Raw genomic sequence first — 51,483 nt, 5'->3', positions numbered from 1 at the left:
TACGCCGCCTCCACAGCAGCATTGGCTACTGTTCGCCGCTCGAATTCGAAAACCTGCATGCGCAACATCAAAGCTTATCGTCGCGCGGGTTACCCACCGCCGGGCAGCGTCGTGGTCGTGACAGGCGACCCGCCGCCCGGCCGTGGACAACCCGCGATTCAACCTTATCGGGAGGTGCCACACCGCATTAGACTCAACTGCAGATCCGTCCGTCGAACCGGGTCAACCTCAGAGCACTCGGCAAACGCATCCAACAGGCCTATGCCGATGGACGCTATGCTGAAGTACTGCAGTTCTGTCACCAGGTCATACGGATTGCCCCCGGCCTGGCCCAGCCGTGGATTGACGCAGCCGTCTGTCATCTGAAGTTCGAGCGCTGGGACGATGCAATCGGCTGCGCCGAACAGGCGCTGGCACGCAAAGGCAATACGCTCGCCTTGTTCGATGCGCTGTCGCACGCGTGGGGTGCAAAAGGCATGATGGATCAGGTTCACCGCTGGGGCAATCACGCTCTGGCCATGCGCGCCGCGCGGTTCACCCGGCCCCCGATGTTCGAGCATGATACGTTGGCCGCACCGCTGGCGCTTGCACCGTCCGCGAAAACGCGGACTCACAATCTGATCGCCTTCTCGCTGTTCGGCGCAAGCTCGAAATACTGTGAGACCGCCGTGCTCAATGCGATCGAGCAGCCTCGCATCTACCCGCACTGGACCTGCCGTTTTTATGTCGACGAAACGGTGCCGGTGGGCGTCGTCGAGCGACTGCGTCGGGCGGGCGCGGAACTGGTGCACGTGCATGGGGCGATCAGGCAATGGCCTGGGCAGCTATGGCGTTTCTCCGCTTACGATACGCCCGGTCTGCACCGCGTGATCTTCCGCGATGCAGACTCGGTCATCAGCCAACGAGAAGCTGATGCCGTGGCCGAGTGGGTCGCGAGCAACTTGCGTTTTCATCACATGCGTGACAGTGCAACTCATACTGAGCTGTTACTGGCCGGCATGTGGGGGGTGAGTGCTGGCGCATTGCCGCCGATGCGGCAACTGGTTGAACGCTTCATGTCGCGGCCGCTGCACTCAACGCACTTCGCCGACCAATACTTTCTACGCGAATTCGTCTGGCCGTACGCTCGCCAGAGTCTGCAGCAGCACGATTCCGTATTCGGCTTTATGGATGCCCGGCCATTCCCGAGTGGGGCGGCGACGCAGCCGCACGTTGGTTATTCGGAAGGTTCACCGGTTTTTAGTGCCCTGACCGATCTGGCGGATGGCACGGCCGTTCATTGGGAACTGCTTGCGGTATCTCCGGAGAATACGCCGTGCATCTGTCGCTATCCCGCTGTTGTGACAGGCGGTGCAGTGCGGGGACATTTGCCGGCCCGTTATGCCCGGCGGCTTGCGACGGGTGAACTGACCATCCGTATCAAAGCCGACGCACGGGCGTGAAAGTATGGGTTCGCGTGAGTTGGGTTCACATTTTTGTTTGTCCGGATGTCTCACTACACGGCGCAACATCGTGTCGTGCCCGGTTCAGCAGCAGAAAACGCCAGATTCGCGGTCTGCCGCGCCGCCTGCCTCGCTTTCCGTACCGACGACGCACGTCCCCAACCGGCAAGGACGGTGGCGAATGATGGTTCTCCCACGCGGCAGCAAAGCGTTTCGAAGCACGAGCCGATGCATGTTGAGGAACAGTGCGCGGGCCACGCGCCCGCTTCGATTTCGTATGCAATCCCGTTTGCTGCTTCGGATAGTCATGTAGTTCGTCAGGAACCGGCGGTATCGCCGCATCGCTCCGTCAACCAGCTCATGATGGCCTCGTGCGGGGATGCGGTGTATATGCCGGTCCCCGTCAGCACGATGGTGATTATTCCTGGAGCGCGGCCGTCTCCGTACCGACAGTTTCGAGCCAAAGTTGCTCGATGCGCTGGCCGAGAATCTCGGGGCGCCCTGTGAAAATCAGCTTGTTAATAGCCTGCGGACCAGTCAGCCGAGCGCTCAGCTCATTTCGTTCGTCGGTGTTTCTAATCATCCTGAGGGCGGACTCATAGTACTCCTCGTTGGTTCGCGCGATTGTCCACTCCGGGAAGCGCAGACGCCTGAACATTCCCTCGTCGATGTGTTCGTGCACCTCTCGACCGGTTTTGCACATACCAACCAAGCCTGCCCACACCGTGTCGACGATGCCGTTGGTGTTGCCGAACGGGAAGGGATTGAGGAACATGTCGCAACCGGCGATCGTTCGCAAGTAGTTATCATAGTTCTGATCGCCATGCAGAACAACGCGCTTGCCAAGGTAGCGCGCGACGAGGTTGCGCAACTGTGGATAAACCAGTCCCCGCGCCTGTCCCGCCAGGAAGTGGAACTCTACCGGCACCCCGGCGTTGTCGGCAATACGCTGGCACATTTCGAAAAAGCCGGGATTGAGCTTGATGATCGTCGCCGCCACTGCGATTTTCACCGTCTTAGAGGTCTTTGCCTTTTTCGGCGGCAGCTCAAGACTGAGTAACGCTGCTGACGGACGGTAAGGCATTCCGTCACTCGGCAACCTGAGCAGTTTCTCGCTGAAACATTTTTCGTCACCTACGTAATCGTCTTCCACCACTACGTAGTCCATTGCGTGTCCGTGCGTGGTCGCCGGATGACCCAGTGCCATCATCTGCAACGGCGCCATGCGCAGACAGGCAAGAATAATCGTGATCGGGAATCCGTCGCTGATTCAGGGTGCCGTTAGCGTGCTTGGCCCGCGCGCCAATGTGATTCTGGCGAACCCGAACGGCATCACGGTCGATGGCGGCAGCTTTGTCAACGCCGGGCACGCAGGTAAAAGCGCGCTATGACCAGATCGTCGCGTCGCTCGGCAAGGAAGAGTACAAGCCCCGCGTCATTACGGTGACCGACGACGCAACCGCGACGATGGTGCTGCAGAAGCTCAGATCGGGCGCATCGTTTGATGCGCTCGCCCGTCAGTACAGCGTTGCGCCGGGCAAGGCATCGGGCGGAGAACTGCCGTGGGTCAGTTTCAAGACGCCACTCAGTGGGGGCAATACGCAGGGCCTTCCGCTGGCGGTGGCGCAGGCGATCACGCACTTGCCGGCTGGCGGCGTCTCGCCGCAGCCGATCGTGACTAGCCCGGCAAGCAATGCACCGCGTGTGATCCTGAAGCTCGATGCGAAGCGGCCGACGCAAGTCCCGTCGTTCGACCAGGCGAAGGACACGATTCGCCAGCAGTTGCTGGCGCTCGCATTGGAGAAGGCGGTCGCGCAATTCACCGGCGGGCTGATGAAAAAAACGACGATCCAGCAATGACGCCGGACCAGCGGTGGTGACGCGGACCGCCGACATACGCGCCGATAGCTTGCAATCGCCTGTACGGTCTTTCAGGCGAGCGTGCCACCCTTTCGCGCGCGCGGGGGTGCCGATCATGAGGACGCGGCGCTCACCGGATATGTCGAGCGCCCGAGGCGAAGTGTTTTCGCGGCTGCGAATAAAAAATTGCGGCGACCCATTGCGACGCCACGTAGTGCCCACTTAGCCCGCGGGTTATCGATCTCGGCGTGACCCGTCGCTGCAGTAATAGCCGAGCACAGGTCAGCCATTCAGCGCGTAGTGGATCGCCTTGGTGGTGTCCGACTCGTCCGAGAGCGTGAACTGCGTCGTCTCGAACCGACGCTTCATGTCTGAAAGCAGCGGCACCATCTGCGCCTCGCGCACGCGTCGGCGTTCCTCCGGTGGTTTGCCGTGAATGTGGTCCTCGATAGGGCACAGCGCGCCGATGCGATCCAAGGCTTCAGCGGTAATCGGCGATGGCCGGACTGCTTGCCCATCGTGCAGCTTTCGACGCGCGTGCACGCGCGCCCCGTCTTCGTCTTGCCATTGCCCGACGCGAGCACCAGCAGTGGCATATCGTCTGCGTGAGTTTCGTTGAAGTGACGCGACAACTACGTCGACAACCGCCGTTTTCGCGGCGCGAAAACGAGGTGCGACTGCTGTGGCGCCCTGGTCACTCAGCCCTCACAGCTTTTTGCGCCAAACGCCAATTCCAACAGGGCGCCAGCCCGCTGTTTCAGGCCCATAAACTTCAGTTGCTGACTTGTACGATTTGAATCTGATCAATATCAGTATTTCTCAACTAGAGGCATTGCGTCCATATAAGTAAGATTTGTCTCAAGGAAGTCGCGAAATCAACTGCTGCGAAAAGCGTGGAAAGTCCGCTCAGAACGAGACCAAACGTATTTAGTTCAACACCAAAATGATGTTGAGTCCGATGGGCAGTCGATTGATTTCGCGAGCTATTGCGGGCCAATAACGGCGCGAAGTCCTGTTCCACACCATTCTACAGCGACAAGAGCTCCGCAAGGGGGTGAATGAACGTCGTCATTGCGATCCTTCATTTGCACAGCGTTGCCGACGATGTCGGCAGAGATAACGCAGTCTTATTGATACGGACTGCGGATCGTAGAAGTCGGGTCGGGTCATTCGGCAAATATTGCCTCGCAAGTTTTATGACATGCCACGAGCTAAAAATTAGCATAACGAAATACAGTATTTTTTGAGGATAGCTATCATGGGTAGGGTTAAAAATCTGACTGCTTTTTCGCTTGCTTCTATCTCGCTGATGACGGGCGTTGCCGCGACCGAATGCCGCGCTCAACAGCCTGGAGCAAGCGAGGGTTCGTTGGCCACAACGTCGCTGTTTAGCCAGCACGAGAAAGACGTGATCCGCGCCACCAGTTTGGCATCTGTTTCGCGGGATGCCGACAACGCATCGGCGACCGCCGCGCCCCTCGATGCGGCAACTCCTGGCGAGATGACAGGCATCGCCGACGCCATTTCGATGGCGCTGCATTCCTATCCGGGTATTCGCGCTGTCGGTGCGACCGTGTCGGCCCAGGAGGCGAATGTCGACCAGGCTCGCTATGGACACTGGCCTACCGTGGGCTATCAGGCAACCCGCCAGATGACCAGTGATGACCCGCTCAATCTGCCGACCGGTTTCAACGGCTCCCCGGTGATGAAGCTGAATCTGTACGCGGGTGGCAGCATCGACGCGACGATTCGCGCGCAGCGCAGCAGGCTCGAGGAGGTCAAGTACCAGGTGAAGAGCGAGCAGGACACGACCGCACTCAATGTTGCGCAAGCATACATCGACTGGTTTCGCGCGTCGGAGTCGTTGCGCTATGCGATTGAAAACGAGCAGCGCCACGAGAAGCTTGCCAACGGTGGCGGTCTGAACGACATCCACGGCCGCGTTTCACCTACGCTTGTGATGCACAACCTGGAGCTGAACGGCTTTTTCGCCAAGTATGCACGGCGTGCGCTGGAGAGTCTGACACCCGAATTGCTGCCGGCCATTCTGTTGAAAAAGGATGGCAGCGCTCTCGTAGTGGTGAGCGTGGATGTCGATAGTAATAAAGCCGCGGTTCTGCTACCCGAATCTGGTATGGGCGAGATCAAGCTTTCCGTTGAGAAGCTGGCCGAGGATTACGGTGGGGTTTGCGTCATGGTCAAGCCCCGGATCGACAAGCTGGACCGGGGACTCGTCGCGAGCATTGAATCGAGAACGGCGTGGTTATGGAAGCTATTGTTGCGCTATCGGTCGTACTACTGGCAGGCGGCCGTTGCAACTGTCATTGTGAACCTGCTTACCATGGCGTCGGCGTTTTTCACGATGATCGTGTACGACCGCGTCGTGCCGAACCGGGCGTACGAAACACTCTGGGTGCTGGTGGTTGGCGTTGTCCTGTCCATGCTGCTGGAGTTTATATTGCGCAACTTGCGGGCGTGGCTGCTTGATATTGGCGGCAAGAAGGTCGATCTGCTGATCAGCAGCAATCTGTTTCAACGCACGATGAGTTTGCGTCTGGATTCAAAGCCGGGTTCGGCAGGCGCCTATGCGAGCAACCTGCGTGATTTCGAGTCGCTGCGCGACTTCTTTACGTCGGCGGCGTTGACGACGATTGCGGACATGCCGTTCGTCATTCTGTTTGTCGCAATGATCTGCATGATCGGCGGCTGGCTGGCTGTCGTGCCGCTCCTCGCCATTCCAATCGTCGGCTGCGTTGCATTGTTGTCTCAGATCCCGCTCGCGCACTATACGCGGCTGAGCATGAGTCAGGCTGGCGAACGCAATGGCGTGCTCGTCGAAGCGGTCGATGGACTGGAGTCTGTCAAGTCAAGTGGCGCACAGTGGTGGATGCAGGAGAAATGGAACTCGGCGAATGCGTTTGCTGCCACCAGCTCGGCCAAAATCCGCGGAATTACGACCGGCGTCATGCACCTGAGCATGCTGATCCAGCAACTTTCGACGGTGGTGATCGTGGCATGGGGTGTGTACATGATCGGCAACAACACGCTCTCGATGGGCGGACTGGTCGGCACGGTTATCGGCGCAGGTCATTACCGCCGATGGCAGTGGTGGTCAGGTGCAATTGCAGACACAAACCATCGATGTGCAACCCCAGACAGTGCCGACCAACGTGGCGCTTTCCACGGCCAGTGGAATAGACAACCAGGCGCCTGTCGTAGTCGAGATGGCCAACGGTAACTACATGGTGGTGTATCACACCAATGCGCGGCAGGGTGCCAACTCCAATTACTATGATCTCGTCGAGCAACAGTACACGGCGAATGGTATAGCGGTAGGCGGCCCGGTAACGCTTGCCAGCTCGGTGCAACGTGGTGCCGCACCGTCTGGTGATTATCAATTCGGTTATTACAACGAGTATGGACACAATCAGGATGATCAGCTGACCGCAGCGCTCGCCAATCCGGACGGATCCTTCGAGACGTTCAGCGTTGTCAATAACGCTAGTGGAACTGCTGGCACGGCGGTCTTGCAGTTTTATAACTCGGCCGGTCAACAGACTACCGGGGTAGCCATTGCTCCTTCTGCCGGTACCGTGGCTCCGGGTACAGCGGGCAATACCCTGGCGGAAGGACTGATCCGGCTTGGCAATGGCGACCTGGTTGCAACCTATGCCCATGGTTACACGAACAACTTTGGCATTGGCTACCAGGCATTTACCTCAACTGGCGCACTGGTTGGTTCCGGCACGACGCTCGTGGCCAATAGCGGTAGCAATGCTGATTCAGGTTACATGTATTACGGCAACATCACCAACCATATCAGCGGCGCGGCTAGCACCAGCGCTTCAGGGCTGACTGCATCGCTGGTTGGTGGCAATGAGGCATCCGGCAGTCAATTTGCAGTGGCATATTCCAGCAATCTGTCAGGTGGTACCGCCAGCGGGACCGCAGGTACGTACTTCCATTCGTATCTGCAACTGGCAGATGAGACAGGCGGTGCCGTTGGCGCGCCGATCAATGTTTCCACGCTGACGGGTTCTCTTGACTCGATCTCCCCGAGCGTTGCAGCGTTGAAGGAGGGAGGGGTCGTGGTTGTGTGGGCATCGGACTCGCTTAACGCCAATGGTACGGCTGCCACGAGCGCTCAGATGGCCAACTTCCATCTGTACGCACAGATATTTAATTGGAATAGTGCGACCTCAAGCTGGGCGCCAACGTTCAATACGGAACAGCGTGTTGATACCGCTTTTTGCTTATACCATCGCTTCATCTTCCGGGCGGGTTCGAGGAAGCGGCGCGCATGTTTCGCCGCATTCGGCCCGGATGTGCAGTCCGTGTCGAGCAACGCATGCAGCGGGGGCGGGTTTCGCTTGCGGTTCACTACGCAGCTGGAGTGAAGGAGGAAGTACGCGTGTAGAGAACATGCGCACTTCCTTTTTTATTTGTATTTGCTGCATGCGATTCATAAGGTAGACACCATAGGACACACAGGAGGAGTAATGAGCCTGGAATACGAGGAGCTGAATGCACTGTACGCGCGGGCGCATGCGATCTATCGCGCGGGGGAGCCGACGGTCGCGCTGGAAATGCTGCGCGGCATTCTCGAGAAAGACGCGCACCACATCCAGAGCCTGAATCTGGCGGGTGTCATCAATGGAGCAAGCGGAAACCTGGAGGAGTCCGTTCGACTACTGAGCCAGGCGGTGCAGGATTTCCCAGGTCGCGTCGAACTGCGTTCGAACCTTGCGACGTCGCTGATCGCAGCGGGACACTTCGGCGCCGCGGAGCAGCATCTGACGCACGTGGTCGAACTCATGCCCGACCACGTTTCCGGTTGGCGCAATCTCGCCCTCGTGTTCGTCGCGCAAAACAAACGAAAAAAGGCGCACGACGCATACGTCCGGGCGCTGCGTCTGGATGGACGTGATGCGGCAACGCTATCGCGAGCCGTCAACAACGCCGGAAAAATCTCCCAGTGGAGCGAGGACGAGTGGTTCACCGAGCTCGCGTTGGCGTTGATATCTTCGGGCGAGGCTGCGAAGCTGTGTCCATTCGACTTGCTGCGCTTGCCTGGCATAACGGCGCGGGATCTGCGGCGATGCGCGCACGCGTGGGCCGAGGAGCGCTACGCGAGCGCACTGGCCCTGCAACCGCTTGTAGAGAAACAACGCAGCACGGGTGCGCCGTTGATCAGAATCGGCTATATGTCGGCCGACTTCTTCAGTCACGCAACGATGATATTGCTCAAGGGCGTGTTGGCTGCTCACGACCGTACAAGGTTCAGGATCCATTGTTATTCGTATGGTCCACAGGTGTACGATGCCGTGCGTCATGAAATCGAACAGCTCGTCGATGAGTTCATTGAAATCAACGCGCTTTCCGACGAGCAGGCGGCCCAGCGAATCGCCGACGACCAGGTCGACATTCTCGTCGATCTGAAGGGCTATACCGGACATGAAAGAGTCGGTATCAGTGCGAGGCGGCCGGCACCTGTCGTGGTGAACTGGCTCGGCTATCCCGGCACGCTCGGGCACGAGCGCTTAGCCGACTATATTATCGGCGACCGCTGGGTCACACCGATGGCCGACGCCGATGACTTTTCAGAACAGATCGCGCTGCTCCCGGGGTCCTATCAGCCCAACGACAGGACCCGCACAACGGGTCCCTTTCAAGGACGCGCGCAGTACGGGTTGCCGGAGCAGGGTTTCGTATTTGCTTCGTTTAACGAACTTTATAAACTAACGCCTCAGATGTTCGACGTATGGTGCAATCTGCTGCGAGCGACTGAAGGCAGCGTACTGTGGATGCTGGCTCGCAGCGAAGAGGGCCGGCAGAATGTCCTGCATGAGGCGGCGCTGCGACACATCGGTCCCGAGCGTATCGTGTTCGCGCCGATCATGAACCGGGATGCGCATCTCGCAAGACTGCGGGCCGGCGACTTGTTCCTCGATTCGTATCCGCTCACCGCACATACCACTGGCAGCGATGCACTGTGGGCTGGCGTGCCCTTCGTGACCATAAGAGGGAGATCGTTTGCAAGCCGTGTCGCATCGAGCCTTTTGGCGGCAGCAGACCTGCCGGAATTGGTATGCGAGTCGACACAACAGTACTACAAGCTCGTCCTGACGCTGGTTCGCGTGCCGGCCTATATGGCACACATCAAGGAGAAGGTCGTCGCGGCGCGCGCGTCACCGCTTTTCGACAGTGATGCTTTAGCTGCGGAGCTCGAGAGCCTGTACGTAAAAATGCTCGCGGACACAACCAACGGCGTTCGACGGCCGATTTTTGCGTGACCGGCAGGCCCGCTCGGTCGGCGGCTGCTCCTCTATTACCGTTGGCGTGTGCGCGTGTTCAGTTCGTGCAGAACTCGCCGCCTACCGTTGCGGGCAAACCGACCGTGCCCCAGTCCTCGAGTCCGTCTGACGTGCTGTGTTTTCACGTTGCCGTTCCTGAGACGACGAATCAGGCATCAGTGTGAAGCCGCGATGCGGCGGTCGATCCTGCCGAGCCGCACGACCGTCACCCCCGGGCGCAATTGCCTGAGCGAGGGCATGACGAGAACGCAATGATCGTAAGGCGTGCGCACCGGTTCGCCGTTCGACCAGCCGATTACGCTGCCCGCCTTCTCGAACACTTCGAGACCGGTATAGGTGCCCGCAAACCTGAAGTCGACGCTGTCGGCGACAACCGCCTCGGTGACCCGCACAACGCGCATTTCGTCGGGCAGCGGGGCAAACCACTGTTGCGGCAGGTCTTTCGCATCGACCACGCCCGAGAGCACGAGGAAGCGCGCGGTGACGTCGCGGGCGACGGCAACGGCGCTCGCTTCCCAATGCTGGCCGCATTCGATCAGCAGGGCGTTCTTCTCGCTGCCGGGGTCTCCGAACGCTTCGTAATCGCGCATGCGGCGGCCTTCGCGGTGGCCCTCGTCGCAGATCACGGTGGCGGGCGTGCCGAGCTTCAACGACAGTTCGATACCCTTGTCGAGCGGACCGGCGACGATGAGCGGCGCGCTTTTTTCATGCATTGAATGCAGGTCGAGGAGCAGATCGACCGAATCGATTACCGGACGTATCTCGCGGGCTCTTTCCAGTTCGCTCGAGCTTCGCATCGTATCGTCCAGCACCGCGCGCGTCCACACGCGGTTGAAATCCTCGTCGACGAAGCGCGCGGCGTCGGGCTTCGCCGCATCGAATCGCCGGTAGGCTGCAACATTCGCGAAGGCGAGCGTAAGACGCCCGCGACGCGGCCGCAATTTCGCGCGCAACAGCGCATCGACCACGATCGCGCCGCATACCTCGTTGCCATGCGTGAGCGCATTGATCATCACATGCGCGCCGGGCACGCCCGAGTCGAACGTGTGCAGGTAGGCAATGCCGGTCTCGCTGCGTTCGTGCATCGAGATATCGGGAAACGCGACTTCGATCGGATAGGCGGGCGTGTTCATTCGAGACCACCCTGGCAGAGATATTTGATCGACAGATAGTCGTCGAGCCCATACTTGGACCCTTCGCGGCCATAACCCGATTCCTTCACGCCGCCGAACGGTGCGGCCTCGCTCGCAAGCGCGCCCTCGTTGATGCCGACGATGCCCGCTTCGAGCCGTCGCGCGACACGGTCGATGCGGCGCACGTCCTGGCTATAGAAATAGGCGGCGAGGCCAAACGGCGTGTCGTTGGCGGCGCCGATGGCTTCGTCCTCGGTATCGAAGCGAAAAAGCGGCGCCACCGGCCCGAACGTCTCCTCGCAGCAGAGCTGCATCTGGCTGGTTGCGTCCGCTAGCACGGTGGGCGCGTAGTAGTTCGGGCCGAGTTCCGTGAGGCGCCTGCCGCCCGTCAGTACCCGCGCGCCACGACTCACGGCGTCGTCGACGTGATGGGCGATCTTGTCGATGGCGCGCGCATTGATCATCGGGCCGATCTGCGCGGCGGGGTCGGTGGCGGGCGCGACTTTCAGGGCCGCCACGCGCGTCGTTAGCAGATCCGCGAACTTCTCATACACGCCCGATTGCACGTACACCCGATTCGGGCACACGCAAGTCTGTCCGCCATTGCGGAACTTGGCTGCCATAAGACCGGTTGCGGCCGCGTCGAGGTCGGCGTCGTCGAAGACGATGAACGGCGCATTGCCGCCGAGTTCCAGCGAGAGCTTCTTGAGCGTGTCTGCCGACCCGCGGGCCAGGTACTTGCCCACCGCGGTCGAGCCGGTGAACGTGATTTTGTGCACGCGGCTGTCGGCGAGCCAGTCAGCCACGGCGGCCACGGTATTCTCCCGCGATGCCGTGATCAGGTTCAGCACACCCGCCGCCACGCCGGCCTCGTGCGCGAGCAGCACGAGCGCAAGCGCGGTGAGCGGTGTGTCCTCGGCTGGCTTGCCGACGACGGTGCAGCCCACCGCAAGCGCGGGTGCGATCTTGCGCGCGATCATCGCCAGTGGGAAGTTCCAGGGCGTGATCGCAGCGACGATACCCACGGGCTCTTTCACCGCCGACATGCGCTTGCCGCGCTGCTGGTTCGGAATGATGTCGCCGTAGACGCGCGTGGCTTCCGCGGCGAACCACGCAACGTACGAGGCGCCGTACAGCACTTCGCCGCGCCCTTCCGCCAGCGGCTTGCCCTGTTCGAGCGAGATGAGTCGGCCGAGTTCGTCGGCATGCTCGATCATCAGGTCGTGCCAGCGATGCAGCACCGTCGCGCGCTCCTTTGGCAGCGCATCGCGCCACGCGGGGAAGGCGCGTGCGGCGGCGTCCGTCGCGGCGCGCGCGTCGGCGGGGCCACTGTCGGCCACCTCGACGATCCGTTCGCCTGTTGCCGGGTCCGTCACCGCAAAGCGCTTGCCGCTCTCGGCGGCCACCCATTGGCCGTCGATGAAATTTTCGGCGCGGATCAGATCGCTCAGTGCATATGTCTTGCTCATCAGAAGCTCCTTTGCAATGTCAGGCAAGCCGTGCGGCAACTGCCTTGCCTACTTCCGTCGTGTTTGCGCGCCCGCCCAGGTCGCCCGTATGCGGCCCTTCCTTCAGCACGGCTTCGATCGCAGCGAGCATGGCATCGTGGGCCTCGCGCTCCGCGCCCTGGCCATTGCCGAGGAAGTCGAGCATCATGGCCGCCGACCAGATCATCGCGACCGGGTTGGCGATGTTTTTGCCGGCGATGTCCGGCGCCGATCCGTGCACGGGCTCGAACAGGGATGGGAACGTGCGGTCCGGGTTCAGATTGCCCGACGGCGCGATGCCGATCGTGCCGGTGCAAGCGGGGCCCAGGTCCGACAGGATGTCGCCAAAGAGATTCGTTGCCACGACGACATCGAAGCGGTCCGGCTGCAGCACGAAGCGCGCGCACAGGATGTCGATGTGCTGCTTGTCCCATGCCACGTCGGGATAAAGCGCGGCGACTTCTGCGGCACGCGCGTCCCACCATGGCATGCTGATCGAAATGCCGTTGCTCTTCGTCGCCACCGTAATCTTTTTCTCACGGCGCTGTGCGAGCTCGAACGCGAACTTCAGCACGCGCTCGGAGCCCTTGCGTGTGAAGATCGACTGCTGCATGACGACTTCACGCTCGGTGCCTTCGAACATCGTCCCGCCCACCGACGAATACTCGCCCTCCGTGTTCTCGCGCACGATCATGAAGTCGATGTCGCCCGGCTTGCGATTGGCGAGCGGCGACGGCACGCCGTCGAACAGACGCGCGGGACGCAGATTGATGTACTGGTCGAACTCGCGGCGAAACTTCAGCAGCGAGCCCCACAGCGAGACGTGATCGGGCACGGTGTCCGGCCAGCCGACGGCGCCGAACAGGATCGCGTCGGCGTTCGCGAGTTGCGCCTTCCAGTCGTCCGGCATCATCTGGCCGTGCTGTGCGTAGTAGTCGCAGCTCGCCCATTCGATATGCGTGTATTCGAGGCCGATGCCGAAACGCTGGCTGACGGCGTCGAGCGCGCGCAGCGCTTCGGGCATGACTTCCTTGCCGATGCCGTCGCCGGGAATCACTGCAATACGGTATGGTTTGCGATTCATGCGAGTCTCCGCTTCAAGTCGTTAGAGATCAATTTCAACAAAGTCCGGTTCATGCTTTTGATTAGCATCACTATGGATCGGCGCAAAGTCATGGCTCGTCGCGAATGGGCTGCCGAGGCGCGGCGATTTGCGCTCCGTTTCCGTAAGACTAACGCATGGTATGGCCGCGCGGCTCGCATGGTCTGTGAGGATTGACGGGGGTTATCGCAAGGGCAGCGCCAGTGGCCGGAACTTTACGCCTTACCGATCGCTGTGCGAAAAGAGCGTTTCGAGCGGGTAGTGCGTCTTCACGAACGGCGACTTAATGACCACGTAGCTGAAGTACTTCTCGATGCCAATATTGCGTTCGAGCAGTTGTTCGATAATGTTCTGATAATGACTGACGCTGCGCGTCACGAACTTGAGCAGGTAATCGTATCCGCCGCTCACCAGATGGCATCCGACAATTTCGTCGACATTGCGGATTGCCGCCACAAACTCGATGAAGTCCTCGCGATGATGGTCCGTCAATGTCACTTCGGTGAACACCACCTGCACGTCGCCGAGTTTTTCCAGCTGGATCCGCGCGCCATATCCAACGATATAACCCGCTTGCTCCAGCCGCTTCACCCGAATCAGGCACGGACTCGGCGATAGGCCCACCGCGTCGGCAAGCTCGACGTTCGTGATACGGCCGCTCTTTTGCAATTGCGAAAGTATCCGTAGATCGAGGCGATCGAGCTTGCAGCCAGTGCTCATGGTGATGGTCTCTATGCCGCATTTGAAGTTGTTGCCGATCTTATCACGCAACCGCGCGGGTCGCGGCCTCGGGACGGGCTCGCAAAGCGGCACGCACGTCGGGTTGCGCGAGCACGTCGTCGAGCGTTCTCTCGAGCCGCTCGAACATCAGCTCGAAATCGCTTTCCGAGTAGCAAAGCGCAGGTGCAAAGCCAAGCACGTTGTCGCCGAACGCGCGGAACACCAGGCGGTTCTGATAGGCGGCAGCAGCGATCCGGTCCGGCAGGCCAAGCGACGGATCGAAGCCCTGCTTCGTCCCCTTGTCCGACACCAGTTCGAGGGCGCCGAGCAGCCCCCGGTGACGCGAATCGCCGACGAGCGGATGCGCGAGCAGCGCGTCGAGCCCCTGTGCGAAGCGCGGCGCCTGTGCGACACCGTTCGCGAGCAGGCCGCCTTCGTGATAGAGCCGTATCACTTCCAGGCCGATCGCGGCGCTCACCGGATGTGCCGAATAAGTGTGGCCGTGGCCGATCGCCGCCGACGCATCGCCGCCATCCGCGATGCCCTGATACACGGCATCGGACATGAGCACGGCGCCCATCGGCGCATAGCCGGCGGTGAGCCCTTTGGCGACTGTCATCAGGTCGGGCTCGACGTCTTCGGCCTGGCACGCGAACAACGGGCCGGTTCGCCCAAACCCGGTGATGACCTCGTCGGCAACGAACAGAATGTCGAGCTTGCGGCACGTTTCGCGCATTGCCTTGAGCCAGCCGACGGGCGGCACGATTACCCCGCCGGAGCCCTGGATCGGCTCGCAGAAGAACGCCGCGACGTTCCCGGCGCCGAGTGCTGCAACCTTCGCTTCCAGTGCGGCGACCGACGCGGCGATCAGCGCGGCGTCATCCTTGAACGTATTGCGGTACGCATAGGGCGACGCGATGTGATGCTGATTCGGCAGCGGCATGTCGAAGTTCCGATGGAACACCGGCAGCGCAGTCAACCCCGCACCGATCGACGACGAGCCGTGATAGCCGCGTTCGAGCGCGATGATGTGCTTCTTCGAGGCACGGCCTGTCGCATTGAAGTAATGCGTGATGAAGCGCAGCGCGGAATCGACGGCGTCGGAGCCGCCGAGCGTGAAATACACGTGCTGCAACGAAGCCGGCGACAATTCGACGAGCTGCGCGGCCAACTCAATTGCAGGCCTGGAGCCGAAGTGGAAGTATCCGGTGGCATAGGGCAGCCGCGCCATCTGCTCGTTGGCGGCTTTCACAATGCTTTCCTGCCCGTAACCGACGTTCACGCACCACAGGCCTGAGAACGCATCGAGCAGTTCGTTGCCCTGAATATCACGCAGAAAGACGCCATGCGCAGAATCGAGGATGGTTACGCCACGCGCTTCGTGCGCGCGATAACTGACTACCGGGTGGATCAGATGCCTGCGGTCAGCGTCGATGAGTGATTGAATCGGCATGGTGGGTTCCGTATCAAGGCGGGCTGTGAAGGAATCCATCATACCGAGTGAGCGCATGTGGACGTGCCGTCAAAACATCGCTGTAAAAGCGCGGATGCCGCGTTTTATGATGCGCTCGCAGCATATTCTGCTGCGAGCGTCCACGCGCATCTAATAGCCGCGGCTGCGGTCGATTGCACCCAGAAGCGGCTCGCCGGCGCAATGGCGGCGGAGGTTGTCGGGGACCACGTCGACCGCGGTGTCGGGCCGCGTCGCGCTCGCGATGTGCGGCGTGATGCGCACGCGCGGATGCCCCCACAGCGCATGCGTGGCAGGCAACGGCTCGGGATCGGTGACGTCGAGAATTGCGTTGTTAAGCTGGCCGCTCGCAAGCGCGGCGAGCAGATCGTCCTGGTTCAGATGCGCTCCGCGCCCGACATTCACGAGCGACGCGCCTCGCGGCAACGCAGCGAAGAGCTTTGCGTTCAGGAGTCCGCGCGTCGCCTCGGTGAGCGGCAGCAGGCAGACGAGCACATCCGTACGGGCGAGGAACGCGGTGAGCGCTTCGCTTCCCGCATAGCAATCGATGCCATCGAGCGTGCGCGGTTTGCGGCTCCAGCCCGCGCATGGAAAGCCGAAGAGTCGCAAGCGTTCGAGCACGGCGGTGCCGAGCACGCCCAGCCCAAGCACGCCGATGCGCCGCGAGGCGGCCGCGCGCACCGGCATCTCGCGCCACTCGCGTGCCGCCTGGTACTGCGCGTAATCGAACAGATCGCGGTGGATCGTGAGCACCGCCTGGGTCACATATTCAACCATCCCCTCGACGATGCCCGGCTCGATCATGCGCACGACTGGCAAATGTTGCGGCACCCGCGACAGATCGAACTGATCGATGCCTGCGCCGACGGAAAACACCACTTCCAGATTGGGCAAGGTGCGCGCCAGGTCTTCGGGTGGCTGCCAGGCAGCAAGGTAGCGAATCGAAGCCGGGTCGCCGATGTCAGGCCACAGCCGAAACTCGATGTCCGGCGCTTTGTGCGCAAAGAGTCGCGCCCATTGTTCGCCGCGCGCCGGATCGGCCTTGTAGAGAAACGTCATAGCGTTAGCAGAGCGCCTGATTGATGATCGCGAATTGCCTCACGTCGTCGTCGGCGCGCAGGGAGCCGTTGCGCGCCATCTTCGCCACCGTATCGACGCGCATGAGGCAGAGCCCATCGAGCCATTCGGAAAATGGGCTTTCGCCCGGCGTATCGATGCGCACGAATACTCCCTCATTGCGCGCAAGCCAATGGCTGACGAGGGCTTTTGCGCGGCTCGAATCCTCGGAGTCGGGCGCGACCACCGGTCCGATCACGTAGCCGCGTCCGAAGCGCCGGAACAGCGCGAAACCGAGCAGCTCGCCGTCGCGATCGAGCGCGATGCCGTCGGACAGTTCCAGCAGCGACGGCAGCAGCGCACTGCGATCGACGCCGCTCGCACGCGAGGCCAGCTCGATCAGCTGCGGGGTGTCGTTCGCCCCGAGCGGGCGCAGACGTTCGCCCGGCGGCAGCGAAACCAGCGGTGGCTGAAACGCGGCGCCCTGGTGCTGATTGATCGTACCGATCTGCGCAAAGCCAAGTTTTTCATACAGCGGCTTGCCGGCGACGGTGGCGTGAAGCAGCGTGGTTCTGTCGCCCAGTGCTTCCAGCAGCAGTTCCATCAGCTTGCGCCCGATGCCGTACCCCTGGCGTTCAGGCGACACGATCACCATGCCGAGCGAAGCGTGGTCGACTCCGTATTTCCAGCACAGCGCTGTGCCGACGACACCGCTTGCGTCCTCGGCGACGAACCCCTCGCCGGCCCGCGCGACGAAGCGCCAATCATCCACGCGATGCGGCCAGTTGATCTGGCTCGATAGCGCATGAGCCGCGGCGAGGTCGTTGTCGGTAAAGGGCCGATATGAGAACGCGAGCTTCTCCGTGCGGGTTTCTGTTGGGTCGGACATGCCGGCCTCCTTGCAAAAAATCACGCCGCCACTCTCGCATCACGTTGCGGCGTTGTCTACGACCTTGACTGAGCTCGCGCAAATTCGATGCAAAACGTGCTGTTGCGACATTCAAAACCCGTGCGATCTGCTGAATCGCGCTTTTTGTCAGCGACATATGCGGACCCGCGGGGCATATGATTTTTCTTCGACATTCACAGCATGAATCAAGGGAACGGGAGACTCAAATGGACAGTTTCGATCCGGGCAAGGTCGTGGTGCGCGGGGGACACTTCATCGGCGGGCGCTATATCGAAGAAGGTACTCAGCGGATCGACGTGGCGCGGCCGTCCGATGGCGTCGTCTATGCCACGGTGCCGCTCGCCGATGCCGCGATGATCGAGCGTGCCGTAGAGAACGCGTGGGCCGCGTTCAAGACGAGCGGCTGGGCCAGCATGGCGCCGCGCGAGCGCACCGGCATCCTGCGCCGCTTCGCGGACCTGGTTGCCGCCGACGCTGAAACGCTCGCCCCGCTCGAAGCGCTCGGCTCGACCCGCCCGGTCCGTGATGCGTTCGCTTGGGACGTGCCGTTCACGGCCGAGGGCATCCGCTTTTACGCCGAGTTCGCGGACAAGATCGGCGGGGACGTGGCGGCGACCGATCACCACCATCTAGGCATGACGATCGCCGAGCCGTATGGCGTGATCGCCGCGATTGCGCCATGGAATTTTCCGCTGGTAATGGCGTCGTGGAAGATCGCGCCCGCGCTGGCGGCGGGCAACGCGGTCGTGCTCAAGCCTTCGGAGATGACGCCGTTTTCGGCACTGCGCCTGGCCGAGCTCGCGGTGGCAGCGGGCGTGCCGGCGGGCATCTTCAACGTCGTGCAGGGCGACGGCCGCACCACGGGCGACGCGCTCGTGCGGCATCCGCGCATCGGCAAGGTGACGTTCACCGGCTCCACCCGCACGGGCGCGGCAATCATGGCCGCGTGCGCCGAAAGCGGCACCAAGCCGGTAACGCTCGAGCTGGGCGGCAAAAGCCCGCAACTCGTGTTCGCGTGCGTTTCGTGTTTTGCGCGGCCGCTTGCGACAAACCGACGAAGCGCGGCCTCGTCCCCCTGCGCGCCGACGCCAACTTCAAGCCGTCCGCTTCGCTACCGGCAGAGGTGCTGCTCGGCCCGGTCCCGCAATGCCGGAGCGATAACGTCTTTACCGACGACAGCGCGGCGTACCTCGCGGGCACGTGGGATTCGACGCCCTACCACCGGATCGTTCGCGCGCGCGTAGACGTGACGCCACAGTTCGTGCGGTTCGCCCCGCACTTCGTGCCCATGTTCGCCAAGCGCTGGCGCAACCTTCTTCCGGGAGGCCTGGAAGGTATTCGCGGCGGCCACGAAACGCTGAAGCGGTGGCGGCTCGATGCGCCGACTCCGATGGAGCGCGTGCGCATTCTCGATCCGAAGCCCGATCCCGCGGCGGTGAAAGAAACCCATCGCCGCGCCGTCGAACTGCTGCCCGACCTTCGCGAGGCAAAGATTACGCACGCGTGGGCCGGCTTCGTCGACAGCACGCCGGACGGTGTTCCCGGTATTGGCGAAGTGCCGGGCATGCCGGGATTGATCCTGGCAGCCGGCTTTTCCGGACACGGTTTTGGCATCGGCCCCGGCGCGGGACAGCTGATCGCGGACCTTGCGACCGGTGCCGAACCGATCGTCGATCCCCTACCGTATCGGCCCGGTCGATTCGACGATTCGGCATGGGGCAAGGTCGCTGATTTTTAGGTGCCGGGAGGTAGCCGCGGCGTGATCCACCCCGTTGCGCGGTGTTGTCACGCTGGTCATGGCAGCGCGGCAGCGTCATCTCACGACGTGTCCAATGACTTCACTTATCACGAGTCGAATCGAACTATGGTTACCATTGCCGTGATTCAAATGGACCGGTCACGCTCCAGGCGATCAAGGAGCAAATCAGCGAGCAAATGCCTAAGGCGCGTGTCGATTCGCATCCGTTTTAGACTTTGCCTCTCGCTTTGAAGGGGTTGAGGCGCCAGATAACAGGTTGATTGGCAGTTCCTGCGGCGCAGGCGGTAGCCGGGGCAATAGAGCATCATCAAAGATCAGCGGAACGCGGCACCGGGTCCAGATCTGCAAGACCGACTTCGATATCATCTGCCGCCTTTACGTGCTCCCGGTTGTACACGACGAACAGGCTTCTGCAAAAGGACTCTGCAGCGCTCATACGCCAAGCCACTGCCAGTAGTGGTACGGCACCATACCGCCCAAAGTGCTGAGATCCGGAGCTATCTCACCTGCACGCATACGGCGTTCGAATTCGGGATGCGTTACGTCTGCGTCTGCTGAACCCATCGTCATGGTTCGGGCTACCCAACGCCCTTCTCTGGGGCAGGGTTCACTGGACTTGCATCTTGCCGGTAGCGCCAGGTCGGCGTCCCATGCCCAATGGTCAAATGGACGGTCAAGCGTCGGAGTTTGCTCGCCTTTCATCAAGCCCACGACAAATTGGCCGCGTTCGCCGCTGGCCGATACTTTGCGGTAGTAACCGGGTTTGGTAACCGCTGCTCCGGGACTAACTGGCTGCGATGACATCTTCTCCCGCTGGTGCGCTTCGTAGTTCTTCCATTCATCGGGTGTTGAAGGATAGTCAGTGTCAAAAGTGACGCGCGCTGGTTTGGTCCGATCGGAAACGAAATTAACCCGCCCCATACCGGGAAAAACGCCGTCTGCGTAGATGTCCGTCGCAACGAGCGCACCAAATTCGTAGGTTCCTGCCGGCACTTTGCCTGCCGGAGTGGCGAGGAACTTATACGTCACGGTACCACCCTCGGGTATGGTGACCATCGTAATGGATTTATCCATGGGTAATGCGATGATTTCAACGGGATAGTCACCCTTGTTTAGGACGGGAAGCCCTGCTAGATCGGTGCGCCACTGTGCATTCCCGCCTGTATGGAACCCGCTGATATCAAGCCGTTCGCCGCCACGCTTGTTCCATTGGTCCGGCGTTGCCATTCGGATCGGGTACCGCCCACTATTGGTAAATTTAATGGACACAAGAAATTTGTCTTTCTGCCGTTGAACGTCAGAAACAGCTGCATCATACTTGACTATTACACGACCACTGTTCGCATATCTCTTTAACGAATTTTTGCGAAAATCATCCAGGAGAAAGGCTAGTTTTTTAGGCAATTCACCTAAGCGACCCTGGTATGCCTCTGTTTTCCCATCTGTAACGCAGCGCAAACTAAAATTCATCATCGGATCGACCTGAAGCTCAGTCGGCGGCTTTTCCACCGCGGCTTGGCATAGCTGATGATGAATGTCCTTCGCCAGCTTCAGGTCATCCGGTGAAAGTTGGGAATCCAGGATGCCGGCGCCAACAAAATCCATTCCGAACGTGTCTGATAGCCCAAGGCGGATTTTTCCCGTAGAAGGATATACGCCGACGCTGTTAATTCCATATTGGTGATCTATCGTACTGGTAACGGCAAACGCATCTTCATTGATTTCACTGCCACCCGCAAGCGCGTTTCCCGACATGGCGAATCCCCCGCATAAAAGACAAATGAATAAACACAATCTGATCGCCACAAAACAAATATCGCCCGCTACATGATTATGCTTCATAGCCGATCCTCCATTTCCGCCACACAGGCTTGGATCTGTCATTATCCAAATATTGCGGGTGCTCACCTGTTAGGTCGCAGAAATGTCGCCTGACGTATTCCAGATAGTACGGATGTACGGTTGCACTCGGGACGGCCTTGTCGCCTGTGTGAACGCGGTTGTTGGCGCCATAGCCCATAAGGTTATCTTCTGAAAAAATCTGCCATGTTTCTTTGTCTTTATTGCTAGCTCCCAAGGCAAAATCGAGCTGCTGATTGTTGATGTACTGCTTGTGCACCCAACCGCCACTCTGCCAGTATTCGTCAGGATAGTTAAACAGGTGACCGCATTCATGTGCAATCACGTTGGTTTCATAGGGCATGTCTTGCCATAAACTTTCGTCCCGTTGTTTCGCGCGGTACATGTTCACTTCTCCCCACGAGCCACCATCGGCACGATGAGTTCGCGGAAACAGGTTGATCGGCTTGTGAATTTTCTTCCCGTCCCCGACTGGTGCGTTCTTGATGCTCAAAAGCAATTCCACCCTGAACACAACAGACACACGGCATCCACAAGCGGCATTTTTTGAGCAGCCATTCAGGATCAGTTTGCTCTTGTGTCCGTTCAGTACGGATTCGATGTGCGATTTCCTTGTCGCAACATCGAAGTCTGATCCAGTTCCATCGCGGTACTTCAGGACGACGCCATTCAACGGGTTGTCGACGCCGTTACCCGCTACTTGCCAGTGCACATCGTGATCATAGGGTATGGATTGCGGTTTCCCATCAGGGCCGGGTAACGGCTTGCCGGCTGGGTCGCACTGGAAAAGATCGACGGGGACAATCTTAATCCGTACTGTCGCATAGACTGTTTTGCTCAGGTCGTCGTATGAAAGTTGGAATCCCGTATCGAACCCGAAACCGCTCAACGCTCGATCTCCAAGCGGGCCCGGCAGCGGCCACGGCTGCTTTTTTTCATCGCACCCATAATACGATCCGGTTTCTGTCGTATCCGTGCATTCCTTGATAATCGCCGGAGTGTGCCACTCGCAGGCGACCGGCGTTGCCAGCTTTGTAGGCGTACTTGGATCATCCAGGAGCGGCCGTTTCGGCGCATGGGCCGAATCATGATCCGCCGTTGGCAAGTCAGGCGAGTTCGCTGGCGTAGCCGATTCGGCGCCGGGCGTCGTCGCGGTTGAGCTCGTCGCAGTTGAACTCCTCGCGATGGGTGCAGTGGGCTCGGCGCCAGTCGTTGCAGGATTGCCTAGTTGATTCCAATCGGAGGCTTGGGGCGCCAGCGGAGATGATGCCGTTGCGGGAGAACTAGTTGGACGGCGCCACGCGTCGCACGCGAATGTGAACGGCACCAGCTTAGGCGTAAACGACGGAGCAGTCAGTTCCATCTGTGCCTTGCCCTTCTTCTGGATCGTAATCGTCTTGATGAACAGATCGCCGGGGCCGCCAAGCGTAATGCTGCCGTCCTTCATGTGGATAAACGCACCGTTGCATTCGAGAATGATTTCCTTTGCCGCCGCGAGGTTGACCTTGCCATTGACGCTGGCAACATCCACGTCCTTGTCGGCGATAAACGACATGGCGCCGCCCTGGGCCTGAAATTCGACCGGACCTTTGGCCGCAATAACCTTGATGCCCAATTTCTGCGCGAACAACGAAATGACTTCACCCGCCGCCACAGTGAAGCGCTTCAGCACGCTCCAGTCTGCGTTCTTCCCGGCGACTGCCGACATATCGCCCTGCGCTGCGAACTGTATGCCGCCGCCCGCGACAACAGCGGCTGACGCCGGGGTGCTCATCAGCAAGCCCGGCTTCTTCAGGCCATCCAGATCGTCCCTGATCTGCTGCTGCGCGTCGGTGTCGGCAGGCTCCGCCTTCGCGCTGCTGGCGGATGCGGCGAGCGCCTTCGCGGTCGCCAGCGCGCTTTCAAGCTGCGCGATGGTTTCCTGCATGTCCAGTTGCTGGCCGGTCGCGCCTGGACGGTCGTAGGCCGTAACCATCATGCCCTTGCCCGCGCGGTTCACGCCATAACCCGACGTGCGAAGCTCCGAGCCTTCGCCCCTGTATTCCAGCTTCTGGTTCACCAGGTAGCCGAGATTCAGTTGCGACTTTCCCGAATGATCCGTGCTGAGCTTGGCACCTTCCTGGCCTGCCCAGTCCTCGAAGCGCAGCTTGTTGTTCTTCTGCGTGCGGATTACGTTGCGCGAGAGCCAGCGGCGATCATTTGTCACCAGGTCGCGCGCCTGGCTATGGTGATGGAACGCGACAATCTCCGGCTTGTCCGGGTCGCCGTCCCGGAAGGAAATCACGGCTTCGTCATTATCCAGCGCCACGAAGTGCATGCCGGTCTGCAGCTTGCCCGCAAACGGTTTTGCCAGACGCAGCGGCACGCTTTCGCCACCATTGGGCCAGTTGCCGAAATCCGCATCCAGACGGACGGTGTAATAGCCGGCGGCATTCAGGTAGCCATAGGGGTATTTGTCCGGGCTGCAAATGCGGGCCGAGAGCGTGCCGGCAATGCGAGCCCAGTTTTCCGGTTCGAGCTGGAGCCGGAAACGCCGGTCGGCAGGAATCGCCTTGAAGCTGTTCGAATAGGGCCGGTCACGCGCGCCGCTGTGCGTGACCTCGATGATGACCATGCCTTTCGGCGCATCGGGCAGGACAATATCCGTCTCCAGCACATACCCGCACTGCAACGCCAGCACGTTGCTCTCGCCCCCGTAGATGACCTGTCGTGCGATGACCGCCTCATGCCGAAGCTGCGCCTCCCATCGCGCCCCCGCCTGGTCCAGGTGATGCGTGCCGTAAATGTAGGGCTGACCGTAGGTCGTGGCATCGCCAGGCGCCACGTTGGCGGAATCCCGGTATCTCTCCCATGCTGACTCAGGGTTGTAGTCCGCGACCGTGAACGACTGCGGCACCGTCTGGGTATGGGTTTTGATCGCCGTCACCGCCTCGACGCCGCCCGCTTCGAGACCGGCCGCTTCGCGGTACGGCACGATCCGTTGCGGATCGTCGTAGAGGTAGTGATCGACGTCGTCGGCGAAAACGATCTGGTCGCCGTACTCCGTCTCAACGACAAAGGAGTAGATTCCGGCCTTCTCCAGCAGCATGTGGACGTAATCAAAGTCCGTCATCTGGTGCTGGAAGCGCCACAGAAGAACCGGATACTGGCCGCGCAGCCGGAACGATACCTGGTGATCCTGGATGCCGTGCCGGCGCAGAATCTTCTGGATGATCTGCGGTATCGTGAGGCGCTGATAGACGGCCGTGTTCGTGACGGTCTGGAGCCGTCCGAAATGCGATTTCAGGGTGATCTCGTACCTGACATAGTCCTTCGTGGTCTGCACCGTCGAGAAGCGTTCGATGTACCCGGAAAACTTCTTCACGGCGCCATCGTCGGCCACCATCGAAAAGCAGGCGTCCACGTTGAGGTAATCGGTGCGCGCAAGCTGCTGCGGGTGGGTCAACTCGATACACACTTCAGTCGGTGCGCCCATTTTTTCGGTCGCCTTGAACGACACGACGGACAGCGCCGCCGCAGTTGACGTGCCGGGCACCTCGAGAAAATACGTCTGTCGTCCCGTGACACGCTGGTGTAATGGTTCGAACTCTGCCACTCCCTGCTCCCTGAAAAAGACCAGCGACGCAGCGTTAGCTGCCAAACCCGTTACCTGAACATTCACCGTCAGTTAGGTCAACCAATTTAATATGCGATAGGTGAGGATTAACAAACCTTGACAGAATTGGACGCCAGCGCATTCCAGACGCATATTTGTGGGCGATGCCCCGGTATCAGTCCGCGTGATGCGGCGCATCGACGCTCACCGGCACTATGGGCAGATCGGCTTGCGTACGGGCGACTGGTCGCCTGCGGAACGCGCGCCGATTTACCGCGATTTCGGGCCTGAAGACCTGCAGCCGGACCTCGACCCCAATCACAGGGAGGGCACGGCGCTCGACGACATATTCGGCGGCGACGCCTGCCGTTTTTATCGTATCGGCGCCGCAGCCAGCCGTACAAGACTAACCTGATCAAAAGGACATCACCATGCTTAGCGTGATTTGTGAATCCCCCGGCGTTCTGCGCGCCCAACAACGCGAGGTGCCGGTGCGCGCCGCAGGCGAAGTGCTATTGCGCGTGAGCCGCGTCGGGATTTGCGGCACCGACCTGCACATTATCACGGGCAATCAGCCCTATCTGGAGTATCCGCGCGTGATGGGACACGAACTGTCCGCGATCGTCGCGGATGCCGAAAGCGATTCGGGCCTGACTGCCGGCGACAGCGTGTACGTCATGCCCTATCTGTCGTGCGGTCAATGCGTCGCGTGTCGCCAGGGCAAAACCAACTGTTGCGTCAATATCAAGGTGCTCGGCGTGCATTGCGACGGCGCGCTAAGCGAATATCTGAGCGTACCCGCGCAATTCGTGCATAAGGCCGAAGGCGTGACGCTCGACCAGGCCGCGATGCTCGAATTCCTCGCAATCGGGGCGCATGCCGTGCGGCGCGCGGATGTGCTCGCCGGTCAGCGCGTACTGGTGGTCGGCGCGGGCCCGATCGGCATGGCTGCGTTGATCTTCGCGAAGCTGCGCGGCGCCATCGTCACATGTCTCGATACGCGCGCGGACCGCCTACGTTTTGCGAAACTCATCTGGGCGTGAACGCCGCCGTGGCGGTCGGCGCTGACGATGTCTCGAACCTCGCGTCGGTGACAGACGGCGAGTTCTTCGATGCGGTCTTCGACGCGACCGGCAACATCGACGCAATGAACCGCGGCTTCGGCTTTGTTGCACACGGTGGCAAATACACGCTGATTTCGATCGTGCCCGGACAGGTCACGTTTTCGGATCCGGAATTTCACAAGCGGGAGACGACGCTGCTCGCAAGCCGCAACGGCGACACAGGATATCGGCTCGACGAACGCGATTCGGCGAAGTTACTCATTGACGCAGAGCGTGTACCGCGCAGCTATCCTGCGAAACTGCTGGCGCTGCTTCACGCAAGATGGCCCGAGCGGCCCGATGCGGGGTTGTCGATTTTTCCGTGTGAACTCGTTGCGAATAACGGCGTTACGCTGCGTGACGTCGTAGTCGGTCTTGCCCGACACTGGGCGGCACCGGCGCCGTTCGTCGAATATCTCAGCCGGCGCTGCATGTGGGTGAATTTTTTGGTGGACCGCATCGTGTCCGCGCCGCTCCATCCGGTCGGTGCGATCGCGGAGCCGTATGCGCTATGGGCGATCGAGCGCCAGGCGGGAATGGACATGCCCTGCACGCACGAGGCAATCGTGCTGACGGACGATTTGCGCCGCTATGAGCAGTTGAAACTGTTCTTCCTCAATCTGGGCCATACCTGGCTTGCCGACCAGTGGTTACAAGAACATCGTCGTCCTAACGAAACGGTCATCGATATGATGAACGACGCGCGACTGCGGGATGGAATCGAGACTGTCTGGCACGAAGAGGTTTTGCCCGTGTTCACCGCAATGGACTGTCGCAGCCAGGCGGTGCGCTATATCGACAGCGCTCGCGAACGGTTTCTCAATCCCTGGCTGGATCACCGGATCGCGGATATTGCGCAGAACCACGTCGCTAAAGTGGAGCGGCGCACCTCGCCGCTGATCGATCTGGCGAATTCGCTGTCGCTACCTCAGCCGATTAGCCAGCCGCGTCTGCACAGCATGCTCGCGAGGCACGGTATTGCACCGGCTGCACAGGGGGCTCAGTCATCATGAAAGACCAGAGTGTCGTGATTCTTCACGATGAGGACAACGTGGCCGTGGCGCTTCAGGCGCGCTCGAGCGATGCGCAAATCGAATTGCACGGCCGTATCCTGCGTGTCCTGACGGATGTGCCCGCGGGGCACAAGATCGCAATCCGGAATATCGCTCGCGGCACGCCCGTCACCAAATACCGGCAGACTATCGGCGTGGCTTTGCAAGACATCACGGTGGGGGAGCACGTGCATGTGCACAACGTCGGCATGTCGGAGCATCACCGCGACGAACATTTGCACGGCGATACGCAAAGGCGGGTCACAGAAGCCGCTCGTTCGCAGACGTTTCGCGGTTTTGTCCGTTCGAACGGCCGGGTCGGCACGCGAAACTATATCGGCGCGATTGCCAGCGTGAACTGTTCGAAGTCCCGGCAGCGCGCTTGACCGTCGGACTGCAGTGCGGCGGCTCGGATGGTTATTCGGGGATCACGGCGAACCCTGCGCTCGGCGCCGCCGTCGATCTGCTCGTGCGCAATGGCGGCAGCGCGATCCTCTCTGAAACGCCGGAGATCTGCGGTGCCGAACATCTGCCGACGGCGCGCGCGGCCTGCAGCGAGCAGAATGGGATAGGCGAGCGTGAGTTCGTGCCATGGCTGCGAGGCGCCGTCATGTGATGCGAACCGCGCGCAAAGTACTCGACGACCGGGCGCGGCGTTCGAGGCGTCAATGTGAATCTCCAGGGGAAATGCCGATGGTCGATTTACAGCGGCGCATCCTGATCCACGGGAGACGGGGCTCGGCCTTGATTTCCAAATAGCCGTCGGGTTGTGGCAAACAACCTGCGCTCGGCACCGCCGGGTTCGACACGGCGATCGGCAAGAAGAGCAGCCGGGCTCGCTGCCAATGCGTTGACCGCTTTCAACGCGATGCTGGCCCTCCAGATGGCTCGAACGCTACCGGCGCGACTGCCGTCCGAAGGCCTTCAAATTGTCATTGCGTGGCAGTAGCCGCAGCATTCCTCACGAACGCTTCGAATGCCGGATAGACGAGGCGGGCTCCATATCCGCTGATATGGTCGCTGTCGAAGAAAAGTGGATGGCCAGACGAGTATCCGCTGCATTGCGTGGCCGGCGGACATAAAATTGGAAACGGGTCCCACACGCGTGTGTTGGGCACGGCGGCCGCAAGCTGTTGCAATGAATCGACGATCGGCTTGCGCAGGCTCGCCAACTCTGGGCGACTCATCGCCGTGCCGGAGCGACAGATAGGCAGCGACCGGTTATACGGCTCGGCGCAGCGGTACATGGGCGCCTTGAAAATCGGCTTGGGTGCTTCGATCACGATGACTGCACCTTGGCCGCTCAAGCGCTTTAATACTTTCTCACCGTCGATGACTGCCTGAGCGCGCGCCTTGATTGCCGCGTCGCCAAAAATCAGATCCAGCGCCTCGTTCTCCGGAAAGACGTAATACTGATCGACGAAGCGCGGCATGCGCAGCGACGGCAAGAACACGACATCGCCGGGTTCGATCCTGGCGAGCATGTCGGTGACTGCTGCCGACGAATTGGTACGACACGGCTCCGACGTCTCGCGCCAGGGCTGCAGGCTCATGAACGGACACCCGCCGTTGACATACACTGTCACGCTCGCCCCGGTCCTCATCACGTACTCCTTGTACATGCCGACATACGCGGTGGAGTGGGAATCACCGATCGCGTAGATGCGCGGCGTGCCGGTCGCCGGCCCACAGTTCTGCCGGCTGAAGGTAATCGCGTTGCTTGTCCCCACCGGTGCGTTCCCCGTTCTGATCGAGCAGCCGGAATGAGACGGATCGATATCAACACCACCATCCGGATACCAGTCGGAGGCATGTTGTACGACGGTGCTCAAGGAAATTTTCGGCTGCGCCGCGTTGATCTGCGTTGCAAACCACGCACACATGCCTATCAATGCGAAGCCAGTGGTCACGACTGCGGTTCGAGGCACCATCCTGACGGATTTCAGGTTGCGGAACGGTTTTTCCACGAAGTAATACGACAGTACAGCAAGCACGAACGCAATCGCGAGCGCGCCCATTCGATATGAGCCGCGGTCTAGCCCGATGGTCCATCGGAAGATGACGAAGACTGGCCAGTGCCACAGATACAGCGAGTACGAAATGCGCCCGATGAATAGGACCGGGCGCGCCGCGAGTACCCGCATGATCGGATTGGTGCGGCTCTTGCCGTGCAGGAAGAACAGCAGACCCATGGCCCCGGCAACCGCGGGCAGCGCACCCGGGAACGGAAAGCGGTCCGGCCTGGATTGCGCAAACGAGAACGCAATGAGCCCGATGGATGCCATCGCGCCCCAGGTGTGCCAACGCGGCGACGGCTGATCGGCGACGTCGAACCGGCGCCCCGTCAGGTTCATTGCCTGAAACAGCAGGACGCCTGCGGCAAGTTGCCAGAACCGGCTCGTGATCATGTAAAAAGCTGTGGTCTTGTCTGTGTTGCCCATCCACGCCGAGTAGCCGAGCGAGGCGAGCAGTACGGCGCCAAACAGTACGACGGTGAAGCGCCGCCACTTGCCGGCGAAGGTCCACGCAAAGAACATGAACGGGAACGCGAAGTAAAACTGCTCTTCGACACTGAGCGACCACGTGTGCATGTATGGATTGAACTCGGCCACGGGCGAGAAATAGTCGTTGTTGGTTCGGGCAAGGATGAGGTTGCTCAAGCCAAAGAACGCGTAGATGCCGGTTTGCTGATTCGCGCCGCTTAGCCACGACATTGGGATCAGAAGCGCCGCAGCCAGGTTTGTGGCGAGCAGGCATACCATCAGCGCGGGCGCGATTCGCTGGATACGGCGCGCGTAAAAGAAAGGCAGAAACTTCCAGATGGGCGACCGATCAAGCGTGCTGACGGACGCACTGACGATAAAGCCGGAGATCACGAAGAAGATGTCGACGCCGGCAAATCCGCCTGGCGCCCACGCTGAATGCAGGTGGTAAAACACCACCGCCAGTACAGCGACTGCGCGCAGGCCGTCGACGTGGGGGAAATAGGCGTGTTGGGTGCGGGTTTGCATGCGGATAATCTCGATTCCTTTGACACGAGCGTCGCCGCTCCTTCGCGGCATTGTCTCAAACTTCGGATGTTCTGGAAAACGCGGGGCATTCGGTCCCCGCTCGGCCATCTTGCTGATCAGATCGCGCAAGCCTCGCTTTTCGTGTCGAGAGGCGCCCCATGACATGCGCTGAAATAACTTCGGCGTAGCCTGTTGCGGCGCCCATCGGTAATCTGTCCGTATCGGATGCGATGCACGGATACGCCACTTCACCGCAGACGATACCTCCCTGCCACTACCGCCACGGCATCGTCATGGAACAATCTGGAATATTCGCGCTTTACGTCACGGCTTTCATCATCGCCGTATCACTAGTCGAAGCGCTCTGGCTCAGCCGGAAAAATCGCAGTACAGCCACGCCATTTGCGTGGCATGAAGTATGGCTCTCGCTCGCCGATGTGGCCGGGCGCAAGCTGCTCGCGCTTTTGCCGCTCTCGCTCGCCGCGCCTGTGTTTGCGTTGGTCTGGGAGCATCGCCTCTTCACGGTCGAACTCAATAGTGCGCTGATGGTGCTGGCGCTCTTCATCGGCCAGGAATTCTGCTACTACTGGTATCACCGCGCGTCGCACCGCATTCGCTTCTTCTGGGCCACCCATGCCGTGCACCATTCGCCGAATCAGTTGACGCTTTCTACCGCGTACCGCCTTGGCGTCACGGGCAAGCTGTCGGGCTCGGCGATTTTCTTTGCGCCGCTCGTCTGGCTCGGGGTGCGTCCCGAACTCGTTTTGCTGACGCTCTCTATCAACCTCATGTATCAGTTCTGGCTGCATACCACGTGGATCCCGAAGCTGGGCTGGCTCGAATATGTGTTCAATACGCCGTCCTCGCACCGGGTGCATCACGCGTCGAATGTCGATTACCTGGATGCGAATTTCGGCGGCGTGCTGATTGTTTTTGACCGGCTGTTCGGCACCTACATAGAGGAACGCGCTGACGAACCTTGCCGCTATGGTCTCGTTACGCCGACCACGTCGCGTAATCCGTTCGTCGTCGAGTTCGAGCACTGGGCCACCCTGGTGCGAGATGTGGTGAAGGCGAAGAGCCCGTGGATCGCGATCAATCACGTGATCCGGCCGCCCGGCTGGCTGCCCGACGGCGCCGGAGAAAGTACGGAAGAACTGCGGCGCAAAAGCCAGGCCGCGCATCACGCCAATAAGGCGGCAGACCAGCCCTGGACTGCGGCACGCTCAGGCCAACCGTCGACCGAGCGGACCTGAATGGGTCGGTGGTGGCCAGTTCGGCGCCGAGCTTTCTTGCGACGCTGACGCAAGCCGGCGGCTATTAGGGAAGCAGCGGAAGACGTCCTCGAGAAACTCCCTCGATATGCGAGTTTCTCGAGACGCTGCCGGGACCTGTCGGGCGCCGTCTTTCAACCTTGCCGGTAGGGTTTTCACGGTTATGCGAAAAAGGCATGACCGCATGCAGTACTAGCATCGACATCATTTTTGTGTTCCTTAGCATCCCTCCATACACAAATCCTGCTGATTCAGCGAGTTTTGCCACGCATGCGTACGGCGGCGTAATTGGGCACCGTACTAGCCAACTACGACCTTGGGCTTCTCAGCGAACTCCAGATGTCGGCGATCGTACAAGCCTGCAAGCAGGTCCGCTCGGGCGTCGCAAGAGAACACTTTGTCGTCGACGTCATGCAGGGCGGCGCGGGCACTTTCACGAACATGAATGCAAACGAGGTCATCGCCAATCTTGCGCTTGAGCACCTCGGGCACGAGCGCGGCGAGTATCACATCCTCCACCCGAATGAGGACGTGAACCTCGGGCAAAGCACCAACGACGTCTGTCCGACTGCGCTAAAGATCGCGACGTACGCGGGAATCATGCAACAGGTCGATGCGATGGCCGTCTTGCACGCATCGTTCGAACGGAAAGCGGCGGAATTCAAGGACGACCCGAAGATGGGGCGAACGCAACTGCAGGACGCCGTGCCGATGACGTTGGGACAGGAGTTCAGCACGTTTGCCGTCATGCCCAGCGAAGACGAGGAGCGCCTCAAGGAGGCATCGAAGCTGATCTGCGAAATCAACCTGGGCGCCACAGCGATTGGGACCGGCATCAACTCGCATCCCGCCTATGCGCCACTCGCATGCCGTCATCTGAGCAAGATAATGGGTATTGCGCTGACCACCTCGCCGAACCTCATCGGGTCGCAGTAGCGCAGGAGACCGGACTGCGCGATGAGATTGCAACGTATAGCGCGTTTGGAACCGTGGCGCCGTTCAGAAGCATCCTTAACCGGGTCTGAGGAGGCTAAAAACAGACGGCCGCTGGTGCGCGGCCGCCTTGATTTTTTGCGCTGAATAGCAGCTTTTTTTCAACGCCGATTTAGAAGTCATCCGCCAGGCGAGTTGTCCGGTCCGGCTCCGGACGGGCGACACCCGAAACCGGCGGCCCATTGCGCGCCATGAAGGCGAATCGACGCGTCTTCACTTAAGGTTTTCTTAAGGTTCAATTCGTAGCACTGCTTGGCATTCCATCGGGCACATTCGCTGCTGGCTGTCCTCCGGGTCGTTTTTCCATTCGCCATTCGTCGGTACCGGACTTCAAGGCCCCAGGCGTCGCGCATGGCCGTTTGTCGATCTGGGCGCTGATGGCGGAACTCGTTATAGGCACTCGGAGGGATCATGCGGTCGCTTGCTATTTCATTCCCGACCCGTTCACCGCGTTTTAGCGTCAGACATTGGCTGGCCGCCTGCGCATTAGCGGCGTCTGCTGCCGGCGTGCAGGCGGGCGGCGGGCCGCTCGGAATCGACCATGTAGTGGCATTAGACGAGAGCGGCATCTGGTCGCGCAATGTTCAACTCGCGCTTGAGTACAGCGTCATTGCCACCGAGATTGGGGGCGCCTTGTGGCTGGGTAACGACAATGAACTCGGCCACACTTTCTGGCAGACGCTGGATGCGTCGGCCATCTCAGCGGTCGCAGCACAAGGCATGAAATACGCGTTTGGCCGCGCCCGTCCCAGTAGCGGACTTGGGCCAGACGCGTGGTTCCAGGGTCGCTGCTGCCAAAGCTTTCCGAGCGGTGAAGTTGCCCTGCAGGCGAGCTTCGTCACGCCGTTCATCGTCAACTATGCGCGCCGCGATCCCTGGATCTGGGCCCTGGAGATTCTTCCTGCCTACGACGCCGTGGCACGCGTGAAGAGCCAGGCGCACTGGCAGACCGACGTACTGGCCGGCTGGGCGCTGGGTACGGCGGTCGGCTACGTGAGCACCAGATGGAATACGCCTATGTTCGTTCAGATCTTGCCGCACGGATTGGTCGTAGGATTTTCAAAGCGGTTCTGATTAAACGAGCATTGCACCGCCGCGCGAGCCGCTTGCAGGTAAGCGACCGGCAGTAGTCGGTCGTGGCTTGCGCTGCCGATGTGGGCGCACAGTCGACCCGCGATCATCCGGACGTATCTCGGACAAACGCTGATCGCCGCACACACTTCCGACTGCTCGGCGCGCCGGGGACGACACGAAGTGGACCTTCGCTAATGTGCGCGTTCACTCACGCGAACGCGATAGCCTGGGCTCTCCATGACCTCCCGGCGCAATTGCGTGAAGGCCCCCGAGTGCATGTACCTATGGTGCAGCCGACGCGCCTGCCTTCGGTCGCCGATTCTCTGTAGAATCGAACGGGGGGCATCGCAGATCCACGCGTGCACAGTTAAGGAATTCTTAAGCTTGCGGTGAAAAGCCAGGTCCGGTGGCCCGAACCGGTGCCGTAGTGCGGCGGGGCAGTACGCGCGTAAGTGAGCGCTGGCGCATGGCTATTGCCGGACGCGATTGTCTGGGGCCTCTTTAATGTGGCTCAGCACGTCTCGCCTGTCGAGCACGATATAACGATCACGGTCCTGTTGGTGAAGTCAGGTGTTCCTGATTCTCTCGGCGACCGAACGGAGAAGTCCAAATGCGAATCGAGGTTGAAGGGCTTGCCAGAGCATCGATAAAAAAGCTGGCCCATTACAAATTTCACCGTGATCATCGCATTCAGGCGGGAGAGATTCTGAGGACGATCGAGTCGCGTCGGGGGAAGATCGATCCCCAAGTGCTTCGGCAGATCGAGTCGTATGCGCACGACGTCTTCGGCGACGTCATTTACGCGCCGTGGCTAAAGGTCTATACGGCATTGAACGGTACGTTCAAGGAAGGTTGGATTCCTGATAATTATTATGGCGCGGTCGTCGTGCCCCAAACCAAAGGTTGGTACGGAAAGATCTCGACATTGAAGTCCGTCTCTCGCCTTATTTTTCGCGACAAGTGCTTTCCGGATATCGGGTACTTTGCTAACGGTCTCTTTTACACCGCAGACAGTACTCTCGTTGCCGATGATGAGCTTCAGCGGACTTTCCTTGCGAATGCCGACAGGATCGCTTTCAAACTGGACGCTTCGGGACAGGGCAGGGGCGTTTTCATCCTCGACCGCCAGTCGTTCCAGCCGGAATTCATCCGGTCGATGGGCAATGGGGTCTTTCAGGCTTTTGTCGCGCAGCATGAAGTATTCAACCGCTTCACCGCGGATTCTGTTGCGACGTTGCGCTTTACGACGGTTGTTGAGCCAGCAGGCGCGATTTCTCTTCGTGCATGTTTCCTGCGACTGGGCAGGGCGGGTGAAACGCACATACGGACGGGCAGCGAGATCTGCATTCCCGTGAATCCATCAACAGGCGAACTGGACCCTGTCGGCTATCTGAACGACTGGACGGATGTTCGCCAGCATCCTGATACGAGGGAAAGCTTTGCCGGCGTGACCATTCCCGCGTTCCCCGATTGCGTCAAAAAAGTCCTGGAACTGCATGGCAAGGTTCCATTCATTAGTTGCGTCGGATGGGACGTGACAGTCGACGTCCTCGGAGATGTGAAAGTTCTCGAGTGGAATGCCGAGCACAACGATGTCAAATTTGGCGAAGCGACCCAGGGACCATGTTTTTCGGACTTAGGGTGGGAGCTTTTGCAGTCGCGTTGATCCGACTTCTGTGGAATCTGGAAAGGGGTTTCTCGCGAGTCGAGATCCTCCTGAAGGCATCTGGAAATCAGCAAGCGTAGCCACGTCCAGCTACGCGTTTGTCGACGCGCAAAACCACCTGACATGGATCAATGTCGTTGGCTCATTTGCGCAGGCGGAGGCATTTGGCCCGATGACCGTATCCGGAACATCGTGGACGCTGGGCCAGGCTTTGGAGTTTAACGACCTCACGCAGACGGTGGCACCCGTTACTTCGGGAAGCGGCACCTTCGCGGCGAAGAAGACACTGTCCGGCAGTGTCGTCATCAATGGCTCGACTTCGAATGTCTCGTGGACCTACGATCCTGCGAATGCATTGAGTGTGACGCAACAGAGCGTTGCGGGCACGTGGACCGCGTCCAGCGCTTCGATCACCATCGATAACGCGGGGACGATCAGCGGTACATTGAGTGGCTGTACCGTAAGCGGGACGATGCTTTTGTCGACCTTGGGTCTAACCAGAACATGTACAACATTTCGCTAACCGCTGCAACGGGAACGGGCTGCAAAATCCCGGCAGGCGTTCCTCTAACGGGCAATGCCGCGATTATATTTTCACCGATTACCGGCAGCAACGGGTACTCGCGCGTATTGCTGTACCTTGCGCGCTCGTCGGATACAAGCCTTGTTGCGTACGGTGGAATGAGTAAGCAGTAACATCGCGGCGCGCGGCAGAGCCGGGCGTTGCAATTGGAGCTGGTAAGGTCGCAAGCGAGGCTGATCAACAGTTCACCTATATTGCGCATCCGGAACTTGCCTTGCACGCCACACCGCACGGGCTTCTGAAAGCAGATCTTGCACGCGAGCGTTTTCCGAACAACGAAGTCGCTATGTTTATGGCCGTGCGTACACCGGGTTGCTGGAATCAGGAGCTTTCGCGCACGACGAGTTCAAAACCCAGGTCGACCACCGGTTCGGCCACCGGCTCGCCCCGGATCATCGCGAGTAGCATGAGCGCGGCGCGACGCCCGACTTCGGCGCGAGGGGTGCGGATCGTGGTCAGGCGCGGGAACGAATGGGCCGATCCGGGCAGGTCGTTAAAGCCGATCATCGCGACGTCGCCCGGCACCGACACGCCAAGGCGCAGCGCCTCGAGTAGCGCGCCGTGCGCCAGGTCGTCGTTGCCAAAGAAAATGCCGTCGACGTCCGGGCGCCGCTCCATGATCTGCGCGAACAGGTCGCAGCCGAGTCCGACCGACGACGGTGCCGGTGACAGAAACTCGAGCGCGGGGTCGTACAGCCCCGCCTTTTGCAGCGTCCGACGAAAGCCCTCCCCACGCTGCAGGATTCGCGGGTCAAGTTGCGCTGCGACGAACGCGTTGCGCGTGCGGCCGCGCTCGATCAGATGTTCGGCGGCGGTCTGGCCGGCGCCCACCTGCGCGAAGCCAACACAATGCATGCCGGGGCCGCGCGAGATTTCCATGATATGAACACAAGGCACGCCACTCGCATCGATCATGCGCCACGCCGCTTCGGTGCATTCGGAGCCGGTCACGATCATGCCGCTTGGCGGAGAGGCGAGATAATGGCGGATGAGGTCTTCCTGGTCTTCGCGCACGTAATGGGAGTTGCCGATCAGGATCTCGAAACCGTGCGGCCTGAGCACGCGGTGAATCGACTCGAGCACATCGACGAAAACGAGATTGGACAGCGATGGGACAAGCACCGCGACCACCTCGCTGCGCGCGGACGCCAGTGCCCGTGCCGCCGCATTGGTCACATAGCTGAGTTCCAGCGCCGCATCCCGGACGCGTTGCACGAGTTCCGGCGCGACCGTGTTGACGCCGCGCAATGCGCGCGACGCGGTGATCATGCTCACCCCGGCGCGGCGCGCAACCTCTTCAAGCGTCGGGCGACCGGTACTCCGGGTTTTCCTGCGTGTCGAATTTGCCATAAGACGTCTAGGATAGCGCTACCTGAATAGTTATACAAAGGTTCGACGCAAGAAGTAGAAAAAGCGTGCTGCAGCGCTGTCGACCGATGGATCGGCCGTAGACGGCCGTTTTCTTCGGGCCGAACAGATAGCGCTGTCTCAGGACCTGAATGAGATGCTAATGATAGAGACGATGTCTGCAAGGGTGGTGATGGGCGTGGCCGGTTGTGGCAAAAGCAGCGTTGCAGCGGCGCTGGCGGAGCAGATCGGCGGGTACCTGATCGAAGGTGATGAGTTTCATCCGGTAGCGAACGTTGCAAAGATGCGCGCCGGCATCCCGCTTGGTGACGTTGACAGGGCCGGCTGGCTGGAGCGGCTCGCGAACGAACTCAGCCGTGCGCTCATGGCGCATGAGCGGCCTGTCCTGACGTGCTCAGCGCTGAAGCGCCGCTATCGCGAGCGGCTCCGCCAGGCTGTGCCGGGGCTTGGTTTTCTCTTCCTGAATCTGCCCCGTGAGGTTGCTGCAAGGCGCGTTGCCGGGCGCGGCAATCATTTCATGCCGGCCACGCTAGTCGCCAGCCAGTTTGCCGACCTCGAAGCGCCACTCGACGAACCCTTGACACTCACGGTCGACGCCACGTTGCCGCTCACCGGAATTACCCGGGTGGCGACTGCCTGGTGCGAGACTCGCTATCCGTTCCACATTCCTTTGCCTATTTGAGATAGCGCTATCTCAATATTGCCTGCCCGGAACTGACCGAAATCGGGAAACAGCGGACCTCTAACCTCGGGGATCATTATGTCGGGCTTGCCCAGCAACATTTCACTACTGCTCAGCGCGCTGATGGCGATCGTCGGGCTCATCCTGCTGATCACACGCTTCAGGATTCATCCCTTCATCGCGCTCACGCTGGCGGCCGGCTTCGTCGGCTTGGCGTCCGGCATGCCGGTCGCGAAGATCATGCAGTCGTTCCAGGACGGGTTCGGCGGCGTACTGGGCTTTGTCGGCATTGTTCTCGGGCTTGGCACCATGCTGGGCAAGATGATGGCCGAGTCCGGCGGGGCGGACCAGATTGCGCGCACCCTGGTGGGCGCGTTCGGCCGGCAGCGGGTGCAATGGGCGATGATGTGCGCCGCCTTTCTGGTTGGCATACCGCTGTTCTTCGAAATCGGCTTCGTGCTGCTGATTCCGCTGGTCTTCATTGTGGCGAGGCGTACCGGTGTGCCGTTGATCAAGGTCGGCGTGCCGTTGCTCGCGGGGCTCTCGGTCGTCCACGGACTCGTGCCGCCTCACCCCGGGCCGCTGCTGGCAATCGGCGTATTCGGCGCCGACATCGGCAAGACCATCTTTTATGGCCTGATCGTCGGCCTGCCGACGGCAATCATCGCCGGCCCGCTGTTCGGTTCGTTCATCGCCAGATACGTTCCGGGTTCGCCGTCGCAGGAATTGCTCGACCAGTTGGCGCACGAGTCCGAAGCCAGGGATCTGCCCGGTTTCACGGTGACGCTGGCGACGGTGCTATTGCCTGTCTTTCTGATGCTGCTCAAGACGTTTGCGGATATTGTCCTCGCCCAACACAGCACCTTGCGCGTCTGGATGGACATGATCGGCCATCCGATCACCGCCTTGCTCGTCGCGCTGCTACTTTCTCTGTACACCTTCGGCGCCGCGCGCGGATTCGACGCGAAACAGGTGCTGAAGTTTGTCGACGCCAGCCTCGCGCCGGTGGCCGCGATCATTTTGATCATCGGCGCCGGTGGCGGCTTCAAGCAGATGCTCGTAGCAAGCGGCGTGGGTGACGCGATTGGCCAGCTGGCGGTGCACGCGCGCATTTCGCCGATCCTGCTTGCATGGCTTGTCGCGGCAGTGATCCGGGTCGCGACCGGATCCGCAACCGTAGCGACGATCACCGGCGCCGGCATCGTGGCACCGGTGGTGGCCATGGTGCCGGGGGTCAACCGCGAACTGCTGGTGCTTGCGACCGGCGCAGGTTCGCTGATTCTGTCGCATGTGAACGATGCAGGCTTCTGGCTCGTCAAGCAGTACTTCAACATGACGGTCGCCGAAACCTTCAAGACGTGGACCGCGATGGAAACCATCGTCTCGATCGTCGCGATCATTCTGATCATGATGCTGTCCGCGTTCGTCTGAGTTTCCTGTTCGCCTCCGCCCAGAGACCAAAAGAACAGTAAATCGGCGTATTTTTTTACCAACCGGATTAGAACAAGAGGAGATGCACTCTTGAAAAAATCCAACAAATCTAATTAATCAGTCATGCTAAACAAATCACCTGAAACAGGACCGGCGCGACCAAGAACGTACTTTTCCGACGTGCGATGGCCGGCCAGGCTCGCCAGCATTTCGCTGCTTGCGCTCGTCGGTGCCGGACCGGGCATGGCGCACGCACAGAGCAGCGTGACGATCTATGGGATCGTCGACAGTGGCTTCACCTACACCAGCAATCAGGGCGGCAAGAGTCTGATTCAGGCGACGGCGGGCAACCAGCAGGGCTCGCGCTGGGGCTTCAAGGGCACCGAGGATCTGGGTGACGGCCTGCACGCGATTTTCCGACTCGAAAACGGCTTCGACACCTACAGCGGCGCGCTGAAACAGGGCGGTCGCCTGTTCGGTCGTGGCGCGTGGGTCGGCCTCAGCAGTGACACTTGGGGGGCTGTCACCGCCGGCCGCCAGTTCAACCCGGTCCAGGACTACCTGTCCAACGATGGGGTCGGCAACTTTACGCAGTTCGGCAACATCCTGTATGACAACGATGACCTGAACAATACCTTCCGCTCCGACAATTCAGTCAAATACACCTCGCCACGAATCAAGGGGCTGCAGGCCGAAGCGCTCTACGCATTCTCGAACGACACGGGCGCGGCGAACAACCGTAGCTGGAGTGTCGGAGCCCAGTACGCGAACGGTCCGCTGCGCATCGATGCCGCTTACGCATTGCTGGACAATCCGGGACTCAACACAAGCGGCGCGATTCCGTCGGATAACTATTACCCGACCTCGGTGGTCTCGAACGTGCAGCGTCAGGAGATATGGGGCGTCGGCGGCACATACACGATCGGCACGCTGACCGTCGCGCTGCTGCACACGCAGTCGAACTTCCGGATGGCGACCGGCAATAAAGACTTTTCGAACTACGAGGCGAGCGCCCAATACTGGGCGACGCCCGCCTTGCAACTCGGTGTGGGCTACGACTTCACGACCGTGCACCAATCGGCCAGTGGCAACGCGAAGTATCACCAGATTGGCGGCAACGCGAGCTACTACCTGTCCAAGCGCACGGAGCTGTATCTGAATGTGATCTACATGCATGGCAGTGGCGGGACCGCGTGGATCAACGGCCTGTCGAATCCCTCGTCAAACGGCATCCAGACCGCCGCAATCGCGGGCATCCTGCACCGGTTCTGATGCGCCCGTCCTCCATCTGCAAAGAAGAGTCTCATCATGAAAATTGAACGAACCAAACCGACCGCGACGGCCGGCAAACTGAAAGCGATCGCGATACTAGTCCAGGCGCTCTGTGTAACCGTTGCCTATGCAGCCGTTCCGCCGCCCGTTGACGCCCCGACGATGGCGGACCAGCGCGCGGATGCGTTGATCCAGCAGATGACTCAGGATGAACTGATTCAACTGGTGCATGGCCTCTATGGGCGGTATGCGAAGAGCCCGCTGATGCCGTCGGGCAACGATCAGGAAGCGAACCGCTTCAACGTCAGTTCGAACATCGACTGGGGCGCCGCGCGCGAATCGGACCTGCTTGCGTTCGAGCTTGCGATCGAAAAAGGCGATCCCGGTTCGGTGATGTGCTCGTACAACAAGGTCAACACGGTCTGGGCGTGCTCGAGCGACATGCTGCTGAACCGGATTCTGAAGCACGATTGGAATTTCAAAGGCTATGTGATGTCGGACTGGGGCGCGGTTCACGATATCAAGGATGCGTTGAACGGCCTCGACCAGGAGTCCGGGGAATCGTTCGACAAGGACAACGGTGGTCCGTTCTTCGGCGACAAGCTGAAGCAGGCACTGGCGGACGGCACGGTTCCGGAGAGCCGCCTGAAGGACATGGCGCATCGGATCCTGCGCACGATGTACGCCAAGGGTGTATTCGACAATCCGCCGGCGCTGCGCCCGATCGATGTCGCCGCGGATGCTGCGATTGCTCAGGCCGACGAGGAGGAAGGGATCGTACTGTTGAAAAACGCCGCGCAGCAATTGCCGCTCGCCGCCGGCCATACGATGGCGGTGATCGGTTCACATGCGGACGCAGGCGTGCTATCGGGCGGCGGTTCATCGCAGGTCTGGCCGGTCGGCGGTCCCGCCGTTGCACAGGGCGGCTATTCGTTCCCAAATCCGGTGATCTACGATCCGTCGTCGCCGCTCAAGGCTATCGGGGCGAAGGCTGGCAGCGAGACCAGGGTAGCTTACGACGACGGCGCGGACCCCGCGAGAGCGGCTGAACTGGCGAAGCATGCCGACGTTGACCGACCGCCGCTTCGGTCCTTGACGACCTGGTTACGTCGAAGGGTTCTCTACTGGTTCTGGATCTTTAGACATCTCCACGAGCGCTCCCAATGAGAAAGCCCCGTACTGCACGGGGCTTTTTTGTCGCTGGCGTGGGCCGTCAGCCATTGTGGTGGTTCCATTCGATCACAGCACGGCAATTGCTGACCGTCAGGAAACCGGACATTTCTATAAAGCTATTACAATCAATGTCATGGCCATTTCAAGATGTCGTAGCGGCAGCTAAATACAAATGTCGGGTTTTTTAGGGGTTAAAAGGTCTGTCTTTCATGGGTTACTGATCACGCAGTGTCGAAGGATCCGTTGTGAATGGGCAGGGCGCTTACGTCTGTTTCGACTGACCTTGCAGACCACCGGCCAGGTTTACGGGTTGCGGTTTTATCTGTCTTTGCTGGGCAAGATCCACGATGACATGCTCGATGTCAGTCTGGGTGAATTCGCGCTGCTTCTTCTTGTCCGGCGAGCGGCTTTGAGATCTGGTCGGCGCGCCCAGATGCGTTCTTGACGGCGCCTTGCCTATCCGACTGTTATCGCGTTGCGCCTGAATCGCCTGCGAGACCTGGAGCACGTGACCCAGACGCTTGTGCTCGACGATGGCCCCCTGATCGACTTCTGCCAGCCGGTCATATGAGTGGCACGCAATCGCCTTGCCATCTGCACGGAGCTCGATACGCCCGTCCGGGTACTCCCACACCTCGATATACCGATCGATCCGCCGTCGGTTCTCCGGCGTATCGTCCATCAAATACCGAACCCGGTCGTACTGCACGGTCAGCGCCTTCGTCACCTTCCGCGGCTCGCGCCACGTGAGCACGAGCTCAAGGTTCTCGTCAGCCCTCAGCGGGCGGTGTGCGTCAAAGTCGCTCTTCGGAGGCTTGGCGAAACGCGCGTTGTAGGCAGCCATGAAGGAGGGCGCCCAGGCATTGGCCGCAGCGATCGTGCTGATGTCGCGCAACCGCATTTCCTTCACCATCCGGTCCTGCAGCGTCAGGTGGGCGCGCTCGACACGGCCCTTGGCCGGGCTGCTGTTTGCACAAATTGTGTCGATGTTCAGCTCGTACATCGCGCGGCCAAACTGCGTCACGCTGTTGCCGGTCTTGCTCGCGGCCGTATGCCGTGGCATTCGTACAGCTTCTCGCAGGCCAGCGTCGGCCCAAAATCGGTGTAGCGCTCGCGGATAATCGCCAGGGCGCGCCGGGCCTCGTCGTCGTCCAGCCGCCGGTTACCCGGTCGGCCGCGTTTGCGTGAGGCCAGTCCCGCAGCGCCCGACTCCTGGTACCGGATCACCAGCCGCTCGATCTGCCGCACGGTCAGGCCCAGTCGTTCGGCAGCACGTCCAGGTTTCAGAACCCTATCCACAACAGCCTGGATCACCTTCAGTCGGTCGAGTTCGCGCATGTTCAGTGTCACCAGTGTCGCTGGATGCATGGCCGGCTCCGTAATCCCGCAGGGAACCGGCAAGCATACCGAGACCAGAACACGACATTTCTAAATGGCTGGAACACGACATTTCTATAAAGCTATTACAATCAAAAATATTGATAAATTATGTTATGTCAAATTGAGACGGCGCCGTATGGCGCTTTTCCGTGCCCGTCGTAGTGCTCGTAAGTAAAGTTGTCATGTAAGGCTACGCCATCGTGTCCGGAAAATGACAATCCACGTTTTTCGTGTTGAGCGGACGCATTTACATCTTTTTTTTGCGCCACAAATTTTTCGCACATTGTGCGGATGCTTTTGCGTAGTCGGGACATGCGTTCCGTGTTTCCGTGTTGTCACTCCTCAATGTTTTTTTCCGGATCCGGCTTTCCGCTCATCCATCCATGCCAACCATCCGCGGCGATATGCCCGGGCGTCAGCCAAAGCATGGTGAAGCCGCCGGTCGGTGTCATAGTAAGCGGCGACAGCTCGGTCATATACGGTCGTATCAATCAGCGGCCGTAGATCAAAATAGGTTGGCGCGAGATTAGCGGCCCGAGGCGAACCGAGCAAGTCGAGCAAAAAGTTGAAGTCCGTTGCCGAATCGCACGCCACTTGCACCTTGCGTGGAGACTCTGCAAGCCACGCACGTAGTTCAGCCCGGGCTGGTGCGGTTGCACGGCGCGGGCCGTCGAGCAGCGGCAGAACCACTCGTTTCACGAATTCGGTACAATCCGCTACGCGCCATGTATCAGCAATTTCCACGTAAAACTCACGTTTTCCGTCTTCTGTCACAAGCGCAAGACTTATGAGTTGAGGAGCGGATTGCTCATATCCTGTGTACTCGGTGTCTAAAAAGAGCAGCATATTTAGCGAGGTTTTGCGTTTCCACGGCCCGGCGAAAGAATACAACACGTCTTCCTGTCATCGGGATGCCCTTTTTCCCTACCCTACTCTAGAAACGCCGCAGTCGAGATGGTTTTACACCTGCTCTAGCCGGACTAGATGTGTCTCGAGGGCGGCGTCAAAAAAGTTAGATTCCCGGAGCCTACCGTTGATCCAGCTCGACGTGCTCTCCTGCATTTTCCTTGCGTCGCATCGGTTCCGTCGCGATAAGGATGACAGGCAGAGCATGATCGCATATGCGTAGGATTGCTTATGTCATCAGCGAGTAGAATTGTGCTGCTACCGTTCGGTCATCGTCGACTTTCATCTGCCTCTTGCGAATCATATGCATCATCTCAATACCAGAGAGAATGATGCGCGCACACCGAAAATCCTTGAAGCCCATCATCGGTTTGATTATACGTTTGATCGCTCGATGGTCCTGCTCGACAACGTTGTTCAGGTATTTGTTCTGCCGGATCCTGATCGGTGTTTCCCGGCCTGCGTTGATGCCTTCAAGCGCGGCCAGATTCGCGCCGCTCTTATCCACGGTAATCGTCTCGGGCTCGCCGTCCCAGTCAATGGCCTTTTCAAAGTAACTTTGCCATCACGCTCGTCATACGTTGCGGTCGACGGATTTTACTTGACCGCGCTAATGCGACAAAACCCTCGGCGCTGCTTCTCGATTTGATTAACGGCGAAGGTGTCACTGCGCGTCCTTTCATATCGCTAACGCTGTCGCTTTGTATAGTTACGGGTATCATTGCGCGCAGCCGGTTGCACGCTCTTAGTGCCCGCTATTCGTGCACTTCCTGGTGCGATCTGCCGCTCTGCCGTTGCGCGATACCCTGTTGGCGGTGCAGTGGATCGCTGCAATGTTCGGCCCACATGTCGTGTGGCGCAATTAGCGGATCCGGGTCGCCAATCGTGCGGCGCAGCCGCGCACGTCGATTGTGGAGATTCCCGATCGCGGATAAGTGCTTCTGTGGATCGAACAGCCGTGTGCGGTTTGTCCGGCGCATCGGTGCAATATCACCGGGTTAAGCAGTCATCAGAATCAACGCAGGTTGCGGAGTATTTATGAAAACGCTGTTTTTGCAGGCCCCGTCGTACGACGGTTTCGATGGCGGCGCGGGTTCGCGCTATCAGGCGAAACGCGAGGTCCGCTCGTTCTGGTATCCGACCTGGCTCGCGCAGCCCGCAGCCCTGGTGCCGGACAGCCGGGTGCTGGATGCACCGGCTGATGGTCTTTCGGTTGAGGCGTCACTCGAGATCGCGCAGCACTACGACCTCGTCGTGATCCACACCAGCACGCCGTCGTTCCCCACCGATGCGATGTTTGCCCAGGACCTGAAGGCCCGGAAACCGTCGATCCTGATCGGCATGGTCGGCGCGAAGGTGGCGGTCGACCCGCACAACTCGCTGACCGCGAGCGAAGCGATCGATTTCGTCTGCCGGGAAGAATTCGACTTCACCTGCCAGGAAGTCGCCGGTGGCAAGCCGCTCGCGCAGATCCAGGGCTTAAGCTACCGCGCCGCGGACGGCTCGATCGAACACAACGAAGCGCGTCCGATCCTCGAGAACATGGACGAATTGCCGTTCGTCGCGCCGGTCTACAAGCGCGATCTGAAGATCGAAAATTACTTCATCGGCTATCTGAAGCACCCGTATGTGTCGATCTATACGGGCCGCGGCTGCCGTTCGAAGTGCACGTTCTGCCTGTGGCCGCAGACAGTCGGCGGCCACCGCTACCGCACGCGCTCGGTCGAAAACGTGCTGGCAGAAGTGAAGTGGATTCGCGACAACATGCCTGAAGTGAAAGAGATCATGTTCGACGATGACACTTTCACGGACTTCAAGCCACGCGTCGAAGAAATCGCACGTGGCCTCGGCAAGCTGGGCGTGACGTGGTCGTGCAACGCGAAGGCGAACGTGCCGTACTCAACGCTGAAGATCATGAAGGAAAACGGCCTGCGCCTACTGCTGGTCGGTTATGAATCGGGCGACGACCAGATCCTGCTGAACATCAAGAAGGGACTGCGCACCGACATCGCTCGCCGTTTCAGTGAAGACTGCCGCAAGCTTGACATCAAGATTCACGGCACGTTTATCCTGGGGCTGCCGGGCGAGACGCAGGAAACGATCGAAAAGACGATCGAGTATGCGAAGGACATCAACCCGCATACGATCCAGGTGTCGCTCGCCGCGCCGTATCCGGGCACGACGCTCTACAACCAGGCGGTGGAAAACGGTTGGCTGCAGGAAAACAAGGTGATCAACCTGGTGAGCAAGGAAGGCGTTCAGCTGGCGGCGATCGGCTATCCGCATCTGTCGCGAGAAGAGATCTATCACCACGTCGAGAGCTTTTATAAGCGATTCTATTTCCGGCCGTCGAAGATCTGGGAAATCGTGCGTGAGATGCTGATGAGCTGGGACATGATGAAGCGGCGTTTGCGTGAAGGCCTGGAATTCTTCCGCTTCCTGCAGGCGCACGAAGGGTGATGCGGCAATGAAGTCTCGCGCGTGGCTTGCCTGCCTGACCGGTCTGCTGGTCGCAAGCGGACTGTTCGCCCTCGAAGGTCCTTTGTACGGGGAGCATCTTATCCTCATGGCGCTGGCGTTCCTCTGCGGTACGGGCGCCGCGCTCGGCATCGTTTATACGGTGCTTGCCGGCGTATTGATGGGACGTTTTTTTGCGCGTACCACCGCGGAGCCCACCAGCTATCCCGCCGTGACGATCGTCAAGCCACTGCATGGTCGCGAGTGGACCTTGCTGTGCAACCTGTCGAGTTTTTGCCAGCAAGACTATCCGGGTCCGGTGCAATTCCTGTTCGGGGTGCACGACTCGGAAGATCCGGCGCTGCAAACGGTTGAACAACTGCGTCTGCTGCATCGGGAAGCGCATATTACGGTGGTGGCCGATGCGCGTCTGTATGGGCCCAACCGCAAGATGAGCAACATCCTCAATATGCTGCCCAAGGCACGGCATGATGTGCTGGTGTTTGCAGACAGCGACGTCAGTGTGGGGCAGAACTATCTGCGCAATGTGATCGGAGAGTTGCATAAGCCCGGCGTGGGTCTCGTCACCTGCGTCTATCGCGGGCAACCCGATCCAGGTTTCTGGCCGCGCCTGTCGGCCAAGGCGACCAATTATCAGTTTCTGCCCGGGGTAGTGACGGGGCTGGCGCTGGGGATGGCGCGTCCATGCTTTGGACAGACGATTGCAATGCGGCGGGAAACGCTCGAGAAGATTGGCGGTTTCGCGCAATTCGTGCATCACCTGGCGGAGGATCATGCGATTGGCGAAGCCGTGCGCAGGATTGGCGAGAAGGTGGCGATTCCGCCATTCACGGTCTCGCATGCCTGCGGCGAGACGAGTGCCTCCAGGCTGATTGCGCACGAATTACGCTGGAGCCGGACCATCCGCATCATCGACCCGATGGGTCATCTGGGTTCCTCGCTGATGCATCCGCTCGCCTTTGCGTTGCTTGCCGTGGCGCTTTCAGGCGGCGTGGTCTGGGCATGGCCGCTGGTGGCGGCGGCGCTGCTTGCGCGGCTCGCGCTGAAAGTGCAATCGGACCACGCTTTGCAACAAGCGCATCGCGACCTGTGGCTGTTGCCGTTCTGGGATATCGTGTCGTTTTCGATCTTCGTGGCGAGCTTTTTTTCGACGCGGGTGACCTGGCGAGGTTTCAGCTTCAAGGTGGACAGCGATGGTTTGCTGTCGCCGGTTCAGGATGATTAAATAGCATTGGAAAATTTCTTACGGGGAGGCTACCGCAATAACAGCACCTCCCGACAAGCTCGCGCATGTCATGTACCAGTCGGATTTGCGCTGAGGGGGCATCATACAGTCGCGGCATGGCGAAACATCAGGCCGTATCGTCGCGCCATGGTTGATGCGTGCGTCTCGTCCATCCTTGGGAACGATGCGACTGAACGCTGCACGACGCTGAAGGCGCCCTTTCGGGCACGCCAACATGACGTCGTCGGGCTGGCGGGCGCTCGCATGCGGCAGCGCATAGAGAGATTGGCTACCTAATTGTGCACCGAAGCGAAACGTTGCAGGTGACGCGCCGACCTGAAGCGGCGCATTACCTTCTCGCGCACCCGTGTCGACCGGTGCGCGTTTTCCGCCCGGTTATTCGGTCCCTTTTGCTGGGGGTGTTCTATGTTGATCCCCAGATCGCTGTTCGCTGCCGCATAGCTCTTGAGCTTGTGGGCGATCAACATCCGTGACGCGCGCCCGTGCTTACCGAGCAGCTTGCGCATCAGGCGCCTGGCCTCGTGCCGGTCCGATAGCTTTCTCGTTGTGGCAGGGATGCATGTGGGTCGTGGCGAAACGAAGCAGGCGCAACACATATGAGGTCAAATCGGAAACGGTTCGCCCGTCGCGGGTCAAACCGTTTTTCACTCAGGCCGGCCTTGACGGTGCCAGACGCTTAGTCGTGCGAGTGGTAGTTATGGTGAGGCTGAGGATGGTGAGGCTGAGGATGGTGAGGCTGAGGATGGTGCCGGACAGGGGCGTGCCGGTCGTCGCGGTGCATATCGGCGAACGACACTGCCGGGGCAGCGAACGCGGCTGCGATGAGGAAAGCAAGAGTCTTCTTGAAAACGAGTTTCATCTCAATCCAGGTGGAAGTTAGGGAGTGTCAGATTAGAAGAGCGATGCAATGCCTCGAATCACTGCGATGCAAATACATTCTAACGTATCACCCACTTCACATCGGCGAACCGGTATGTAGCATGCTCGACGCAAATTCTCGCGCACGAGTACGCGCAACTGCTAGCGGTTTTGCAACGGGCCTGCATGCTTTGAAGGCGAATGGAAGCTATGCCTCGCCTCGCCAGCACGGCTCAAGCATCCTGCCAGTGAACGGCCTGCCGCTGAACTTTCCGTGCGGATTCTCGATGCACAGGTCAGCGGGAACTTCGTAGTGCGGTTTACGCCTGCTCGCGGGTCGCATGACTGCACCCGTTCGCGAGGTGGGAGACAAGACCGGCTTCATGTTCTAGACACAAAATCTGGACAGGACGCTGACATGTAGATGTCAAACGCGTCAGCCAGGGCCGCCCGACTCGTCGAAGGCGCGGTACAGATAACCTCCACAAGGACGCAATGGCCAACTATGACGATCTTGGGCCGGTAAAAAATGACCCCGACCTGGAAAGAATGGAGACCGCTGCACTGACAAGTCCGGCCGCACGGAACAGCCTGCTCCAGGATGTGTTCAGAACTGTGCCTTCAGATTTCGATAGCATTTGCCTCGGTTTCCTTGCGATCGTCACTCGCGCCGCATTTGCCGCGTACAGGAGGACGCGTTCAGTCTTTTGAGGACCTCGACTCCTTTCGAGGTGAGCCGCGGGAATGCGTGGCCGGTCTTGAGCAACTCCATTTCGATCAGCCGCTCGTGCCGGAGAACTGTCGTGTCCAAGCCTAGCGCTTTGACCTCCGCAGGAGAGCGCTGTACAAGAAGCAGTGTGGAAATCTCGTGGTGGCTGAGCATTCAATTCTCCGAGGGTGGGCGCGGTGCAAGCCGGTGTGTCAGTCACATCCTAGTGAGCCAAGGTTCCACTACGCCTACGTCAATGTGTCCGCCGGTTACGCAGTTACATTTATGAACGGAAATTTGCGGGTGGCTGGGCACGCGCAGTGGGGGCCGAAATTATCCGTTTCAATTTCAAGGTCAACGGAAGCCATCTGGCGCCGCTTGTGCCTTCCCTCTAAACAATGGTTTTGTCTCAAAGCTTCGCTACCCCGACCAGTTGGGTCATACCTGGGCGCAGCGATGCACTTCACGATGGACCTACCCGTTGCGCCGGAATCGCCAATTTGACATCCCCTGCATGAGAGACAGATCGGCGAACCATCATCTGCTCGAAAGCGTCCACGATGCGTTGAACCTGACCGTTCTTGTGCATCAACGGACCGTCGTCGCGTTCGTAACGCACAAGCATCGTCGCATTGGCTTCGAAGACGAACACGCGGCCGTCCGGCAAAATCGTGAAGTCGATGCCGGCATAATCGAGCGCGAGCCGCTCGCCGATGTTTGCGATGGCACGTAACGCGCGCTCGCCGATAGCGCCTCGCGGATCGTCGAGAAACCGGCGCTCTTCATCGAGCTTCCACGAGTGCGCCTCCATTTCCGCCGAAAAGTAGTGGACCATCCAGTGTGGCGAGATCGCGAGGTGATACGCGAACGGCTCACCGTCGATAAAGATCATCCGGTACTTGCGATAGAACCCGTCCGCGTCGCGTGTATCGTGGAACGCGCTCAGGTAATGCGCGCCGTCCATTACGCGTAAATGCGCGTTGAGCGTGCCGACGTCGTCGCAGCGCACGAGGCCATCGCCCCCATGCGAGCCAAGCGGCCGCAACAACAGCGGATACGTCAGCCCCTTATCAGCGAGGCGGAGCACGAGCGGTTCTTCGGCGGCAATCGGCGCCATGCCGAGCACGCAATGCGCGCTCACCACGTCCGTCAGACCACGCAGCAATTCAGGTAGCCGATGCCGTCGCGTGCGCGCCACCACGGCCGAGCGGTTGAGCACCGGTCGCGAAGTGCGCGATTCGAAGCGGGCGAGGCGCTCAGCGACCGGCTCCGCGATGTCCGGATCGCCGAGCGCGTTGAACACGAGGTCGAACGGCGGAAGATTGGCGTCCTCCTCGTCGAGGGCGTAGTCGATAGCGTATTTGATGCGGCAATTGACGGTACCCGGCAGCAACGCCGCGAACGGCACGTTGCCGGTGCCGCTGCCGCTACACAGAATCAACACCTGGCGTGTGTCACCGCCGTTCTGCTCGATGAACACGCGCTGGGTCTTGTACGCGCGTTCGCGGCATGCCGCGGCCTCCTGTTCGTCGTGTTGTTCGGCGTGGATCGCCCCCAGATTCAACCATGCGACGGCCGCATCGGGATCGAGATCGAGCACGAGACGATACCAATGCGCGGCGGCTTCGTAGTCGCCCTTCATGAAATAGCCGGTGGCGACGTCGCACAAATTACGCGTTTGTGCGACGGACGGTTGCGCTGCGAAAGCGTCGAGCATTTGAGCGGCGATCAAATTCGCCAGCGCGGCGAGTTCGTCGCCCGCCGCGCGACAGACTTCGGCCTGCCTACGGTAGAACGCAGGATTGAGTTCGCCCGGCGCGCGCGATTCTTCTATGGACATGGGAAGCGAGTCGAGACTTGTCGTGTGGCCGTTATACGGAAACGTATCGAGACCGAGGTCGATCTGATGATAGCTGCACAGCCGGCAGGTGGTTGGAACCTCGGCAACCGCACGCGCCGCGCCGCGATGCCATGCTGTTCGAGAAGAGAGCGTGCGGGCGGCGGAAAATCGAGCGCGAGGTGCCGCTCTTTCGCCTGCTCTGAAAAGCCTGACTTACCGCCATGCACGCCGCCAGTCGTTGCGCCACTATGCGCGGCCTCTCCCGGACGATATCCGGCCGGTCCTCACCGCGTGTTACGAACGTAAGCGCATAGTGTTGCAGTAGTCTACAGGGCAAAACAATGCTCGGCGTACCGGAGACAATCGGGTGCCTGGTTCGTCTTACGGCTGAAAGCGTTGCAAAACCGGTGAGTATTCCGATTGCCAAAGGGCGGGCAGGCGAAACCGGTGTTTCTGCAGGTTACGCGCAACCGTCATCATCAGCAGTGAGTCGCCCAATGCAGAGGTGGCTCCGGGAATTCGGACAGTTCCTTGAGTGGAAAAGCTGGGGTGTGAACCGCTTGGGTTTCCTGGACACATTGCAATGTTAGTGTCAGGCCTTTCATGAGCCTTCGGCCGTAGGCCGAAGGCTGTGCTGCCGGGCAAACTCGCCCGGCGTCAAGTCGTTGAGCGCCA

General features: G+C 60.1%; 33 protein-coding genes and 11 pseudogenes. 26 read left to right on the top strand and 18 right to left on the bottom strand.

Annotated elements, in window-relative coordinates; all coding sequences use genetic code 11:
* Positions 1-197: 197 nt before the first annotated feature.
* Positions 198-377, top strand: a pseudogene (locus tag ABQJ48_RS33385) (hypothetical protein); the annotation flags it as partial.
* 171 nt (positions 378-548) lie between these two features.
* Positions 549-1,442, top strand: a complete 894-nt coding sequence (locus tag ABQJ48_RS33380; RefSeq protein WP_367842190.1) for a hypothetical protein — start codon at positions 549-551, stop codon at positions 1,440-1,442.
* Positions 1,443-1,860: 418 nt separating this feature from the next.
* Here ABQJ48_RS33380 and ABQJ48_RS33375 read toward each other — a convergent pair whose 3' ends face one another.
* Positions 1,861-2,610, bottom strand: a complete 750-nt coding sequence (locus ABQJ48_RS33375; RefSeq protein ID WP_367842189.1) for a tetratricopeptide repeat protein — start codon at positions 2,608-2,610, stop codon at positions 1,861-1,863.
* 88 nt (positions 2,611-2,698) lie between these two features.
* Between ABQJ48_RS33375 and ABQJ48_RS33370 the strand changes: the two are divergent.
* Positions 2,699-2,812, top strand: a pseudogene (locus ABQJ48_RS33370) (filamentous hemagglutinin N-terminal domain-containing protein); the annotation flags it as partial.
* Positions 2,784-3,302 carry a peptidylprolyl isomerase gene (locus ABQJ48_RS33365; protein ID WP_367842188.1) on the top strand — a complete coding sequence of 173 codons (519 nt, stop codon included), beginning with the start codon at positions 2,784-2,786 and terminating at the stop codon, positions 3,300-3,302. The pseudogene ABQJ48_RS33370 and the gene ABQJ48_RS33365, both read left to right, overlap by 29 nt.
* Before the next feature lie 167 nt (positions 3,303-3,469).
* Here the strand turns inward: ABQJ48_RS33365 and ABQJ48_RS33360 are convergent.
* Positions 3,470-3,845, bottom strand: a pseudogene (locus ABQJ48_RS33360) (IS66 family transposase); the annotation flags it as partial.
* An 865-nt stretch (positions 3,846-4,710) separates the two neighbouring features.
* On the opposite strand from ABQJ48_RS33360, the gene ABQJ48_RS33355 reads away from it, so the two are divergent.
* The 3 genes from ABQJ48_RS33355 (at position 4,711) to ABQJ48_RS33345 (ending at position 9,595) form a co-directional block, all read left to right on the top strand.
* Positions 4,711-6,540 (top strand): ABC transporter transmembrane domain-containing protein, encoded by a 1,830-nt coding sequence (locus ABQJ48_RS33355; protein ID WP_367842187.1) that lies wholly within the window; start codon positions 4,711-4,713, stop codon positions 6,538-6,540.
* The gene (locus ABQJ48_RS33350; RefSeq protein ID WP_367842186.1) at positions 6,527-7,699 is read left to right on the top strand and encodes a hypothetical protein; all 1,173 of its coding nucleotides are present in this window, start codon (positions 6,527-6,529) and stop codon (positions 7,697-7,699) included. The genes ABQJ48_RS33355 and ABQJ48_RS33350 overlap by 14 nt, the downstream gene beginning before the upstream one ends.
* Before the next feature lie 102 nt (positions 7,700-7,801).
* Complete coding sequence (locus ABQJ48_RS33345) at positions 7,802-9,595, top strand: O-linked N-acetylglucosamine transferase, SPINDLY family protein (RefSeq protein ID WP_367842185.1); 1,794 nt, start codon at positions 7,802-7,804, stop codon at positions 9,593-9,595.
* 176 nt (positions 9,596-9,771) lie between these two features.
* On the opposite strand, the gene ABQJ48_RS33340 is transcribed toward ABQJ48_RS33345, so the two are convergent.
* From ABQJ48_RS33340 to ABQJ48_RS33310, 7 genes are all read right to left on the bottom strand, one after another.
* On the bottom strand, positions 9,772-10,749 hold the full coding sequence (locus ABQJ48_RS33340; RefSeq protein ID WP_367842184.1) for a M14 family metallopeptidase: 978 nt from the start codon (positions 10,747-10,749) through the stop codon (positions 9,772-9,774).
* The gene (locus ABQJ48_RS33335) at positions 10,746-12,218 is read right to left on the bottom strand and encodes an NAD-dependent succinate-semialdehyde dehydrogenase (RefSeq protein WP_367842183.1); all 1,473 of its coding nucleotides are present in this window, start codon (positions 12,216-12,218) and stop codon (positions 10,746-10,748) included. The genes ABQJ48_RS33340 and ABQJ48_RS33335 overlap by 4 nt, the downstream gene beginning before the upstream one ends.
* 19 nt (positions 12,219-12,237) lie before the next feature.
* Positions 12,238-13,320: a tartrate dehydrogenase gene (locus ABQJ48_RS33330; protein WP_367842182.1), complete on the bottom strand. Its 1,083-nt coding sequence runs from the start codon at positions 13,318-13,320 to the stop codon at positions 12,238-12,240.
* Between the two features lie 240 nt (positions 13,321-13,560).
* A complete protein-coding gene (locus ABQJ48_RS33325; RefSeq protein WP_367842180.1) occupies positions 13,561-14,058 on the bottom strand; it encodes an Lrp/AsnC family transcriptional regulator in 498 nt (165 codons plus the stop codon).
* Positions 14,059-14,101: 43 nt separating this feature from the next.
* On the bottom strand, positions 14,102-15,511 hold the full coding sequence (locus ABQJ48_RS33320; RefSeq protein WP_367842179.1) for an aspartate aminotransferase family protein: 1,410 nt from the start codon (positions 15,509-15,511) through the stop codon (positions 14,102-14,104).
* Between the two features lie 150 nt (positions 15,512-15,661).
* Positions 15,662-16,588 carry a 2-hydroxyacid dehydrogenase gene (locus ABQJ48_RS33315; RefSeq protein WP_367842178.1) on the bottom strand — a complete coding sequence of 309 codons (927 nt, stop codon included), beginning with the start codon at positions 16,586-16,588 and terminating at the stop codon, positions 15,662-15,664.
* A 4-nt stretch (positions 16,589-16,592) separates the two neighbouring features.
* Positions 16,593-17,474, bottom strand: a complete 882-nt coding sequence (locus ABQJ48_RS33310) for a GNAT family N-acetyltransferase (RefSeq protein ID WP_367842177.1) — start codon at positions 17,472-17,474, stop codon at positions 16,593-16,595.
* A 227-nt stretch (positions 17,475-17,701) separates the two neighbouring features.
* Between ABQJ48_RS33310 and ABQJ48_RS33305 the strand changes: the two are divergent.
* The 3 pseudogenes from ABQJ48_RS33305 to ABQJ48_RS33295 form a co-directional block, all read left to right on the top strand.
* A pseudogene (locus ABQJ48_RS33305) lies at positions 17,702-18,511 on the top strand (aldehyde dehydrogenase family protein); the annotation flags it as partial.
* Positions 18,508-18,729: pseudogene (locus tag ABQJ48_RS33300) on the top strand (cupin domain-containing protein); the annotation flags it as partial. The pseudogenes ABQJ48_RS33305 and ABQJ48_RS33300, both read left to right, overlap by 4 nt.
* A pseudogene (locus ABQJ48_RS33295) lies at positions 18,727-19,233 on the top strand (NAD(P)/FAD-dependent oxidoreductase); the annotation flags it as partial. The pseudogenes ABQJ48_RS33300 and ABQJ48_RS33295, both read left to right, overlap by 3 nt.
* Before the next feature lie 453 nt (positions 19,234-19,686).
* Here the strand turns inward: ABQJ48_RS33295 and ABQJ48_RS33290 are convergent.
* Together ABQJ48_RS33290 and ABQJ48_RS33285 are read right to left on the bottom strand one after the other, a co-directional pair.
* Entirely contained in the window at positions 19,687-21,096 is a 1,410-nt protein-coding gene (locus ABQJ48_RS33290) for a hypothetical protein (RefSeq protein ID WP_367842176.1), read from the bottom strand.
* Positions 21,097-22,468: 1,372 nt separating this feature from the next.
* A pseudogene (locus ABQJ48_RS33285) lies at positions 22,469-24,649 on the bottom strand (type VI secretion system Vgr family protein); the annotation flags it as partial.
* A gap of 247 nt (positions 24,650-24,896) precedes the next feature.
* Here ABQJ48_RS33285 and ABQJ48_RS33280 point away from each other — a divergent pair.
* The 5 genes and pseudogenes from ABQJ48_RS33280 to ABQJ48_RS37940 form a co-directional block, all read left to right on the top strand.
* Positions 24,897-25,124: a hypothetical protein gene (locus ABQJ48_RS33280; protein ID WP_367842175.1), complete on the top strand. Its 228-nt coding sequence runs from the start codon at positions 24,897-24,899 to the stop codon at positions 25,122-25,124.
* Between the two features lie 16 nt (positions 25,125-25,140).
* Positions 25,141-25,752 carry an alcohol dehydrogenase catalytic domain-containing protein gene (locus ABQJ48_RS33275; protein WP_367842174.1) on the top strand — a complete coding sequence of 204 codons (612 nt, stop codon included), beginning with the start codon at positions 25,141-25,143 and terminating at the stop codon, positions 25,750-25,752.
* Positions 25,749-26,825 (top strand): mannitol dehydrogenase family protein, encoded by a 1,077-nt coding sequence (locus ABQJ48_RS33270; protein ID WP_367842173.1) that lies wholly within the window; start codon positions 25,749-25,751, stop codon positions 26,823-26,825. Before ABQJ48_RS33275 ends, ABQJ48_RS33270 begins: the two co-directional genes overlap by 4 nt.
* Positions 26,822-27,250 (top strand): SAF domain-containing protein, encoded by a 429-nt coding sequence (locus tag ABQJ48_RS33265; RefSeq protein ID WP_473094226.1) that lies wholly within the window; start codon positions 26,822-26,824, stop codon positions 27,248-27,250. The genes ABQJ48_RS33270 and ABQJ48_RS33265 overlap by 4 nt, the downstream gene beginning before the upstream one ends.
* Positions 27,208-27,444, top strand: a pseudogene (locus tag ABQJ48_RS37940) (altronate dehydratase); the annotation flags it as partial. The gene ABQJ48_RS33265 and the pseudogene ABQJ48_RS37940, both read left to right, overlap by 43 nt.
* Positions 27,445-27,796: 352 nt before the next feature.
* Here the strand turns inward: ABQJ48_RS37940 and ABQJ48_RS33260 are convergent.
* Complete coding sequence (locus ABQJ48_RS33260; RefSeq protein ID WP_367842172.1) at positions 27,797-29,875, bottom strand: acyltransferase family protein; 2,079 nt, start codon at positions 29,873-29,875, stop codon at positions 27,797-27,799.
* A gap of 293 nt (positions 29,876-30,168) precedes the next feature.
* Here ABQJ48_RS33260 and ABQJ48_RS33255 point away from each other — a divergent pair, with 293 nt between their 5' ends.
* The 5 genes and pseudogenes from ABQJ48_RS33255 (at position 30,169) to ABQJ48_RS33235 (ending at position 35,405) form a co-directional block, all read left to right on the top strand.
* Positions 30,169-31,131, top strand: a complete 963-nt coding sequence (locus ABQJ48_RS33255) for a sterol desaturase family protein (RefSeq protein WP_367842171.1) — start codon at positions 30,169-30,171, stop codon at positions 31,129-31,131.
* 318 nt (positions 31,132-31,449) lie between these two features.
* Positions 31,450-32,073, top strand: a pseudogene (locus ABQJ48_RS33250) (lyase family protein); the annotation flags it as partial.
* 480 nt (positions 32,074-32,553) lie between these two features.
* Positions 32,554-33,216, top strand: coding sequence for a phosphatase PAP2 family protein (locus ABQJ48_RS33245; RefSeq protein ID WP_367842170.1), 663 nt, complete (start codon positions 32,554-32,556; stop codon positions 33,214-33,216).
* Positions 33,217-33,826: 610 nt separating this feature from the next.
* Positions 33,827-34,882, top strand: a complete 1,056-nt coding sequence (locus ABQJ48_RS33240) for a sugar-transfer associated ATP-grasp domain-containing protein (protein ID WP_367842169.1) — start codon at positions 33,827-33,829, stop codon at positions 34,880-34,882.
* Positions 34,883-34,892: 10 nt separating this feature from the next.
* On the top strand, positions 34,893-35,405 hold the full coding sequence (locus ABQJ48_RS33235) for a hypothetical protein (RefSeq protein ID WP_367842168.1): 513 nt from the start codon (positions 34,893-34,895) through the stop codon (positions 35,403-35,405).
* Positions 35,406-35,786: 381 nt separating this feature from the next.
* Here the strand turns inward: ABQJ48_RS33235 and gntR are convergent, their stop codons facing one another.
* Complete coding sequence (gntR, locus tag ABQJ48_RS33230) at positions 35,787-36,815, bottom strand: HTH-type transcriptional regulator GntR (protein WP_367842167.1); 1,029 nt, start codon at positions 36,813-36,815, stop codon at positions 35,787-35,789.
* 190 nt (positions 36,816-37,005) lie between these two features.
* Here gntR and ABQJ48_RS33225 point away from each other — a divergent pair, with 190 nt between their 5' ends.
* From ABQJ48_RS33225 to ABQJ48_RS33210, 4 genes are all read left to right on the top strand, one after another.
* A complete protein-coding gene (locus ABQJ48_RS33225; protein WP_367842192.1) occupies positions 37,006-37,515 on the top strand; it encodes a gluconokinase in 510 nt (169 codons plus the stop codon).
* A gap of 78 nt (positions 37,516-37,593) precedes the next feature.
* A complete protein-coding gene (locus ABQJ48_RS33220) occupies positions 37,594-38,946 on the top strand; it encodes a GntP family permease (RefSeq protein ID WP_367842166.1) in 1,353 nt (450 codons plus the stop codon).
* 207 nt (positions 38,947-39,153) lie between these two features.
* Entirely contained in the window at positions 39,154-40,218 is a 1,065-nt protein-coding gene (locus ABQJ48_RS33215; RefSeq protein ID WP_473094227.1) for a porin, read from the top strand.
* Positions 40,219-40,254: 36 nt separating this feature from the next.
* Positions 40,255-41,385, top strand: a complete 1,131-nt coding sequence (locus tag ABQJ48_RS33210) for a glycoside hydrolase family 3 N-terminal domain-containing protein (protein ID WP_367842165.1) — start codon at positions 40,255-40,257, stop codon at positions 41,383-41,385.
* Between the two features lie 227 nt (positions 41,386-41,612).
* On the opposite strand, the pseudogene ABQJ48_RS33205 reads toward ABQJ48_RS33210, so the two are convergent.
* The 3 genes and pseudogenes from ABQJ48_RS33205 to ABQJ48_RS33195 all read right to left on the bottom strand — a co-directional run.
* A pseudogene (locus ABQJ48_RS33205) lies at positions 41,613-42,759 on the bottom strand (helix-turn-helix domain-containing protein).
* Between the two features lie 354 nt (positions 42,760-43,113).
* Positions 43,114-43,662: a 3'-5' exonuclease family protein gene (locus tag ABQJ48_RS33200; RefSeq protein ID WP_367842164.1), complete on the bottom strand. Its 549-nt coding sequence runs from the start codon at positions 43,660-43,662 to the stop codon at positions 43,114-43,116.
* Positions 43,663-43,906: 244 nt separating this feature from the next.
* Positions 43,907-44,233 (bottom strand): annotated as a pseudogene (locus ABQJ48_RS33195) (DDE-type integrase/transposase/recombinase); the annotation flags it as partial.
* Between the two features lie 482 nt (positions 44,234-44,715).
* On the opposite strand from ABQJ48_RS33195, the gene hpnJ reads away from it, so the two are divergent.
* Together hpnJ and hpnI are read left to right on the top strand one after the other, a co-directional pair.
* Positions 44,716-46,137: a hopanoid biosynthesis associated radical SAM protein HpnJ gene (gene hpnJ, locus ABQJ48_RS33190; protein ID WP_367842163.1), complete on the top strand. Its 1,422-nt coding sequence runs from the start codon at positions 44,716-44,718 to the stop codon at positions 46,135-46,137.
* Between the two features lie 7 nt (positions 46,138-46,144).
* Positions 46,145-47,380: a bacteriohopanetetrol glucosamine biosynthesis glycosyltransferase HpnI gene (gene hpnI, locus ABQJ48_RS33185; protein ID WP_367842162.1), complete on the top strand. Its 1,236-nt coding sequence runs from the start codon at positions 46,145-46,147 to the stop codon at positions 47,378-47,380.
* A 293-nt stretch (positions 47,381-47,673) separates the two neighbouring features.
* Here the strand turns inward: hpnI and ABQJ48_RS33180 are convergent, their stop codons facing one another.
* Complete coding sequence (locus ABQJ48_RS33180) at positions 47,674-47,997, bottom strand: DDE-type integrase/transposase/recombinase (RefSeq protein ID WP_367842161.1); 324 nt, start codon at positions 47,995-47,997, stop codon at positions 47,674-47,676.
* Positions 47,998-49,431: 1,434 nt separating this feature from the next.
* A complete protein-coding gene (locus tag ABQJ48_RS33175; protein ID WP_367842160.1) occupies positions 49,432-50,808 on the bottom strand; it encodes an ATP-grasp domain-containing protein in 1,377 nt (458 codons plus the stop codon).
* Positions 50,809-51,483: the final 675 nt, after the last annotated feature.

The sequence above is a fragment of the Paraburkholderia suaedae genome (genome assembly GCF_040812055.1).
GTDB lineage: Bacteria > Pseudomonadota > Gammaproteobacteria > Burkholderiales > Burkholderiaceae > Paraburkholderia.
The sequence above is the reverse complement of the archived record's forward strand: the minus strand, read 5'-3'. Positions and strand labels throughout refer to the sequence as shown.

Bases quoted from the DNA above. Each gene is read 5' to 3' on its own strand.
- ABQJ48_RS33380 (WP_367842190.1), top strand. From the start codon at position 549: ATGTTCGAGCATGATACGTTGGCCGCACCGCTGGCGCTTGCACCGTCC.
- ABQJ48_RS33375 (WP_367842189.1), bottom strand. From the start codon at position 2,610: ATGGACTACGTAGTGGTGGAAGACGATTACGTAGGTGACGAAAAATGT.
- ABQJ48_RS33365 (WP_367842188.1), top strand. From the start codon at position 2,784: ATGGCGGCAGCTTTGTCAACGCCGGGCACGCAGGTAAAAGCGCGCTAT.
- ABQJ48_RS33350 (WP_367842186.1), top strand. From the start codon at position 6,527: ATGGCCAACGGTAACTACATGGTGGTGTATCACACCAATGCGCGGCAG.
- ABQJ48_RS33345 (WP_367842185.1), top strand. From the start codon at position 7,802: ATGAGCCTGGAATACGAGGAGCTGAATGCACTGTACGCGCGGGCGCAT.
- ABQJ48_RS33340 (WP_367842184.1), bottom strand. From the start codon at position 10,749: ATGAACACGCCCGCCTATCCGATCGAAGTCGCGTTTCCCGATATCTCG.
- ABQJ48_RS33335 (WP_367842183.1), bottom strand. From the start codon at position 12,218: ATGAGCAAGACATATGCACTGAGCGATCTGATCCGCGCCGAAAATTTC.
- ABQJ48_RS33330 (WP_367842182.1), bottom strand. From the start codon at position 13,320: ATGAATCGCAAACCATACCGTATTGCAGTGATTCCCGGCGACGGCATC.
- ABQJ48_RS33325 (WP_367842180.1), bottom strand. From the start codon at position 14,058: ATGAGCACTGGCTGCAAGCTCGATCGCCTCGATCTACGGATACTTTCG.
- ABQJ48_RS33320 (WP_367842179.1), bottom strand. From the start codon at position 15,511: ATGCCGATTCAATCACTCATCGACGCTGACCGCAGGCATCTGATCCAC.
- ABQJ48_RS33315 (WP_367842178.1), bottom strand. From the start codon at position 16,588: ATGACGTTTCTCTACAAGGCCGATCCGGCGCGCGGCGAACAATGGGCG.
- ABQJ48_RS33310 (WP_367842177.1), bottom strand. From the start codon at position 17,474: ATGTCCGACCCAACAGAAACCCGCACGGAGAAGCTCGCGTTCTCATAT.
- ABQJ48_RS33290 (WP_367842176.1), bottom strand. From the start codon at position 21,096: ATGAAGCATAATCATGTAGCGGGCGATATTTGTTTTGTGGCGATCAGA.
- ABQJ48_RS33280 (WP_367842175.1), top strand. From the start codon at position 24,897: ATGCGGCGCATCGACGCTCACCGGCACTATGGGCAGATCGGCTTGCGT.
- ABQJ48_RS33275 (WP_367842174.1), top strand. From the start codon at position 25,141: ATGCTTAGCGTGATTTGTGAATCCCCCGGCGTTCTGCGCGCCCAACAA.
- ABQJ48_RS33265 (WP_473094226.1), top strand. From the start codon at position 26,822: ATGAAAGACCAGAGTGTCGTGATTCTTCACGATGAGGACAACGTGGCC.
- ABQJ48_RS33260 (WP_367842172.1), bottom strand. From the start codon at position 29,875: ATGCAAACCCGCACCCAACACGCCTATTTCCCCCACGTCGACGGCCTG.
- ABQJ48_RS33255 (WP_367842171.1), top strand. From the start codon at position 30,169: ATGGAACAATCTGGAATATTCGCGCTTTACGTCACGGCTTTCATCATC.
- ABQJ48_RS33245 (WP_367842170.1), top strand. From the start codon at position 32,554: ATGCGGTCGCTTGCTATTTCATTCCCGACCCGTTCACCGCGTTTTAGC.
- ABQJ48_RS33240 (WP_367842169.1), top strand. From the start codon at position 33,827: ATGCGAATCGAGGTTGAAGGGCTTGCCAGAGCATCGATAAAAAAGCTG.
- gntR (WP_367842167.1), bottom strand. From the start codon at position 36,815: ATGGCAAATTCGACACGCAGGAAAACCCGGAGTACCGGTCGCCCGACG.
- ABQJ48_RS33225 (WP_367842192.1), top strand. From the start codon at position 37,006: ATGGGCGTGGCCGGTTGTGGCAAAAGCAGCGTTGCAGCGGCGCTGGCG.
- ABQJ48_RS33220 (WP_367842166.1), top strand. From the start codon at position 37,594: ATGTCGGGCTTGCCCAGCAACATTTCACTACTGCTCAGCGCGCTGATG.
- ABQJ48_RS33210 (WP_367842165.1), top strand. From the start codon at position 40,255: ATGAAAATTGAACGAACCAAACCGACCGCGACGGCCGGCAAACTGAAA.
- hpnJ (WP_367842163.1), top strand. From the start codon at position 44,716: ATGAAAACGCTGTTTTTGCAGGCCCCGTCGTACGACGGTTTCGATGGC.
- hpnI (WP_367842162.1), top strand. From the start codon at position 46,145: ATGAAGTCTCGCGCGTGGCTTGCCTGCCTGACCGGTCTGCTGGTCGCA.
- ABQJ48_RS33180 (WP_367842161.1), bottom strand. From the start codon at position 47,997: ATGTGTTGCGCCTGCTTCGTTTCGCCACGACCCACATGCATCCCTGCC.
- ABQJ48_RS33175 (WP_367842160.1), bottom strand. From the start codon at position 50,808: ATGTCCATAGAAGAATCGCGCGCGCCGGGCGAACTCAATCCTGCGTTC.